General features: G+C 59.4%; 52 protein-coding genes and 3 pseudogenes (1 of these 55 running past the window's edge). 17 read left to right on the plus strand and 38 right to left on the minus strand.

What is annotated here, in order from left to right; all coding sequences use genetic code 11:
• Nucleotides 1-560 precede the first annotated feature (560 nt).
• Nucleotides 561-1373 carry a DUF1206 domain-containing protein gene (locus ACCD02_RS22845; RefSeq protein WP_413306902.1) on the plus strand — a complete coding sequence of 271 codons (813 nt, stop codon included), beginning with the start codon at nt 561-563 and terminating at the stop codon, nt 1371-1373.
• Between the two features lie 402 nt (nt 1374-1775).
• Here the strand turns inward: ACCD02_RS22845 and ACCD02_RS22850 are convergent, their stop codons facing one another.
• The 5 genes from ACCD02_RS22850 to ACCD02_RS22870 form a co-directional block, all read right to left on the minus strand.
• Nucleotides 1776-2258 carry a GNAT family N-acetyltransferase gene (locus ACCD02_RS22850; RefSeq protein WP_413306905.1) on the minus strand — a complete coding sequence of 161 codons (483 nt, stop codon included), beginning with the start codon at nt 2256-2258 and terminating at the stop codon, nt 1776-1778.
• 141 nt (nt 2259-2399) lie between these two features.
• Nucleotides 2400-4772 carry a hypothetical protein gene (locus ACCD02_RS22855; protein WP_413306908.1) on the minus strand — a complete coding sequence of 791 codons (2373 nt, stop codon included), beginning with the start codon at nt 4770-4772 and terminating at the stop codon, nt 2400-2402.
• 61 nt (nt 4773-4833) lie between these two features.
• On the minus strand, nt 4834-5583 hold the full coding sequence (locus ACCD02_RS22860; RefSeq protein WP_413306911.1) for an ABC transporter permease: 750 nt from the start codon (nt 5581-5583) through the stop codon (nt 4834-4836).
• A gap of 13 nt (nt 5584-5596) precedes the next feature.
• Nucleotides 5597-6598 carry an ABC transporter substrate-binding protein gene (locus ACCD02_RS22865; protein WP_413306914.1) on the minus strand — a complete coding sequence of 334 codons (1002 nt, stop codon included), beginning with the start codon at nt 6596-6598 and terminating at the stop codon, nt 5597-5599.
• Entirely contained in the window at nt 6595-7434 is an 840-nt protein-coding gene (locus tag ACCD02_RS22870; protein WP_413306917.1) for an ABC transporter ATP-binding protein, read from the minus strand. The genes ACCD02_RS22865 and ACCD02_RS22870 overlap by 4 nt, the downstream gene beginning before the upstream one ends.
• A gap of 136 nt (nt 7435-7570) precedes the next feature.
• Here ACCD02_RS22870 and ACCD02_RS22875 point away from each other — a divergent pair, with 136 nt between their 5' ends.
• Complete coding sequence (locus ACCD02_RS22875; RefSeq protein ID WP_413306920.1) at nt 7571-8314, plus strand: GntR family transcriptional regulator; 744 nt, start codon at nt 7571-7573, stop codon at nt 8312-8314.
• Between the two features lie 93 nt (nt 8315-8407).
• Here the strand turns inward: ACCD02_RS22875 and ACCD02_RS22880 are convergent, their stop codons facing one another.
• The 6 genes from ACCD02_RS22880 to ACCD02_RS22905 form a co-directional block, all read right to left on the minus strand.
• Nucleotides 8408-9709 (minus strand): diguanylate cyclase domain-containing protein, encoded by a 1302-nt coding sequence (locus ACCD02_RS22880; RefSeq protein WP_413307158.1) that lies wholly within the window; start codon nt 9707-9709, stop codon nt 8408-8410.
• A gap of 223 nt (nt 9710-9932) precedes the next feature.
• Nucleotides 9933-10409 (minus strand): hypothetical protein, encoded by a 477-nt coding sequence (locus ACCD02_RS22885; protein WP_413306922.1) that lies wholly within the window; start codon nt 10407-10409, stop codon nt 9933-9935.
• A 141-nt stretch (nt 10410-10550) separates the two neighbouring features.
• A complete protein-coding gene (locus ACCD02_RS22890; RefSeq protein ID WP_413307161.1) occupies nt 10551-12188 on the minus strand; it encodes a methyl-accepting chemotaxis protein in 1638 nt (545 codons plus the stop codon).
• A gap of 150 nt (nt 12189-12338) precedes the next feature.
• Nucleotides 12339-12830 carry a DUF1543 domain-containing protein gene (locus ACCD02_RS22895; RefSeq protein ID WP_413306925.1) on the minus strand — a complete coding sequence of 164 codons (492 nt, stop codon included), beginning with the start codon at nt 12828-12830 and terminating at the stop codon, nt 12339-12341.
• A 40-nt stretch (nt 12831-12870) separates the two neighbouring features.
• Nucleotides 12871-13173: a DUF1883 domain-containing protein gene (locus tag ACCD02_RS22900; protein ID WP_413306928.1), complete on the minus strand. Its 303-nt coding sequence runs from the start codon at nt 13171-13173 to the stop codon at nt 12871-12873.
• Nucleotides 13174-13257: 84 nt separating this feature from the next.
• Nucleotides 13258-15606 (minus strand): membrane-bound PQQ-dependent dehydrogenase, glucose/quinate/shikimate family, encoded by a 2349-nt coding sequence (locus tag ACCD02_RS22905; protein WP_413306931.1) that lies wholly within the window; start codon nt 15604-15606, stop codon nt 13258-13260.
• Between the two features lie 139 nt (nt 15607-15745).
• Between ACCD02_RS22905 and ACCD02_RS22910 the strand changes: the two genes are divergently transcribed.
• Entirely contained in the window at nt 15746-15964 is a 219-nt protein-coding gene (locus tag ACCD02_RS22910) for an AbrB/MazE/SpoVT family DNA-binding domain-containing protein (RefSeq protein ID WP_413306934.1), read from the plus strand.
• Here ACCD02_RS22910 and ACCD02_RS22915 read toward each other — a convergent pair.
• Nucleotides 15955-16254, minus strand: a complete 300-nt coding sequence (locus tag ACCD02_RS22915; RefSeq protein ID WP_413306937.1) for an ArsR/SmtB family transcription factor — start codon at nt 16252-16254, stop codon at nt 15955-15957. The two genes, ACCD02_RS22910 and ACCD02_RS22915, sit on opposite strands and share 10 nt — an antisense overlap.
• 89 nt (nt 16255-16343) lie before the next feature.
• On the opposite strand from ACCD02_RS22915, the gene ACCD02_RS22920 reads away from it, so the two are divergent.
• Both ACCD02_RS22920 and ACCD02_RS22925 read left to right on the plus strand, forming a co-directional pair.
• Nucleotides 16344-17435, plus strand: coding sequence for an NADH:flavin oxidoreductase/NADH oxidase (locus ACCD02_RS22920; RefSeq protein WP_413306940.1), 1092 nt, complete (start codon nt 16344-16346; stop codon nt 17433-17435).
• 163 nt (nt 17436-17598) lie between these two features.
• Complete coding sequence (locus ACCD02_RS22925) at nt 17599-18786, plus strand: MFS transporter (RefSeq protein WP_413306943.1); 1188 nt, start codon at nt 17599-17601, stop codon at nt 18784-18786.
• Nucleotides 18787-18890: 104 nt separating this feature from the next.
• Here ACCD02_RS22925 and ACCD02_RS22930 read toward each other — a convergent pair.
• The 5 genes and pseudogenes from ACCD02_RS22930 to ACCD02_RS22950 form a co-directional block, all read right to left on the minus strand.
• A pseudogene (locus ACCD02_RS22930) lies at nt 18891-19379 on the minus strand (sigma-70 family RNA polymerase sigma factor); the annotation flags it as partial.
• A 120-nt stretch (nt 19380-19499) separates the two neighbouring features.
• Nucleotides 19500-21107, minus strand: coding sequence for a gamma-glutamyltransferase family protein (locus tag ACCD02_RS22935; protein WP_413306946.1), 1608 nt, complete (start codon nt 21105-21107; stop codon nt 19500-19502).
• Entirely contained in the window at nt 21107-22330 is a 1224-nt protein-coding gene (locus tag ACCD02_RS22940) for an amidase (protein ID WP_413306949.1), read from the minus strand. Before ACCD02_RS22940 ends, ACCD02_RS22935 begins: the two co-directional genes overlap by 1 nt.
• Nucleotides 22327-23904 carry an oxalurate catabolism protein HpxZ gene (gene hpxZ / locus ACCD02_RS22945; RefSeq protein ID WP_413306952.1) on the minus strand — a complete coding sequence of 526 codons (1578 nt, stop codon included), beginning with the start codon at nt 23902-23904 and terminating at the stop codon, nt 22327-22329. The genes ACCD02_RS22940 and hpxZ overlap by 4 nt, the downstream gene beginning before the upstream one ends.
• 13 nt (nt 23905-23917) lie before the next feature.
• Nucleotides 23918-25183, minus strand: coding sequence for an amidohydrolase/deacetylase family metallohydrolase (locus ACCD02_RS22950; protein WP_413306955.1), 1266 nt, complete (start codon nt 25181-25183; stop codon nt 23918-23920).
• A gap of 374 nt (nt 25184-25557) precedes the next feature.
• Between ACCD02_RS22950 and ACCD02_RS22955 the strand changes: the two genes are divergently transcribed.
• A complete protein-coding gene (locus tag ACCD02_RS22955; RefSeq protein ID WP_413306958.1) occupies nt 25558-26070 on the plus strand; it encodes a MarR family winged helix-turn-helix transcriptional regulator in 513 nt (170 codons plus the stop codon).
• An 18-nt stretch (nt 26071-26088) separates the two neighbouring features.
• Here the strand turns inward: ACCD02_RS22955 and ACCD02_RS22960 are convergent, their stop codons facing one another.
• From ACCD02_RS22960 to ACCD02_RS22995, 8 genes are read right to left on the minus strand one after another with little or no spacing between them, the layout of a single operon-like run.
• Nucleotides 26089-26766, minus strand: coding sequence for an SRPBCC domain-containing protein (locus ACCD02_RS22960; RefSeq protein WP_413306961.1), 678 nt, complete (start codon nt 26764-26766; stop codon nt 26089-26091).
• A gap of 22 nt (nt 26767-26788) precedes the next feature.
• Entirely contained in the window at nt 26789-27268 is a 480-nt protein-coding gene (locus ACCD02_RS22965; protein WP_413306964.1) for a (2Fe-2S)-binding protein, read from the minus strand.
• On the minus strand, nt 27265-28095 hold the full coding sequence (locus tag ACCD02_RS22970) for an FAD binding domain-containing protein (RefSeq protein ID WP_413306967.1): 831 nt from the start codon (nt 28093-28095) through the stop codon (nt 27265-27267). The genes ACCD02_RS22965 and ACCD02_RS22970 overlap by 4 nt, the downstream gene beginning before the upstream one ends.
• Nucleotides 28092-30476, minus strand: a complete 2385-nt coding sequence (locus ACCD02_RS22975; protein WP_413306970.1) for a xanthine dehydrogenase family protein molybdopterin-binding subunit — start codon at nt 30474-30476, stop codon at nt 28092-28094. Before ACCD02_RS22975 ends, ACCD02_RS22970 begins: the two co-directional genes overlap by 4 nt.
• A 29-nt stretch (nt 30477-30505) precedes the next feature.
• Entirely contained in the window at nt 30506-31288 is a 783-nt protein-coding gene (locus ACCD02_RS22980) for an amino acid ABC transporter ATP-binding protein (RefSeq protein ID WP_413307164.1), read from the minus strand.
• Nucleotides 31289-31320: 32 nt separating this feature from the next.
• The gene (locus ACCD02_RS22985) at nt 31321-31980 is read right to left on the minus strand and encodes an amino acid ABC transporter permease (RefSeq protein ID WP_413306973.1); all 660 of its coding nucleotides are present in this window, start codon (nt 31978-31980) and stop codon (nt 31321-31323) included.
• Complete coding sequence (locus tag ACCD02_RS22990; RefSeq protein WP_413306976.1) at nt 31977-32624, minus strand: amino acid ABC transporter permease; 648 nt, start codon at nt 32622-32624, stop codon at nt 31977-31979. The genes ACCD02_RS22985 and ACCD02_RS22990 overlap by 4 nt, the downstream gene beginning before the upstream one ends.
• 9 nt (nt 32625-32633) lie before the next feature.
• The gene (locus ACCD02_RS22995) at nt 32634-33485 is read right to left on the minus strand and encodes a transporter substrate-binding domain-containing protein (protein ID WP_413306979.1); all 852 of its coding nucleotides are present in this window, start codon (nt 33483-33485) and stop codon (nt 32634-32636) included.
• Between the two features lie 546 nt (nt 33486-34031).
• Between ACCD02_RS22995 and ACCD02_RS23000 the strand changes: the two genes are divergently transcribed.
• Nucleotides 34032-34841 carry a phytanoyl-CoA dioxygenase family protein gene (locus tag ACCD02_RS23000; RefSeq protein WP_413306982.1) on the plus strand — a complete coding sequence of 270 codons (810 nt, stop codon included), beginning with the start codon at nt 34032-34034 and terminating at the stop codon, nt 34839-34841.
• On the opposite strand, the gene ACCD02_RS23005 is transcribed toward ACCD02_RS23000, so the two are convergent.
• Entirely contained in the window at nt 34808-35737 is a 930-nt protein-coding gene (locus tag ACCD02_RS23005; RefSeq protein WP_413306985.1) for a LysR family transcriptional regulator, read from the minus strand. The genes ACCD02_RS23000 and ACCD02_RS23005 overlap by 34 nt on opposite strands.
• Nucleotides 35738-35860: 123 nt before the next feature.
• Here ACCD02_RS23005 and ACCD02_RS23010 point away from each other — a divergent pair, with 123 nt between their 5' ends.
• Together ACCD02_RS23010 and ACCD02_RS23015 are read left to right on the plus strand one after the other, a co-directional pair.
• Complete coding sequence (locus ACCD02_RS23010; protein WP_413306988.1) at nt 35861-36601, plus strand: SDR family NAD(P)-dependent oxidoreductase; 741 nt, start codon at nt 35861-35863, stop codon at nt 36599-36601.
• A gap of 24 nt (nt 36602-36625) precedes the next feature.
• A complete protein-coding gene (locus ACCD02_RS23015; protein ID WP_413306991.1) occupies nt 36626-36853 on the plus strand; it encodes a tautomerase family protein in 228 nt (75 codons plus the stop codon).
• A 78-nt stretch (nt 36854-36931) separates the two neighbouring features.
• Here the strand turns inward: ACCD02_RS23015 and ACCD02_RS23020 are convergent, their stop codons facing one another.
• Entirely contained in the window at nt 36932-37897 is a 966-nt protein-coding gene (locus ACCD02_RS23020) for a LysR family transcriptional regulator (protein WP_413306993.1), read from the minus strand.
• A 145-nt stretch (nt 37898-38042) separates the two neighbouring features.
• On the opposite strand from ACCD02_RS23020, the gene ACCD02_RS23025 reads away from it, so the two are divergent.
• From ACCD02_RS23025 to aldA, 4 genes are read left to right on the plus strand one after another with little or no spacing between them, the layout of a single operon-like run.
• Nucleotides 38043-39341, plus strand: a complete 1299-nt coding sequence (locus tag ACCD02_RS23025; RefSeq protein ID WP_413306995.1) for an MFS transporter — start codon at nt 38043-38045, stop codon at nt 39339-39341.
• Nucleotides 39342-39354: 13 nt separating this feature from the next.
• Nucleotides 39355-40539: an L-rhamnonate dehydratase gene (rhmD, locus tag ACCD02_RS23030; protein ID WP_413306998.1), complete on the plus strand. Its 1185-nt coding sequence runs from the start codon at nt 39355-39357 to the stop codon at nt 40537-40539.
• Nucleotides 40540-40569: 30 nt separating this feature from the next.
• Nucleotides 40570-41370: an aldolase/citrate lyase family protein gene (locus ACCD02_RS23035; RefSeq protein ID WP_413307001.1), complete on the plus strand. Its 801-nt coding sequence runs from the start codon at nt 40570-40572 to the stop codon at nt 41368-41370.
• 18 nt (nt 41371-41388) lie between these two features.
• Nucleotides 41389-42822: an aldehyde dehydrogenase gene (aldA, locus tag ACCD02_RS23040; protein WP_413307004.1), complete on the plus strand. Its 1434-nt coding sequence runs from the start codon at nt 41389-41391 to the stop codon at nt 42820-42822.
• Between the two features lie 251 nt (nt 42823-43073).
• Here the strand turns inward: aldA and ACCD02_RS23045 are convergent, their stop codons facing one another.
• The 3 genes from ACCD02_RS23045 to ACCD02_RS23055 form a co-directional block, all read right to left on the minus strand.
• Nucleotides 43074-44384: an MFS transporter gene (locus ACCD02_RS23045; RefSeq protein WP_413307006.1), complete on the minus strand. Its 1311-nt coding sequence runs from the start codon at nt 44382-44384 to the stop codon at nt 43074-43076.
• Between the two features lie 154 nt (nt 44385-44538).
• On the minus strand, nt 44539-45792 hold the full coding sequence (locus ACCD02_RS23050; RefSeq protein ID WP_413307009.1) for an MFS transporter: 1254 nt from the start codon (nt 45790-45792) through the stop codon (nt 44539-44541).
• Nucleotides 45793-45812: 20 nt separating this feature from the next.
• Entirely contained in the window at nt 45813-47240 is a 1428-nt protein-coding gene (locus tag ACCD02_RS23055) for an MmgE/PrpD family protein (RefSeq protein WP_413307012.1), read from the minus strand.
• Nucleotides 47241-47409: 169 nt separating this feature from the next.
• On the opposite strand from ACCD02_RS23055, the gene ACCD02_RS23060 reads away from it, so the two are divergent.
• The gene (locus tag ACCD02_RS23060) at nt 47410-48816 is read left to right on the plus strand and encodes a PLP-dependent aminotransferase family protein (protein ID WP_413307014.1); all 1407 of its coding nucleotides are present in this window, start codon (nt 47410-47412) and stop codon (nt 48814-48816) included.
• Between the two features lie 141 nt (nt 48817-48957).
• Here the strand turns inward: ACCD02_RS23060 and ACCD02_RS23065 are convergent.
• The 5 genes and pseudogenes from ACCD02_RS23065 to ACCD02_RS23085 all read right to left on the minus strand — a co-directional run.
• A pseudogene (locus ACCD02_RS23065) lies at nt 48958-49536 on the minus strand (DUF1349 domain-containing protein); the annotation flags it as partial.
• 22 nt (nt 49537-49558) lie between these two features.
• Entirely contained in the window at nt 49559-51625 is a 2067-nt protein-coding gene (treS, locus tag ACCD02_RS23070; RefSeq protein WP_413307016.1) for a maltose alpha-D-glucosyltransferase, read from the minus strand.
• A gap of 78 nt (nt 51626-51703) precedes the next feature.
• Nucleotides 51704-52633 carry a methyl-accepting chemotaxis protein gene (locus tag ACCD02_RS23075; RefSeq protein ID WP_413307167.1) on the minus strand — a complete coding sequence of 310 codons (930 nt, stop codon included), beginning with the start codon at nt 52631-52633 and terminating at the stop codon, nt 51704-51706.
• A pseudogene (locus ACCD02_RS23080) lies at nt 52634-53761 on the minus strand (methyl-accepting chemotaxis protein); the annotation flags it as partial.
• Nucleotides 53762-54039: 278 nt separating this feature from the next.
• Nucleotides 54040-54273, minus strand: a complete 234-nt coding sequence (locus tag ACCD02_RS23085) for a hypothetical protein (RefSeq protein WP_413307018.1) — start codon at nt 54271-54273, stop codon at nt 54040-54042.
• A gap of 266 nt (nt 54274-54539) precedes the next feature.
• Here ACCD02_RS23085 and ACCD02_RS23090 point away from each other — a divergent pair, with 266 nt between their 5' ends.
• Entirely contained in the window at nt 54540-54719 is a 180-nt protein-coding gene (locus ACCD02_RS23090; protein WP_413307021.1) for a general stress protein, read from the plus strand.
• Nucleotides 54720-54786: 67 nt separating this feature from the next.
• Complete coding sequence (locus tag ACCD02_RS23095; protein WP_413307024.1) at nt 54787-55338, plus strand: ATP-dependent Clp protease proteolytic subunit; 552 nt, start codon at nt 54787-54789, stop codon at nt 55336-55338.
• Here the strand turns inward: ACCD02_RS23095 and ACCD02_RS23100 are convergent.
• The 3 genes from ACCD02_RS23100 to ACCD02_RS23110 form a co-directional block, all read right to left on the minus strand.
• A complete protein-coding gene (locus ACCD02_RS23100; protein ID WP_413307026.1) occupies nt 55333-55854 on the minus strand; it encodes a cupin in 522 nt (173 codons plus the stop codon). The two genes, ACCD02_RS23095 and ACCD02_RS23100, sit on opposite strands and share 6 nt — an antisense overlap.
• Before the next feature lie 14 nt (nt 55855-55868).
• Nucleotides 55869-56051, minus strand: a complete 183-nt coding sequence (locus ACCD02_RS23105) for a hypothetical protein (RefSeq protein ID WP_413307028.1) — start codon at nt 56049-56051, stop codon at nt 55869-55871.
• A gap of 105 nt (nt 56052-56156) precedes the next feature.
• Nucleotides 56157-56693, minus strand: coding sequence for a hypothetical protein (locus ACCD02_RS23110; protein ID WP_413307031.1), 537 nt, complete (start codon nt 56691-56693; stop codon nt 56157-56159).
• A 313-nt stretch (nt 56694-57006) separates the two neighbouring features.
• On the opposite strand from ACCD02_RS23110, the gene ACCD02_RS23115 reads away from it, so the two are divergent.
• A protein-coding gene (locus ACCD02_RS23115; protein ID WP_413307034.1) for a manganese catalase family protein crosses the window boundary here: on the plus strand, nt 57007-57671 show its 5' portion. The gene runs 217 nt beyond the window's last position; 665 of the gene's 882 nt are visible here — the first part of the coding sequence; the start codon lies at nt 57007-57009; the stop codon falls past the right edge of the window.

Genomic DNA, 57671 nt, shown 5'->3' on the forward strand with positions numbered 1-57671 from the left:
ACGTATGGCTGGGAGGCAGTGTTTGCGGGGTCATGGGGATGGAGGGGTTTCAAAGGCTGGTGACAGATTCTCTACAAAACTCCGTTTCCCCAAAATCCAGACCCTTGCCGTGCCACCCTCAGCCCCTCCGTCAGGTTGCCCTGTCATTAATCTCCGTTTCCATTGGCGTCCCAAAAGCTCGACTCGTTTCTATCGAGCCTCTACCTGAGCGCGCAAGACGTTCAATTGATCTCGATGTACCTAATGATCGCGCAGCATTCTGTGCGCCTCATAAGGAGCTTCATGCGCAAGCCCTTGTACCTTCAGAGCCTTCCGCTTCCACGTTGGGTTATCGTCCGCCCCCAACCGCATCTAGGTTATGAGTCCCGGATGTCTTCCCCGATTTGTGAGCCATTGGTGAACTCAGCGGGCACATTGAGGCGTGTTTGTAGGCGAGGCCTTCTTATGCGGCTGGAACTCAGGCTCTGCGCAATCTGAAGGCCAATGCAGCCTGCAATTTAATGACAGAACCCCTTCCAGTCTGAAAGGTCTGCTCCTGTACTACTTTCGGAATGCATCCAATGTCGACTCAACAAAGCCTTGTAATACTTGCACGGGGAGGATACGCCGCCCGAGGCGTGCTTTACCTGATCATCGGTATCTTCGCATTGCTGGCTGCACTGGATTCGACGACACCAAAGGACAGTCACAAGAGCCTGGAGGCCCTGTTAGCTCAGCCATTCGGCTACTTTTTAATTGGACTTGTGGTCGCGGGTTTACTCGCATTTGCAGCTTGGCGCGTCCTGCAGGCTACGCGTGATGTCGACCATCACGGCAAAACTCTCAAAGGTCTGATCATTCGCGCTGGACTGTTTGCGGGAGGGTTAGTCAACGGTGCTCTGGCATTTTTTGCGTTAGGCCTACTCATGAGCGGAATCAGAAGCTCGGGCGATTCTGGAGGGCAAACCAAAGATTGGCTGGCGCATCTTTTGTCTTGGCAACACTCCAACTTACTGGTGTACCTGATCGCCCTCATCCCGCTTGGTGTCGGAATTGCTCACATCATCAAAGGATGGAAGGCTTCGTTTGAGAAATATTTTGAGGCCGACGAAGACGTCATGCAGTACGTACGCCCGGTGTCCCGGTTTGGCCTGATTGCCCGTGGAGTCGTTTTTATAGAGATCGCATTGCTGCTGGGAATCAGTGGATCTGCTTATCAAGCCGTTAATCCGCCCGGCATGAAGAAAGCCCTCGACGCACTCCAGAATCTCCCGGCTGGATGGCTGGCTTTGATGGTGATGGCTTTGGGTCTAATTGCCTTCTCGATTTACAGCTTCTCTGAAGCCTTCTGGCGGAAGATAAATATGGCAATACCAGGAGTGTCGAGAGCTTAGGGTCAACCAGTAATGACATGTCACTTGCGCCCTATCCAGGATGAATACGGCGCTTCCCGCAATTGTTATTTCAACAGTGTATGCATGCCTGAGACGGGCACGGATCCGAGCACATTCACGAGCGCCGGCGTGTTCGAGTTGTCACGTTGAATACCGAAGGCCATTACCCCCAAGATCAGTGTCCGAGGGCGCAGGATAAGGCCCCCACGCCCCCTGCCCGCCTTCTTTTCCTCCGTCCGGATCAGGTTACGTAGGTAGATGCATAGGCTTTCTTACCTGGTGGCTAATTCCGGCAACACTAAATGACGATGCCTGTTTACCAATTGCTCGGTTTGTAATGCACAGGTCGCCTGCTCCCAGCATCTCTAGCCAGCATAGACGGGGCACCGTATCAAGATCTGCCTAGTCGTCCAAATTAACGGCATTACCGTTAATCCGGACATAATAATTATCGAACTCACCGCTTTCGACGAACACGAAACCATGGCGAGTGTAAAAACGATTTGAAGCGCTTTCCTTGAGAGCACCAACCCTGATGGGACGTCCGATCTCATCAGCCTCTCTGAAAATCCGGGTAAGAACTTCAGAGCCGATTCCTGCTCCTTGAGCACTTGGTATCACATACAAGTGGTCAAGTAGAAGCTCGCTCTGATGGTCTTTGATAACGACAAAACCGACCAGATCACCTGCTACTTCGATGCGGCGTGTGTTGTTAGCGTCGAACCCACCAAGGAAACGTTCGCGCGCACGATCCGGGTTAAATCGTCCAAGCCGCTCAAGGCTTTCGCGCATGGCCTCAATCCGGATGGCTACCAGATCTTCCAGGTCGTTATTGGAAGCTGCGCATAAAACGACAGCGGAGTTTTGATCAGCGGAGGCTGGCATACCAAGCACCCTAAACATGGTCGGTCAGTCATTATAGCGATCAGAAAACACGTATAAATAATTGCCTGACCCACCGCATCGCCAACAAGCCGACTCCTGCAATGGGTCAGTATTCAGCCACAACGCTTCTCGCTTGCGGTCCTAGGCAAGGGTCAGAAACAGCGCCGAAGTCCAGACTCTGGACTGATCACGCTGACGCGCGCAGATGAACAAGGGATGCTCGCGGTCCGCTCGCAGCTTGAGTTGCGCTAACTCGATCTTGCCTTGCAACTCGCGAGGTAGTGGCGCAGCGGTGGTTCGTTCCAGAGAAACCTTCAACTCGGCACCTGGCAGTTCTTCGACCACTTGCGATTGCACGAGCAGTTCTTCGCCGGACAGTTCCATCAAGACTGTCGGCGCGTGTACGTAGGGTTGCGGCTCTGAAGGATCACCGACCTTGATGTAGTTGTCGATGCGGCTGCGGATCTGCAACGTCGCGCCGGCCAGTTGCGACAGGTCGATTTCGATGCTGTCGGTGTCGCCGTTGGTGTCGGTGCGAAAGGCCAGGGTCGTGGCGTCCTTGCGCCATACGGTTTGCTCCGGATGATCGAGCCCCAAGGCGCGAAAGCCGTTGATGACCGCTCCCGTCACCCGAATTTCGCCGGTCCAGTAGGCGCCGCGATAGCGGTCCTTGATGCGTGCGCCCCCCAGGCGCAGCCGGATGCGTTGGGCGGAAAAACCCAGCTCCTGATGCAGATTGCGCGACCAGATCAGTTGATCGCCATCGAACAGATCCACCTGCTCCCAGCCCGCCTCGCCCAGCAATCGATAGTCCAGCGTGGCATTCGAATCGGCCGTAAAGACCTCACCCATGAAATGCTGGCCTTGGCGCAGGCTGGCAAATGCGCGCTCGCCCGTGGTAGCAAAGGTGCGACGTGCGCGAAGGGCCTTGCCGACACTCGATCGGTCGAAAGAATCGGCAATCACACCGGTCAGCCCGCCACGGGAGCCAAATACTGCCGTGGCCGGAACACCGCCGCCGCAACGACCCTGATGCTCATCGCTGTTCGCCGCGGCGCCGACCCGGTAGCCACGCTGAAGGGCTTCGGCGTAGACCCAATGGAACTGGCCCCAGGCCGAGCCGACTTCGATCAAGCGTTCCAGCTCCGGATGGTGCCAGTCGAGGTTGCAGCGACGCCCGCCGACATGGGGCATCATCAGGTGACCTTCCGGGTCTTTCGCATAGGCCGCGTACAACTCGTCCACCGGCCAGGCACCCGGTTTGATAGTGCCCGCAGTGAACTCGTTCCACTCAAAAGAGCGCACCAGCCGCCCTTGATTGTCGAACGGAAACTCGGGCTTGCGATCATGCAGGAATACGACATTGCGGTCGCCGCCCGCGCAGGAGTTGCCGCACCACTCGGTGCCGGGGTAGCAGACGAAGCGGCCGGGCTCGTTGAGTTCGTGAATCAGCTTCACCGCCTGATCCCAGCGTTGCTCGGTGATATTGAAGTCGTTGGCGGTGTAGCCGAGCACATCGAGGCCGGCGACATCGCGGCCGTAGCTGAGGTTGTAGAGCGTGTCGTTGGTACCCACGGTGTCATCGGAGTGCACATGCAGGTCGGCGTACAGCGGACGCAATGCGCTGCCGGCCGGATCAACCGTGACGAAAGCCTGGGCGCCACGCACGCCTGGCGCCTGCACCTCGGCGGACAAACGCCACTCGCCCACCGCCCCGAGATCAATACCCTGGAGCCGCACCGTCGCCCACCCTTCATTCGCCAGGGTAAATGCTTGTTGGCGCTCGCCGCCTTCTGGATCAACCAGGGCCAGCACACCCTTGAGCGGCAGGTTGCGGCACGTATTGCCCCAGGCATCGTCTACCCGCAGCAGCACGTCGAACGTCTCACCGGCGCTGACCAGGCGCGGCACAATCAACTGCACACTCTGCGCCGGTCCGGGCACGATGTTGAGCAGCGGATCGCCTGGCACCTCGGCAAATTTCGAACTGCCCAGGGGGTCGATAAACAGGCGGAAACGGAAGTCTTTCTCGACGAAACTCTGCACCCGCGTGCCCGCGCCGCCCTGGCGACGGTCGCCCAGGCGAATGGTGATTTTGTCACCGGGATTCAGGTAGCCGTCGATGATGTCGATGATGATCGCTTTCTGGAACGGCCGTTCGTGGCCCTTCTGGTCGAAGCGTACTTTCAGATGCTGCACGGTGGCCTGGCTCTGGCCGGGGACCAATTCGCCCGCCTGATACTCGGCACTGACGTAGTTGGGACCGGCCGGATTCGACGTCTGGAACAGGGCCCAATCGGAGTAGAACTTGAACGCCAGTTTCAACCAGGCGCCATCTGCCAACCCGCTGCCGCCGACCTCGTAGACCAGGGTGATTTCATCCCATTGCCCGGCAATCAGCGTGTCCCGGTCACAGTCGATGCTACCGAGAAACGGGCGTTTCTTGTTGCGTTCGTAAAGGCCTTGGGGGGCGATGTAATGCCCGGCTTCGCGGGGATCGAATACGTTACTCACATGACACCTCGTGCAGTGGTCCACTGAAGGTTTGAAAGGGTTCGAAGGCGAAGGACGATGCTTACTGCACGCGCCATTTCTGGTAGTGACGCTCGATGCGCCGAAACACAAAACTCTCCATCAACCAGGCAATCAGGCCGATCAGCACGATGCCCAGCAGCACCTGGCTGCTGTTGCCGATCTGCCCGCCGGTGGAGACCATCCAGCCGATGCCTTGGGAGGCGCCGATCATTTCTGCGGCGACCAGTGCCCGCCAGCCCTGGCTGAAACCGATGCGCAAGGCCGCCGTCACGAAGGGCAATGAGGCCGGCAGGTAAACATGAGCCAGCAATTGCCAGGGGTTGGCGCCCAATGTGCGCGCCGCGCGGACTTCGCCACCGCGAATGCTCTGCACGCCCTCCTGGATGGTCACCGCCATGGGGAACATCGCGGCAATGAAAATCACCAGCACGATGGAGACATAGCCCAGGCCGAAAATGATCATGATCAGCGGCGCCCAGGCAATCGGGGGGATCGCCATGAACAGGCTGTTGAGCGGCGAGATGAAATCGCGAAAGCGTGAAGACAAGCCACCGGCCGTGCCCAGCACAATCGCAGTAACCACCGCCGTGCAGAAGCCGCCGAGTTCTTCCAGGACGCTCGCCCTGAGGTGCTGCCACAGCGAACTGTCGCTGAGCCAGCGCACGGCCTCACGCGCGACATCCCAGGGCTGCGGCAGGATGTAGGTGGGAAAGCGGCTGGCCAGGGCCACCCAGATCAACAGCAGGAATGGCAGCGAAGCCCATCCCCAATTCGGTTTTGGCAAGGACATGACAGGCTCAGACTCAGCGCGAGGCTTTTTCCAGGTAGGAGGTATCCACGATCTGCTCGGTCTTGAGCGTGGTGTCGATAAAGCCCAGGTCGTGGGAATAATTCATCAGGCGCTGGATGAATTGGATATCCGCAGCCTGCAAGTCCGCCGACCAGCCCAATCGCGTCCGCGCCTGCGCGACGATGGTCTCCGGGCCAATGGTCGTGCCGTCAGGACCTTGTACCGCTTCAAGCTTGAACGCCTCGGCGATGATGCGATTAGACTCGTCGGGATGCTCGTTGAGGAACGCGATGGCCTTGCGGTGCGCACGCAGCAGCTTGACCACGTCGTCCGGTCGTTCCTGCAAGGTTTTGGGCAGCGCGATCACCACGTACCACGGGTAATTCGGCAGCGCCTGGTTGACGTCGAGCAGAATCCGGCTCGACCCGCGCAGCAACGATTGGCTGACAAAGGGTTCCCAGGAAAACGCCGCGTCGACGATGCCGCGCTCCAGTGCCGCGTTCATGTTGCCGGGTGGCATGTCGATGATGTCCAGGTCCCTGTCCGGGTTGAGCCCGGCTTTTTCTTTCAGCACATAACCGCGCAACAGCACGTCCATGCCACTGCCCTTCTTGACCCCGGCGAGTTTTTTGCCCTTGAGCTGGTCCAGGCTGTTGATCGGACTCTTTGCATCGACAATCACCGCCGCCTGACCGTAATTGACCTTGGCCAGAATCCGGCTTTGCAAGCCTCGGGAGAACCATTGGTACACCGGCGGCGTGCCGACATAGGCCACGTCCAGCTCATTGGCGGCCAGCGCCTGCTGGATCACCGGGCCATCGCCCAAGGCCTTGAGGTCGACATTCAAGCCTTCCTCGCGGTAGTAACCCTGCTTGTCGGCGATCAGCGCCGGGGCGTTGGCCATGGCGAGCACATATCCCACACGCAGGGGTTTCTCTTCTGTGGCCACGACACCTGTGTTGCTTGCCAGGGCGGCAACAGACAATGAAAGAGCAAGCAGCGAACGTTTGATCATGCGGTTAACTCGGGTTGACGGGTGGGGTTCGCGATGGCTTCGGCCGCTCCCATGACATGGGATATGCGTTCCATCAGCTCGTTGCGATAATCAAGAAAGGCTGGCAGGCGTCGGGTTTTCAGGTTGGAACGCGGGCGTGGCAAATGAATATCCAGTTCGCTATGGATACCACCCGGGGCGATGTTGAGCACAATGACCCGGTCGGCCAGGAACACCGCTTCGTCGATGTCGTGAGTGATGAACAGCACCGTCTGACCCAGCTCGGCCCAGATCCGCAGCGTCTCTTCGTTCATGCTGTTGCGGCTGATGGCATCCAGTGCGGCAAAGGGTTCGTCCATCAGCAGTACGCTGGGCTCCAATGCCAACGTTCTGGCCAGGGAGACGCGCTGCTGCATACCGCCCGACAACTGATGGGGCAAGCGCTGCGCCGCGCTCTCCAGGCCGACCAGGCGCAAATACTGCAAAGCTTGGGAACGCTGTTGCGCCTCGCTGAGTTGCGCCGTCATCCGCAGGCCAAAACGCACGTTTTCCAACGCGCTCAGCCAGGGAAACAACTGCGGCGCCTGAAACACATACCCCAACTCCGGGCGCTCCGGCCGCACGGCAGTCTGGTTGATGCTGATCTGGCCGCTCTGGGGTTGCTGAAAACCCGACAACAGATTCAGCAACGTGGTTTTTCCGCAACCGGACGGCCCGAGGATCGCGACGAATTCACCCGGCTTTGCATGCAGGCTGAAAGCGTTGAACACCCGATGCCCGTTGGGGTAGCTGAAACTGATGTCATCGACCGTCAGGGCGTTGGCTTGCGGCGGTGCGTAAGGCAAGGAGTCGGGCATGGCAAGTATCGTCAGGTCGTTTACAATGAGAATACCTGACATAATACGTATTAATACAAGTTGTCCCAATAACCTATTTTTATAACCTTAGAAGTGAAGGCGCACCGCCCCACTCCAAGGACCATGGAAGCCGATAGTGTCCACGTCCATTCTTCGCGACAGCACCACCTCGCTCTACGAACAGATCGCCCATCGTTTGCTGGAAGAGATTCAGCGCGGCGATTTTGAACCCACCGGTAAACTGCCGTCAGAAGCCGAACTGTGCGAACGCTTTGGAGTGAGTCGCGTCACGGTGCGTCTGGCGGTGGGCATGCTCAGCGACGACGGCGTGGTGGAGCGCAAGCAAGGCAAGGGCACGTTCGTCGCCGCGAAACAGGTTCGGCATGGCCTGGATGCGTTGCGCAGTTTTCATGAAGCCTTGTTATTGCAAGGGCTCAAACCGAGCATGCAGGTGATCAGCCATAAGCTGCAGCCCGTTCCTGAAGCCTTGAGGGAATTGTTTGAAGCCGCGCACGATTGCCTGCTGCTGGAGCGCCTGCATTTCGTTGATGACGAACCCATCGCCCTGGGCCGCAGCCATCTACCGGCCGAGTTGGCCAACGTGGTCTGGACGGACGTTGAGCAGCAACCGATCTACTCGATCCTGGAGTCGATCACCGGCATGGCCGTCATCCGTGCCGACCTGGCAATACGAGCACAAGCAGCCGATGCAAGCCTGGCCAGAACCCTGTGCGTCAAACGCGGCGCCGCGTTGCTGGTGATGGAGCGCAGCTCTTATTTTGCCGATGGGCGCTGCTGCGACCGCACCACGTTCTTTATCCGCCCGGAACGCTATGCATTTGTCCTCAGCGGCGTATTCAAATCGACAAACAACCGGTAGCAGACTTTTTCTTGCAGGTCATTTCCAGATATTAGTTTCGAGCGCTTAGGCTGAACGAGTCGAACCCCTAAAGCCCGCTCCCCCTCAAGGGATTCAACCCGACTGAATGCCTGGCTTATGAAAACGATACTGTCCTTTTCCACGATGCTTGGCTTCGTACATTGCTGAGTCGGCAGCACGTATTATCTCTGCGACGCTGCTGCCGCTTTCAGGCAGACAGGCAATGCCTATGCTTGCCCCCAAAAGGAAACTGTCTTGATCGGCCGCCACTTGCTTGACCAGTTTTTCGGCCACCGCAGCAACGTCATCCCGGCTTTCAACGCCTTCAATGATGACCGTGAATTCGTCGCCGCCAATCCTCGCCAGCCGATCGTACGGCCTCAAGCATGCCTGCAATTGACCGCTGACCCACCGCAACGCCTCATCACCACGGTCATGACCGAACTTGTCGTTGATGGTTTTGAAACCATCCAGATCAAGGAACAGCAGCGCACCCAGACGTCCCGTGCGCTGATTACGTGAAATGGCTGCCTCCAGTGCCTGCATGAACCCGCGGCGGTTGAGCAGTCCGGTAAGCGGATCAGTGATGGTCATGACTTCGAGCTTGCGGTGCAGTTCTCGCACGGCTGACATATCCAGTGCCAGCACCGTCATGGCCTGTTGTCCATTTGGCAACGGCGAACAGGACAAGGCAACCGGGATGATCTGGCCATCGCGGCTGCGCAGATTAGCGTCGTGCAAGCGAAGGTTTTCACCACGCTGCAAGTGATCCAGCCATAGCGAGGTCTGCCAGTTATCTTCGTGTGGGGTCTCGATCCATGCATTCAATTCAGTGCCACGCAGCTCATCACCGGCGCAACCGAGCATGCGTGTGATAGCCGGATTGGCGAAGCGGATCAGACCATCGCTGTCGACTACGAGAATGCCTTCGGCGGTGTTGTCGAGTATCGAAGCATTGAAAGCGCGTTCCCGTTCAAGTTGCTCACTGATGCGCAGCAGACCACGCCGGTAATGATCATGCTCCAACAGAATTCGCGCCTTATGCAGCAGCATTGTCGGGTGCACAGGCTTGGTCATGAAGTCCACTGCGCCAGCAGAATAGCCTTGATTCAGCACCGCCTCAGTCTGACGCATCCCCGATACAAAGATGATCGGGGTGAAACGGCTATCTGGATCAGCACGCATTCGCCTGGCGACTTCGAAGCCATCCATGCCTGGCATCTGGACATCCAACAGTACCAGGCCGATTTTCCCGGTCGCCATGACTTCAAGTGCTTTAGCACCTGAGTCGACACAGCGAACCGTTCTGCCCAGCTCCTCAAGCAACTCCTGCATTTCCTCCAGGTTTTCCTCCTGGTCGTCCACTACAAGGATTTCCAATACTTCGTCTTGCACGTGCAATACGCACCTCCATGTCCATAAAGCCCGCATCCCATCAGACCGCTCGCTCGGCAGCTACGCGGGCTAACGTCGCAATAGCATAGTCCTGGATATGATGAGCGTCGCCTTTTGGTACATCAATTGCAGGCACCCTCCCCCGACGGTCTACCACTACAACCGCCATGACTCTCCTGCAGGCGGTACTTACCGTTCCCAGGCTGCAATCGACAAAACGCCGTCACTGATCAAAGCGCAAGTCCACATAATCGACCGAGGGTGGATCACAGGGATTGTCCATCTCCTGCATGCGCCAGAACTTGCGTGCGCCGGTGATCTTGAAGGTATATTCACCGTCCCGGACACAGGCCTTGCCGCCAGCGAGATAAGAGACCTGGGTGACAATCTTGCCTTTGAAGGTGAAGGTCTTGGCGCTCACCGAGGTGATGACGCCGTCGACCATCAGCTTGTCGCTCGTCTCCCTGGAGGTTTGCTCGCCGCTCAGGTAAAGCGTGCCGTTGCGCTCTTCGACGGTGCCCAGCCCGGCCTTGTCCTTGTCCCAGCTGATCCATTGCAGGGTCAGTTTGTGTGTCCCCAGCAGCTTCTTGTACGCACCAGAGTCGTGAACGGCAGTGGGCGCTGGTGCATCGGCGGCCAGCAGAACGCTTGAAGAAAACAACAGGGCTGCGCCAAGGGCGAGCGCGAATTTACCGGGCATAAGCGGGGATCCTTTTCCTTCGGGACGGTGAGTAGGCATCATGAATGGGAATGCGAAGTTTAATTGCAGCAGTTGGCTTTGATAACGCCATCGTCAGCAGGTTCCCACGGGGTTTGCATCCATGGAATGCCGCAAAAGCCCTCACACCACAAAGCGATTCACCAACTGGTTGAGGTTGACCGCCAGCTTCGACATCTCGCTGCAAGCACTGGCAGTCTGACTGGCCCCTGCAGAACTTTGCGCCGCCAGTTCGCGAATACTGCTGAGGTTGCGATCGACTTCATGGGCCACATGAGCCTGCTCTTCGGACGCTGCCGCGATCAGGATGTTGCGTTCATTGATCTGGCTGATGCCCATGGCAATCTGATCCAGGGAGCTGCTGGCTTCCTGCGCCACGTCAAGGGATTCGGTCGCCAGTTCCTTGCTGGTATTCATGGATTGAACGGCCTGCTCTGATTCACCTTGAATCGCCGTGATCATCTGCTCGATCTCTTGGGTCGACTGTTGGGTTCGGTGCGCCAGGGCCCTCACCTCGTCGGCAACTACCGCAAAACCACGCCCCTGTTCACCCGCTCGTGCAGCTTCAATGGCGGCGTTCAGCGCCAGAAGATTGGTCTGTTCGGCGATGGCACGAATGACCTCGACCACCTTATTGATACTTTGTGCCCGGTTCGACAGGCCTTGAATCTGATCACTGGTGTTTTCAACGTTGCCGCTCAGTTTCTGAATCGATTTCAATGTCTGCTCCACACGCTCCAGGCCAACCTCGGTGAAACCATGGGTGCGCTTTGACTCTTCGGAAGCCGATTCAGCATTGCGGGCAACCTCATCCACCGCAGCGCTCATCTCGGTGATGGCCGTGGCGGCCTGGCTGACTTCATCATTCTGTGCAACAAGACCGCGACTGGACTCTTCCGTGACGGCGGTCATTTCCTCTGCCGCCGAGGCCAACTGGGTGGAGGATTCGGATATCTGCAGGATGGTAGCGCGTAGATTGGTCTGCATCTGTGCAAGGGCCTTGAGCAACCGCCCGGCTTCATCTGTCCCGCTCACCAGCACTTCCCTGGAAAGATCGCTGCTGGCGATACGCTCTGCGACGGATAACGCATCGCCGATCGGCGACGTGATGCTCCTGGTCAGCATGATTGCCAGACCGATCGTTAGCACCACAACACCGGCAATCAGGCCGACAACGAGCCAAAGTCCGGCGGAGTAAAGATTGGTGGCATTTTCGCCAGCCATTGCTGCGCCGGTGTTATTGGCGTCGGTCAGCTCTTTGATCTGCCCTTCCATCTTCGACGTTATGGGCCGGATACCGCTGACATTGAGGCTGCCTATTGCGACCAGATCGCCGCTTTTCATTAACGGCACAAGCAAATCAAGTTGTCTGGAATACGCCTCGGCTGAAGTCTTGACCGCCTGGTAAAGCGCACGTTCCTGATCGCTGGAGATGAAAGGTTCATAGTTGGCTACTGCATCGGAGAACGCCTTGCGAAACCCCGCAAAGGTCTCAATGGTCTTTTGCATGTCCTCGCGCCCGGCAATGGCACGCTGGACTTCAAGCCTTAACCGCATCACCCCGGCGTTCATCAACGCGGTTTGCCGCACGCTGGGCATCCAGTTGGTTTCGACGTCCTTTTCCGCGTCGCGCAGATGGGCCATCTGCACCACAGAGACAGCGCCGAGCACAAAAACCAAGGCGATGATCAACGTGAAAAACAACGCTGCACGTGGGGCTACATTTAGATTTCTAAGGCGCATACGACTCCCGACTTCCATGAATAGGTTGACGTGTAGAAAAGCTACCGACCTGCAATCCAAATCTTTAAGCAGCGTAGGCGTGATTTACCCGGTGTGCCGTGCAGGACCCCAACTTGTTGGCGGAAACAGACGCTGCGGTGTATCAGGTACGACGATTGGCGAACAGAATCAGATAGTAATGTAGTCGTTACGCTGAACCACACCGCTGTGCTCGCCTTCGACCAGATGGATGTAACGCCCATCCACCAGATCGATCGGCAGACAATCGTCTATATCCATCACCGCATCGGTATGGGGCTTGCTCCATTGCGCAAGCAGTTGCTGCTTGCCTTTGAATTTAGCCTGATTCTTGTCGTTGGCCACGACCAGCAGATAATGGTGCGCTTCGCCAAAGGCCTGAGGGTCGTAGCCGCCCAGGTTAATGAAGTACAGGCGCGGCGACCCGTTCCGAGGGGCCAGCGGGCTGATTTCCACCTTGTAGTTCTCGACACCATCGACTGCCATCCAGGCGTCGATATGCAGGCCGGCAGGCTTGCCAAACCAGCTCTGGCGCAGTTGCGGATAGGCCGCTTCCAGACTCTCGGCGACAACAAAAGCGACATCATGAACTTCAATCTTTGCCTTTGGATGTTTGCCGCCCAGCATCACAACAAAAAGCATGAGGTTTCCTTGGTCAGTTTTGCCCTTGAATACTGTTCAATTATCGAAGCCGGCTGTCAGAGCGCCGAACAATCTTGATCGAGTGCTTGAGATTGGGTTTGCGCGTCACACTAATGGCACGCTGCGTGACGGTGTCGATGGTGATATTCCAGAAGCCGGTGCTGGGCACCACGATCTTTGCCGGAAACTTGTCGAACGCTCCGCCGTGATAGCTGTGGCGTCCGCCATTCTTGAAACTGCGAAAGCTGGCGTCGTTCATGAGCCGAATGTTGCAGGTGTTGGAGCATTCGATGACGACAAGATCGCCCTCGTTAAGGTGCTCGCGCTGGTGAATGTACTTCATGGCTTTCTCGTGTTGGCGCTGACGGGCAAGAATATCACGGTGACCGGGGCGTATCTGGCAGACAGCCCGGCAACCCGGTGATATTCACTCCAGACGAAACGCCATGACACTGTCCCCCAGCGTCACCCCCATGGCGCCATGGCCTCCGGCGGCAATTACCACATACTGTCGGCCATCCTGGCCCATATAAGTGGAAGGCGTCGCTTGCCCGCCCGCCGGTAATTCGGTCTGCCAAAGCAGCTCGCCGGTATTGACGTCATAGGCACGCAAGAAGTTATCGGCAGTTGCACCATGGAAGATCAATCCCCCTGCCGTGATCAACGGCCCGCCATGGGCCACCATGCCTACCGGTAAGCCAATGGGGAATCCGCCCGGCAGGAAGCTGGTCTTGAGATTCCTGGTGGTGCCGATGCGACGCAGCCACTCGGTCTTGCCGCTGTTGAGGTCAACGCCGACCATGGTTCCCCAGGGCGGCGCAATGCAGGGGATATCCAGTGCGGAGACGAACTGTTTGATGCGGATCGCGTAGTCGCCCTCGAAGTTTTCGTTCCAGTACGGTTTACCCTCTTCGGTGAACAGGCGCTGCTCGGCATTGGCGGCGGTGCGTTTGAACAAGGTGTATCGGTAAGCCAGGCGTATCGGCGCCGCGATCAGGAGCTGCCGTTCAGGGTCGACTGCCACCGAGCCCCAGTTGAATACGCCGATATTGCCCGGAAACACCAGGGTTCCGGATTCCGTACCGGGTGTCCACGGATTGCCGTCGTAACGCAGTTTGCGAAAGCTGATACGGCAGGACATCTGATCGAAAGGTGTCAGCCCCCACATGGATTTTTCGCTGAGCGGACCGGGAATGAAGTTGAGCCTGGATACCGGTTGGCTTTGGGCAAAGTGCTCACCGGACACACCGCCCCGAGTGGACACCTCGATCTGATCGACGGGAATGATCGGCTCCCCCGTGAGTCGATTGAGCACGAAGATATTGCCGGTTTTGGTGGGCAACACCACCGCCGGTTGCTTGCGGCCCTCCTCGCCCAGATCGATCAGCGAAGGCTGCGCGGGGTTATCACGATCCCACAGGTCGTTGTATGAGGTCTGGAATTTCCACTTGAAAGCACCGGTTTGCAGATCCAGGGCGACCAGCGTGTCGCGGAATTTCTCGGTGTTGCTGCCAGGGTCGCGGTTGCGCCCGAGTTCATCCGGTGAGGCGTTGCCAAAGGGTACGAATACCAGGCCATGACTCATATCTGCGCTGAGCGTGCCCCAGGCCACGGGGGTGTCCTGGGCATAATCCTGATCAGCAGAGATGGGCCCGGGATCTTCGGGCCGGGCCGGATCGAAGTTCCAGACCAGCTTGCCGCTCAACACGTCGTAGGCCCTGATCACTCCTGACGGGTTACCGGCGTTGTAACCGTTATCCATCACCGAGCCGCCGACAATAATCAGATTGCCCGCAACCAAAGGGGCCGCCGTCTGCATCAAGGCATGGGGACGGATCCTGCCCATATTGGCACTCAGATCGACGATGCCATTCTGACCGAAATCGCTGCAGGGCTTGCCGGTGTCGGCGTCCAGTTCGATTAGCCTGGCATCGGCCGTCGCGGTAATAATTCGCTTCGTACATTGATTCGCCGATGCTTTGGTCTCAGGCGTCGAGTAATAACTGACGCCGCGGCAGGTCTGATGTTGCTGAAGGTAGGACCGGACTTTCTCCGGCGCGTATTTCCAGTTCAATTTACCTGTCTGCGGGTCCAAAGCGTGGACTTCGTTGTGGGCTGTACAGAGGTAAAGCTGGTTATTGACCTTCAGCGGCGTCGCTTCAAAGGTGTACTCACCGGCATCCTTGTCAGGGTCGCGCAGATCGCCGGTGTGATATTCCCAGGCGAGTTTCAGGTTTTTCACGTTGCCCGGGGCAATCTGCTCGAGCCTGGAGAACCGCTGGCCGTCGTTGCTGCCACCGTAGGCAGGCCAGTCCTGCCCCGCTCCACCGACGCCCTTGGCGGAGGGCAGATTGCTGATTTTTCCGGGATGTGGGTAAGGATCATAGAACATGAGGCCTGCGACCAGCGCCATCATCACCGCCACCGTACCGCCCAAAAGCGGGTCAAAGGTCCGCCCGTTTCCTGATAATCGACGCACTATCGCCGGTAATGCCAACCACAGCCCCATCAGGGCAAACACGTCCCCGCGAGGAATCCACTGCCACTTGTCGAAGCCGACTTCACTAACGATCCATGCAAGAATCGCCCACATCAGCAAGGCATAAAACGTCAGCGCTGACTTTTTCCTGAACAGCACCAAGAGCGCCGTCATCAGCACGCCTGCGCCGATCAAGGCATAGGCTGGCGTTCCGCCGACGGCCAGTAAGCCATAGCCCATGTACATGACAGCAACAGCCAATATCGCCATGACGATGCTTGTGACGTTCAACAACATGCAGCGCCCACCTTATTTGAAAACTCCTGAGCCGTTGGCTCTGACCACGGTGGACACAGTGCGTTGCAATGGCTTGAGGCGACTAGACTTGCCCTCCTACAGCTTCAAACCGGGAATACCCATGGAAAACAGGACTGCAATGAAGATCACGATTGAAGAGTGGGACGGTGACGGCGCGATCCGCATCCCTGATCAGGCGCTACAGGAGTTGGGGGTCGATGTTGGCGATTCGCTGTACCTCATCGAGGAATATGTCGGCACTCAGCGATGCCTGGTCCTGTCAAAAACGCCCAGAGTGCCTGACCGGATCGATGAACTGGTATCAGCATGGGACGAAAAGGACGGACCTCAAACCTGAGACAGGATGCACGCCAGTAATCCCGGAAACCGCAGGTTGAGTTCTTCGCTACGCAGAGAGTTCATGTGCGTGGTACCGACATTGCGGGTCTGCACCAGCCCCGCTTCGCGCAGTACCCGGAAGTGATGGGACACACTGGACTTGGGGCGCCCTCCATCCAGCTCGCCGCAGGACGCTTCAGCGACGGCTGACAGGCAACGGACGATTTCCATGCGTACAGGATCGCTCAGGGCGTAAAGCACGCGCTCGAGGACAAAATCGGATGGGGGTGGATGTTTGAAGGAACGCATGTACGGATGATAACCGGGGCTTTCAATCTACGCCATAGTTCGAATACTATCGAATAAGCGAATTATCATCTCAATCAGGAAACACTCCCATGTCCGCATTGTTCGAGCCGTTTACCCTCAAGGACGTCACCCTGCGCAATCGCATTGCCATTCCACCGATGTGTCAGTACATGGCCGACAACGGTGTGATCAACGATTGGCATCATGTGCATCTGGCCAGTATGGCCCGGGGTGGCGCCGGTCTGGTGGTGGTCGAGGCGACCGCAGTGGCACCTGAAGGTCGTATCACTCCCGGCTGCGCCGGTATCTGGAGCGACGCCCACGCCCAGGCGTTTATTCCTGCGGTGCAGGCGATCAAGGCAGCCGGTGCCGTACCGGGCATCCAGATTGCCCACGCTGGCCGCAAGGCCAGCGCCAATCGGCCTTGGGAAGGCGACGATCACATCGCCGAGTCCGATGCCAATGGCTGGCAGACCATCGGCGCCTCCCCTATCGCCTTCGGCGCCAACCTGCCGAAAGTCCCGCGGGAAATGACCCTGGATGATATTGCCCGAGTACGCCAGGACTTCGTCGACGCCGCGCGCCGTGCCCGTGAAGCCGGGTTTGAATGGATCGAACTGCACTTCGCCCATGGTTATCTGGCGCAGAGCTTCTTCTCCGAGCATTCCAACCAGCGTACCGACGCCTACGGGGGCAGCTTCGACAACCGCAGCCGCTTCCTTCTGGAAACGCTGGCTGCCGTGCGTGAAGTCTGGCCGGAAAACCTGCCGCTGACTGCGCGTTTCGGCGTTATCGAATACGACGGCCGCGATGAGCAGACCCTGACCGAGTCGATTGAACTGGCACGCCGCTTCAAGGCTGGCGGTCTTGATCTGCTTAGTGTGAGTGTCGGTTTCACCATCCCGGAGACCAACATTCCCTGGGGCCCTGCTTTCATGGGGCCGATTGCCGAGCGCGTGCGTCGTGAAGCCGGTCTGCCGGTGACATCCGCCTGGGGTTTTGGTACGCCGCAACTGGCCCATGAGGCCATTGCCAATGGTCAGCTGGACCTGGTTTCCGTAGGGCGAGCCCACCTGGCCGATCCACACTGGGCGTACTTTGCCGCCAAGGAACTGGGTGTCGACAAGGCTTCCTGGACCCTGCCGGCACCTTACGCGCATTGGCTCGAACGCTACCGCTGAGTCATTCTCCGGATGCCGCCGCCAAGGCGGCACCGGCATTCACCGCTTCGCAGATCCACCCGCCCAGGGAACTCTTCTGCAAAAGGCTGTTCTAGAGGCCTTCACCGCCGGTTGTCAGGATCGGCGGTTTTTTCGTTATCACCTCTTTTGAATGGAGCGACCCTTGTCCATCCAGCAAACACCCGGGCATATCCTGCCCGCGCGTGCCGCCGCCAAAATGGAAGCGGCCATGGCCGTGGGCAGCTTCGCGATCGGTACCGGCGAATTCGCCATCATGGGCCTGATGCCCGACATCGCCAGCAATCTGCACCTGAGCGAGCCCCAGGTCGGTCATGCCATCAGTGCCTATGCCCTTGGCGTGATGGTCGGCGCACCACTGTTGGCCATTCTTGGTGCCAGGCTGCTACGCAAACACATGCTGCTATTGCTGATGCTGTTGTACGCCCTGGGTAATCTGGCCACGGCCTTCACCCCGACATTCGGCAGTCTGATCGCCTTTCGCTTTATCAGTGGTCTGCCCCACGGCGCTTACTTTGGGATCGCCGCAGTTGTGGCCTCCAGCATGGTGCCCACCGATAAGCGTGCCGGTGCCGTGGCGCGAGTCATGATGGGCCTTACTCTGGCGATGTTGCTGGGCAACCCTGTTGCCACCTTCCTTGGCCAGTTCTTCGGCTGGCGTTCGGCGTTTCTGCTGGTGGGGCTGATTGCCGTCTGCACTATCGCCCTGGTCTGGCGTTTTGTGCCTGATCGTCACGATGAACCGCGCAGCGATCCTCGCAAGGAACTGCGTGCCTTCACCAAACCCCAGGTGTGGATGGCCCTGTCCATCGGCGCCATCGGCTTTGCCGGGATGTTCTGTGTGTTCAGCTACCTGGCTCCGACCATGCTGGACGTCACCCGCGTCAGCCCGCAAATGATTCCCTTTGGTCTGGCGGCGTTCGGCATCGGCGGCATCACCGGCAATATCATTGGCGGCAAGCTGTTCGACCGCATGCAGTTCCGCGCGGTGGGCCTGATCCTGGTGTGGTCAATGGCTGTGCTGCTGTTCTTCACCTTCGCCGCAGGCGCGTTGTGGAGTGTGCTGCTCGCCATCGGTCTGGTCGGTACCATGGTCGCCCTGGCCGCACCCTTGCAGATCCGTCTGATGGACATCGCCCATGAAGCGCCAAGCCTGGCGGCGGCGTCCAACCATGCCGCGTTCAATCTCGCCAACGCCCTCGGGCCGTGGTTTGGCGGCATGGCGATTACTGCCGGCCTGGGCTGGACCAGTACCGGTTACATCGGTGCGGCCACGGCGCTTGTCGGGCTGGGGCTGTATCTGCTGGCACGGCGCATGAAGGGTGGGGATTGAGGCGCAAGCCCTGACATGGCCTTGTCCCTAAACATGCGCCTGGCAGGATCCGACACCGGCTGCCTGGCGCTCAATATGCGTTGTAGCAAGCTCGGACCGACGTAGCAACGCTTGATGGCCTGGGCCATGTAGTCGCTGACCGAGCGCTGGGAGATACCCAGCTCTTCGGCAATCTGCGCATAGGTCAGGCCGTTGACCAGAGACAGCAGGAACGCCGCCCTGACCTTGCTCGGCAGGCCATTGAGCAGAAGGTCGATGCCCTCAAGGGCTTCCATCATCTGCGCCAGATCTTCGGGCGATGGCATCTCGGCGTCTTCATCATGCTGCAAGGTATCCAGATGAGCCCTCTCCAGATCCCGACGCCGCCACAGCTGATAGATCAGGCGCTGGGAAATGGTCGTCAGCAAGGCTCGGGGCTGACGGATCGGGAGGATCTCGGGCCGTGACAGCAATTGCAGGAGAGTATCGGCAGCGATGTCTTCGGCGCTGGCGGATTCGTGCACATAGCGGCGCAGGCGGTTGCATAACCAGTCGTAGTGACTGCTGAACAAGCCACCCACATAATCACGGTGAGTCGTGTCGGCGCCGGACATGGTCGCTCCTGAAATAAGGGCTGATGTGTGTCCGGTGACGCGATGCTAGCAAGGAAGTCTTATTCTTAATAAGATTTAAAAAGAATTTTTATATTCCTTAAAAGAATTTACATTTTGCTCTCACCATCCCGCTACAGCACCATCGCTGCGCGGATCGCTGCCGCCTTCCAGTAACCCATTCGGATGACGAATGATGGCGCCGGCATGCCCCATGCTTTCGTCGTAATCCTGGAGGATTTGCACATCATGGCCGCGTAGTTTCAGCTCATCGACACAACTGGTTGAAAAGCGCGCTTCCAGCTTGAGGTTGTCGCTGCTGTTACCCCACGTCCGCCCCAGCAACCAGCGCGGTGCGTCAATAGCGGCCTGGGGGTTCATGTTGAAATTGACGATGCGGCTGAACACTGCACTTTGCGATTGCGGCTGGCCGTCACCGCCCATATTGCCGTAGACCAGGGTGCGACCGTCATCGAGCCGGGCCATCGCCGGGTTGAGGGTGTGGAAGGGTTTACGTCCTGGCGTCAGAGGATTACGCGCGGCGGGGTCCAGGGAGAAGCTGCAACCGCGGTTCTGCCAGTTCAAACCGGTAGTCGGCAGCACGATACCGCTGCCGAACTCATGGTAGAGGCTCTGGATAAAACTGACTGAAACCCCCTCGCCGTCCACTACGCCCATCCATACCGTATCGGCTGGACCTACGCCCTGCCCCCATGGCGCTGCTCGGTCGGCATCGAAGGCGCTGGCCATGGCATCTAGGCGCTCCGCAGTCAGGAAGCTCTGTGCTTCATGCTCCATATAGGCCGGATCGGTGATATGCCGATCACGAATAGCGAAGGCCCGCTTGGTCGCCTCAACGCAGGCATGCACGAAAGGCGCGCCCAGTGCGTCCATGTCCGGCGTAAGCAAACGGTCCAGTTGGCCGAGAATCAGCAACGACACCAGACCCTGTGTTGGCGGCGGAAAGTTGTAGATCTGCCCTCGTGAATGCTTGAGGACCAAGGGTTCGCGCCAGTCGGCATGCTGGCGTTGCAGGTCTGCCAGGCGCAGAGGGCTGCCTGCTGCTTCCAGTTCCCGGGCGAAGCTGCGCGCCAGGTCGCCACGGTAGAAGTCATCCAGGCCGGCACTGGCCAGTCGCTCCAGGGTATCGGCCAGACGCGCATGCTTGAAACGTTGCCCCTCTTGCGGAGCCTGCCCATCGTGCAGGAACGTCGTGGCGAAGCCGCTGATCGGGGTCAGCTCCGCCTGTTTGTCGAGGGTGCAGCGGCTCTGGCTGGCGGTGACCGGGATGCCGTCCCGAGCGTAGCTGATCGCGTCTTCCAACAGGCGGCTCAATGGCAGACGCCCCGCCAGTGAACCACTCTGCCAGTCGAATGCGCCCTGCCAACCGGAGACTGTACCGGCCACCGTATTGGCAGCCAGTCCGCCGCGAAACGGAATACTCTGCAAACCGTGCTCGCGATAACTTTCCAGTGTGGCACCCGCTGCCGCAGCGCCACAGGCATCCAGGGCCAGGGGTTTTTCCCCCGGCTTGGCGATCAGCCAGAAACCGTCGCCGCCCAGGCTGTTCATATGCGGATAGACCACTGCGATCGTTGCAGCCGCCGCGATCATCGCCTCCACGGCGTTGCCGCCTTCGCGCATGATCGCCAGGGCACTTTGCGCTGCCAGGGAGTGCGGCGCGACGGCCATGGCTCGTGTGCCTCGGGCTGGATTGAGAATATGCGGCATCAGCGTTTCCCGGAAGATTGAACGATAGATTGATGATGCAGCAGAGCTGCTGTTTCGAAGACTGCTTCATCGGCAAAACGTGGCCCCATCACCGACAGACCCACCGGCGCACCGTCGATCCGCTGCCAGGGCATGACCACTTGCGGCAGCCCTGCCAGACCGGCCAGGCACAGCAGTTTTTGCGAACGGGCGCGCGTATCATTGACCTCCTGCGCAGACGCATCAAGCCTGGGTGCGACACCCGGAACCGGCGGCAACAGCAGCAGATGATGGTCACTCAAGAGCTGCGCCAGCAGGCTTTGCGCCTGGCTGCGTAGCTGTGTGGCGGCCAGGACTTGCTCAGGGGAAATCAGGGCGGCAGCGGCAAAGCGTTGAGCGACATCGATACCGAACTGCGGCGTCGTGCGCTGTACCCAAGCACCATGTTGCTGCCATATCTCAGCGGCCTGCAAGGTGCGCAACGCCTGGGCCCAACTGTCCAGCGGCAACGTGCCGGCAGGCAAACGTCGATAGACAATCGCCTGCTCCAGCAACCAGTGTTCGAACCCCTGCTGCACCGGCTCATCGAGCAGATTGATCACATCCTCGCTGACCAAAAGTTTTACCGAGCGCGAGCCAGAAACCGCAAGGCGGCTGTGCAGCAGGCACTCCAGAGCTGCGCCCAGGGTGCCTGCATCACGGGCGAACCAGCCGACGGTGTCGAAACTGTGCGCCAGGCTAAAACAGCCATGGCCCGCGACCCGCCCGTGGGTAGGCCGAATCCCCCACAGCCCGCAATAACTGGCAGGCAGGCGAATCGAGCCGCCGCAGTCAGTGCCCAGTGCCAGGTCCGCATGCCCTGCCGCCACGGCCACTGCCGAACCGGACGAAGAGCCACCGGGCAAACGCTCGGCATCGACGGGGTTGACCGGAGTGCCGTAGTGAACATTGATCCCGGCCAGGCTGTATGTCAGCTCGTCGGTCACGGTTTTACCGATCCATTGGCAACCCTCGGCCAACAGCATGCGCACGACCGGCGCTGTTTCTCTGGCAATGGATTGCTGCGCTAGCCACTGCGGATTCCCTGCGCCACAGATCATGCCGTCGATGGCAAAGACATCTTTCACGGCCAGGCGCACATCTTTCAGACGCGGTTCATTAACCACTTCGACGGGTGACGGCAACTCTCCAAAGCCGTCGGCCACGAACGCACCGTGCAGGCCCGGCCACAGGTACGGGTTCACAGGCTAATCCCGCTGACGTGAGCGGCAACGATGCGCCAATGACCGTCCATGCGCACCCAGCTTTGCGTCTGCCGCCCAAGCTGCACCTGCCCTTCGCGGCTGAAAACCATATTGGTCACGGCAAAGTCCTGACCAAAGCTGGTGACAGAACGTTGCAGAATCTTGCGCTCCAGCCCTTTACCGGGACGGGCGCGACGAAACGCCTGGATCGCGTCGTAGCCGTATAAATGCTCCCCGGCACCGTAGCGCAAGGTGTGGGGGCTGTCCCAGAACAGTTCGTCGAGTACGGCGACGTCGTTACTGATGAGGGCCCGCTCATAGCGTTCGAACGCATGGTTGAGGCTCGCCAGTGTTGATGCATCGTTAATGGGCATGCCAGTTCTGACAGCGCCAAACAGCGCCGGATCGGTCAGGCAGATCCCACGCCCGAGCAAACCCTTTTCGCCTTTGGCGTCCAGCATGGCAATCGCCACCCGTGGCGTGAGTTCGCTATCAACGACTCGCGAAGCATCGATGGCACTGCCCAGGCCGAACCTACTGAATTGCGGTGCAGCGCCGACCAGCCAGCCCGCTCGCTTACCTGTCCCGCCCGGCAACCAGCCGTTCATGGGCTCGGCTGTTTCTACTGCATAAAACCAGGCCTGAGCACCAAACCCGGCGGCATCGATCACACCGCTGTCACCGAGCATCGGACAGGCCTCGATGAACTCCGGCCCCAGTCGCGGGCCCTGGGGAACATGGGCCGGGGCGGTAAGCCAGCGATCGGGGGCATCCGCCAGGCGCACACCCGCGTCGCTGCCATTGCCGGCCAGAGCCAGTAGCAGTTTCGTCGATTGGCTCGGGTCGCTGCTGCGCGTCGCGTCAAGCATCAGGTAACAGCTGGCCATCCATAGGGTCAGGAAAAAAAGAGGCGTGTTTTCAAGCATGGCGGTGATATCGGCATCAACTGCCGAGGACAGGCGCTGCAACAGCGCCGTGGTCGCAGAAGTCGTGCGGCTGTGCAGATCATCACCGCCGCGCAGCCCCGCTACCGCCAGGGGTATCAGTTCAATCGGCGCTTCATTCAGGGCATCCTGTAGCGCGGGCGCCAGATGCTGATCACGCCAGGTCATGCGCGCAAGGATCGCCGGATCCCGGGCTCCGAAGCGCAATTGCGCCCCTGCGCCGCTGCCGAGCAGCGACCAGCAGCGCGCGCCATGAGCTTGCCCGTCATCCACCACTTCGACGAGACTGCTGGAAGGGGAAATGACCGCCGCCAGGGGCGTTACGATGCGATAACGTTGAGTTGGCAGCAGCTTCACCCGGCCCTCGGCAATCAGCGCTTCGGCCTCGTCGGGTGTATTCGCCCAGCCCTCATACAGGCAGCACAACACGGCGGATGACAAAACCGGCGCGCTGGGCTGACAAGGATTATCGAACGGCGGCCCCGCATGCAGCAGGGTCATCGGTGCCAGCCCTACTGCCTCGCGGGCAGTGCGCACTGCGGTCCACGTCGGGCGCACTGCATAAAGCCGGTGCAGCGCACTGTGCAGGGCGAGATCATCGGCCGTGGGCGAGAGTGGTTGTGCACTCATGACGACTCCTTACTCAGGCAACGCGAGGAACGGGCAGGATTGCCGCCGTGGCATCGAAACGTTTGCCTGCACGCAGGCAGAACAGCGGTTGCAGCATTCGCCGGGCGATGACCTCGGTGCCTTCGTTGTCGCGCAGCAGCCAGGCGCCGTCCTCGTCGCTGAGCACGCTGACATCGGCCTCGCGGCCCACACCCAGGCTGCCGATTTCGTCACTCATCCCCGCTAGCTCGGCGGCGTTGCTGGTGACCATCGGCACCAGTTGTTCAAGGCTCAAGCCCAGAGCCATCATGCTGACCATGGTCGATACCAGGCTGAATCGCGAAGTGCCGGCGAAAAGGTGTTCTTCGTCCGGATGTTCGTCGGGTGTCCCGGCGGGCGCGGGAACCGTGGTGTTATAACCGTGCATGTCGGAGCCCAGAGTATCGGGCACCACACCGGCCGCGATGACTTTCGCAGCCATTTTGTAGCTGAAGTGCGAACCATGGCCGACGTCGACTTTCAGGCCGCGGGCGATGGCCTCGCTGACCAATGGATGCATCTCACCGTTCTGCTCGACAAAGCCGCCGGGATGACGACTGAAGGGATGGGCCAGCACATCTCCCGGTTTTAGCACATCAAGGACCTGGGGGAAGATGCTGTCCGGGTCGATGTCGTAAGTGGGCTGATCCGGCATCGGCCACAGTTGGCCGAAGTGGATATATACCGGCAGCGACGTCTGTTGGCCGATCTGCGCGGCCTTCTTCATCACATCCAGACCCCAGCGGGCAAAGCCCCCCAGCTCAGCGTGGGCCTTGATGCCCTTGACGATGTCGCGGTTGGCCAAGGCCGATTTGACAGTGGCGGCAACGTCTGCGCATTCGGGGCGGTACAGTTCCGGGTAGAAATGCCCTTCCAGCCCCCCGACCAGGTAAGCCGAAATAAACGACAGCACACGGCTCTCTGACGGCTCGACAATGAATTGGCGAAAGCCCGGCAGGGTCATGCAGCTTGCCCCGCCCTGATCGATCAGCGTGGTGACCCCGGAATGCACGCCGCACATATCGGCATTCAGGCCAAAGCGCCCGGTGACGTATTGATAGACATGGCTATGTGTGTCGATCAGCCCGGGCAGCACCAGCCTGCCGGTGCAATCGATGAGCTCGGCGCCCTCTGCGGCGTCGGTGTCTCGCAGTTGGCCAACCGCCTTGATTCGATCCCCTTCAATCAATAGATCGCATACGGTATCGATGGAGTTTGCAGGATCGATGACACGACCGCTGTGCAGAAGGATGGTTTTCATGAGTATCTCTTGAAATGCCGTGAGTACGACTCACGACGCAATCAATGTGCCAATTCGCAACATCTTCAAACCACCACCTATCCATCCTATTGAATCTATTGACAAATACCTATAAAAAATAAATGTGGCATACCTTCTTTATTGACTGGTTTCAGCCTGTCTACAGATTGCGCCTTGCACCATTTAAAGCCTGCGGCGCACCATGCTTGCGCACTATGGGGCATACCACATGATTTTCTGTTTATCCTTGATCTGGCTCAGTGGGTCATCCAGATAAACTGGTAGCAAAAAGCATTTAAAAACAAGGAGGCATGCCACTTTTATCGCTATAATCGGCGCTTGCGAATAGAAAACTGACAGGGTTTGCGTTGCTTATGAGTACGATGCAAGACGATGACCTGAAAACGGAGCTGGATGCCGCGCTTGCCCGCTCATCCCTGCTTGGACGTCCCGGCTTTTTGATTCGGCGCTTGCACCAGATTCACGTGGGGTTATTCCTTAACGAGACCCGCGAATTCAATATCACGCCGGTGCAGTACAGCCTGATGACGGCACTGAGCACCCACGGCGAAATGGACCAGAACACGCTGTCCCACGAGATAGGTCTGGAACGGACCAGTGTTGCGGAAGTGATCCCGCGCCTCGAGACCCGCGGCCTGTTGCAACGTCGGCAAAGTACCGAGGACCGGCGGGTCAAGCTGGTCAAGCTCAGCCGCAAGGGCCTGTACCTGCTGAAGAAGATGGATGAACACGTACAGCGCGCCCACGACCGCACCATCGAACAGATTCCCGAAGAACAGCGGGCCCTGTTCATGCTCCAGCTGATCCGTCTGGTGGAGGCCAACAATGATGTCGGCAGCGCGCCGTTCAAGCTGGAGCGTGAGTAGGGTTTCAGAGCCTGCCCGTTATTTACCGCAGGTCGGGCAGCGGTGCTTTTCTTTCATGCCGAACAGCCTGCGCAGGCGATTAAGCAACAGGCTCCAGAACATATTGCCCAGGTCCAGGGGCGCTTGTTCCGGGGCGGCGCTGTAGGGTTTTGCCGCAGGTTCGGGTCGAACCTGCTCTGCGGCAGCACTGCTACTGCTCTCGGGCTCAGGGGCTCGCACAGGCATTTCGACCGCCACCAACTCCTCGTTGGCGGCTTCCAGACGCAGCTTGAGGTTGGCGGCAAATGCGTCGGTCATGCGCGTGGCCAGTTCGCGCACGATACCGCCGCGGGAAAACTGCGCCAGGGAACCGGTGATGGAATAGTCGACGACGATATTCACACGGGTCCCGTTGTTTTCCGGGAGCAATACGAATTGCGCCGTGCCTTTGACCCGGGAACCGCTTTTGCGGTCACTGCCCTGGCCGCTGACCACACCGCTGTGGCCGCTCTCATCGAGTTTCATTTCACCCTCGCCTTTGAACGCCGCAACGATCGGGCCAAGCTTGACGGTCATGGCCAGGCTCAATTGATCATCCTCGGGCGGGGCCGTCAGGGAAGCACCGGGCAGGCAGGTGACGATACCCTCTACGTCGAGAAAACTCTTCCAGACCAGGTCCGGGCTGAAAGGCACGCTGAAGCTTTGTTCGATATCCATTGGATTTATTTCCTCGTGACTGTCAGGCCGACAGCCGCTGGCGACGTTGAGCAAGCACCCGGGTAATGGCCTTGACCAGCCCCACGTAACCCGTGCAACGGCAGAGATTGCCGGACAGTTCATGACGGATCCGCGCTTCATCGGCGTCGGGAATGCGCAGCACAATATCCCGGGCCGTGGCGAGCATGCCGGGGGTGCAATAGCCGCATTGCAAAGCGTGTTCGGCGGTAAAGGCTGCCCGCAGCTCGCCCATCACCGGGTCATTGTCGAAATCTTCGATGCTGCGCACCTCGGCGCCATTGCAGGACGCGGCGTAGACGATGCAGGAACGCATGGGCGCACCGTCGATCATCAGAGTGCAGGCGCCACATACGCCCTGCTCGCAGCCGATGTTGGTGCCGGTGAGGCCCCGTGCTTCGCGCAGGAAGTCGGCCAGATGGGTACGCGGTTCAACTTCAGCGCTGACCTGCTTGCCATTGACCGTCAGTATCAATTGACTCATGCCAGGGTTCCTCGTGGGCTGGACAGTTGCCGGGCCGCGCGCTGTAGCGCAACGCGATGGGTCTCATACTCGTAACTGCCGGGCTCAATGCCGGCAGCTAACAGCCAGGGATCGGCCAGTTGATCGTTCCAGGTATCGATCAGCGCCCCGGCCTGTTCGATTACTTGCGGCGCGCCATCCACCGCACCGATGATCGCGCGCCTTACACCGCGCTGCGGGTCGTCGACAAAGGCAGCGATGGCCTCGGCAAACTCGCCGGTCTTGCGATTGAACTTGTAATAGCCCCAGCGCGCGCTGCTGCTCAGGCGCGGGATACGCACGGCCCGAATGATTTCGTCTTCGGCCAGCTCGGTGGTGAATGCCCCCAGCATGAAGCCGTCGGCCTTGATGCTGCGCTCGCCGTTCGGCCCGAGCAGGAGGATCTCGGCGTCCAGCAAGGCCATGACATTGACCCAGTCCGCCGCCGGATCGGCATGGGCAAGGCTGCCACCCAGGGTGCCGCGATTGCGCACGGCACGATAGGCAATGCCTTTGGCCACGAATGGCATCAGCCCTTGGGACGGATCGGCGACCACGCCGTCTTCGATATTGGCGTGGGTGGTGGCCGCGCCGAGCACCACAGCACCCGGCTCTTCCACGCAGGCACGCAATTCGCCCAGTTGGCGTACGTCGATCAACTGTTCAGGCTGGACCAGACGCAGGTTCATCATCGGCCCCAGTGACTGACTGCCGGAGACGATCTTGCCCATGCCTTCGCTGGCCTGAAGCAATTGCACGGCCTCCAGGGCAGTAGCCGGCTGCTGATAATCGAACATCACCGCCTTCATGACAGCACCTCCATAGGCTCAGCGGACACGGCCTGGCGGCGTTTGCCCGCCAGCGCGGCAAACACCACGCGCGGTGATAAAGGCAACTGCGAAACCTCCACACCCAAAGGACGCAAGGCATCATTGATGGCATTGGCAATCGCCGCAGGTGAACCAATTGCACCGCTTTCGCCAATACCCTTCTGTCCGAACGAGGTATAAGGCGCCAGGGTTTCCATATGCTCGATGCGAATCGACGGCACCTCGGTGGCCCCCGGCAGAATATAATCGGCCAGGGTCGAGGCCAGCGGCTGCCCCTCTTTGCTGTAGAGCATTTCTTCGTACAACGCAGTACCAATGCCTTGGGCGGCGCCGCCGTAAACCTGGCCATCGACGACCATCGGGTTGATCAGCTTGCCGCCGTCTTCGACGATGGCGTAATCGAGTATCTCGGTCTTGCCCAGTTGCGGGTCCACCGCGACCACCACGGCGTGGCAGGCGTAGCTGAAGGTTCCGGTATCGCGCTGGGCCTGATAGGTGGTGTGGACTTCCAGGCCGCCTTCGTGGGTGTCGGGCGGCAGGCGCTGGGGTTGCAGGTACCAGATACGGCTCAACTCACCCAGGCTGATCTGCCCTGAAGGGCCGCTGACACCACCATTGGACCAACTAACGCTGTCCTGCGGGTCCTTGAGCAGATAGGCGCCCACGTGCTGCAGGCGCTCGCGCAGCAACTTGCAGCCCTGCCCTACGGCGCCACCGGCCATGACGATGGAGCGCGAGCCCCAGGTCCCGGTGGAATACGGGGTCATACCGGTATCGCCAAAGACAATCCGCACCCGCTGTGGATCAACGCCCAATACTTCGTTGGCGATTTGTGCCAGGGTGGTTTCCATACTCTGGCCGTGAGAGTGCACGCCGACACGAATTTCCAGGATGCCGTCCGGTGTCAGGCGCAGGCTGGCCGGTTCGCGGCCAGGCACCATGGGGATGCCCCAACCGAAATACACCGAGGTGCCATGGGCGCCCTGTTCGCAGAACACCGCCATACCCACGCCAATCAGGCGCCCGTCCGCTTCGCCCAGTTGCTGGCGGGCGCGCACGGCTGGCAGATCGATGGCGCGCATGGCCCGACGCACCGACTCCGGGTAATCGCCGCTGTCGAAGTGTTTACGCGTGATGTTGTCGTAGGGCATTTCTTCGGGCAGGACCAGATTGCGCAAACGTACTTCGCAGGGCTCCAGGCCTGCCTCGACGGCAATGGCGTCCATCACTGTTTCGATGGCGTAGCACACGCCGGTCCGGGCCACGCCGCGATACGGCAGGATCGGCGGCTTGTTGGTCGCTACCGACCAGGTGCGGCAACGATAGCGCTCCATTTTATAAGGACCGGGCAGGATACTGGCGACCTGCGCCGCTTCCAGGCAGGCGGAAAACGGATAGGAGGAATAGGCTCCGGAATCCACATGCGCCAGGCAATCCACCGCCAGCAGGCGACCATCACGGTCAGCGTAGGCATGGATGTCGTAGTGGTGTTCACGACAGTTGGCGTTGGCCACCAATTGCTCCCGGCGATCCTCGATCCAGCGCACTGGATGATTCAGGTGCATGGCCAGCCAGGCCACGCAGACCTCTTCCGGCAACAGTATGCCCTTGTAGCCGAAGCCACCACCGACATCCGGCGAGATCACCCGCACGCTGCCTTCATCCAGACCCAGGCAACCGGCCAGACCGGTGCGATTGATATGGGGCATCTGCGCCGAGGTATAAACCACGAGCTGGCTCAGGCGACGATCCCAATAGGCAACCACACCCCGGCCTTCCATGGGCGCCATGCTTTGCCGGGCCGTGCGCAGCACACGGTGGACATGGATGTCGGCGCGCTGGCGAATCTCATCGAGGTCGGCGTCGACATGGGTTTCCAGAAAGACATTATCACCCCAGTGCTCGTGCACCAGGGCCGAGCCGGGCTCACGGGCGGCGAGCATATCGACCACCGCAGGCAGTTCGTCGAAATCGACGAAAGTCGCGCCGGCAATGTCCTCGGCTTCAGCTCGGCTGTCGGCCACGCACATGGCAATCATCTCGCCGACCTGTCGGACCTTGTCCTTGGCCAGGACCGGTTGCTCGGAGGTCTTGAAACCGGGCAATCCGGAGTTAGCGACAATGGGCTTGACCCCGATCAGGTCGTCGATCGTATAGACCGAGCTTTCCATTCCCTCGGGTTTTTCGATTTGCAGAATGTGACCGTGGGCGATCGGACTGCGCACGAATGCGACGTCACGCATGCCCGGAAAACGGATATTACCGATGTAGTTGCCACGACCGCGCATGAAGCGATCGTCTTCCTTGCGTGACAGTGAAGCACCGATGCCCTGGCTGGAAGGTTGCGACTTGTCAGTCATAGCTGGCCTCTGTGTGGCATTCAAGTGGGTTATCGCGCTGCCGGCGTGGCGCCGTGAAAGCGTGAGAGAAACTGTTGCGCGCGTTGGGTCTGGGGCGCGCCGAAGAATTGCGCAGGGGCACCGCTTTCAACGATGACTCCGGCGTCCATAAACACCACGCGGCTGGCGATCTGACGGGCAAACTCCATCTCATGCGTGACGATAACCATGGTCGCGCCCTCGCCCGCCAGGCCGCGGATGACTTCGAGGACTTCGCCCACGAGCATCGGATCCAGGGCACTGGTGGGTTCGTCGAATAGCAGGATGTCGGGCTTCATCGCCAGCGCCCGGGCAATCCCCACCCGCTGCTTCTGGCCGCCGGACAAGCGCGCCGGGAACATCTCGGCTTTTTCTGCCAGGCCAACTCTGGCCAGCAGCGCCAGGGCTTCCTGGCGCACCTCGTCGGGGTCACGCTTGAGCACATGCAGTGGCGCCTGCATGATGTTTTGCAGCACGGTCAAGTGGGGCCACAGGGCGAAATGCTGGAAGACCATGCCGATCCGCGAACGCATCTGCGCCAGATCAGCATCGTTCATCTTCAGCCCGCCCTTGTGTGCGCCCATGCGCTGACCATTGAGAAATACGCTGCCGGCATTGGGCTGCTCCAGCCAGTTGATGCAGCGCAACAAAGTGGATTTGCCACAGCCGGACGGCCCCAGCAGGCACACGACCTCGCCGTTCATGACGTCCAGGGACACATCCTTGAGCACATGGTTATCACCGAACCACTTGGAGATGCCCTGCAATTGCAGCACCTTGGTCTGCGTCGCCACAGGCGCAGCGTTGGGGGATTGATGCAGTGCGTTCACGTTCGACGCTCCTCGGCGTAGCGGGTCAGAAGGCTGGTCAGGATCTCGATGCACAGGCACAGCAGCCAATACAGCAGCACCGCCGAGAGAAACGCAGCAAACGGAATGAAATAAGTGGACTGGATCGAGTTCATCACGCTGGTCAGTTCGGTCACCGCGATGATCGACAGAAAGGCGCTGTCCTTGACGATCTGGATCAGCTGGTTGCCGAGGCTGGGAATGGCGCGCATCAGCACCTGGGGCATGATGATGCGGCGCATCAGGCCGACGCCGTGAAAACCGAAGGCCCGCGCCGACTCGATAGTGTCTGCGGGCAAGTCCTGCCACGCCGCGCGCAGCAGCACCGCCATATAAGCCGAGTTGTACAACACCAATGCCAGCACACCGCTAGTCCAGTTGGACAGGCGCACGCCCATGGACGGCAAGGCGAAATAGATCAGGTAGACGAACAACAGGAACGGCACGCAACGCATGGCATCGCAGAAGCCGTTGGTGATGCGGGCGATGCCTGGACGCGATGACATCAACATTGGCGTCAGCACAATCCCCAGCAACAACGAAGCCGACGCCGCGATGCACACCAGGATAATCGTATTGAGGAAGCCGCCGCCGATATCCGGCAACTGGCCCCAGATGGTCAGGAAGTCATTGCTCATACAGCCACCTCATGCCCGGCGCTGCGGCGTTCGAGACGACGCTGGAGGCGAATCAGCAGATAGACGATCACGCTGTAGAGCAACAGGGCAAAGATAAAGGGCGGCAGCGGATCGTAAGTGCGTGCGCCGACTCGCTGGGCGGCGCGGGTAATCTCGACCATGCCGATCACCGCCACGGCCGGACTGGATTTGAGCAGCATGGTCATTTCATTGACCAGGCCGGGAAGGCTCGAACGCCATACCTGAGGCAGCACGATCAAGCGCAGGCGCTGGCCCCGGCGCATACCGAAGGCCAGCGCTGCGTCGTATTGCTGCTGCGGGAACGCGATCAACGCACCGCGCCAGACTTCACAGTTGAACGCGGCGGTCGACAGAGTCAACGCGAGAATGCCCGCCGTCGCCGGGTCCAGGGAGATACCGAACTGCGGCAAGGCGAAGAAGATCAGCAGGATCAACGTCACCGCCGGACACGAACGCATGATGCTTACGTAGGTAAACACCAGCTGCCGAGCTACCGGCACCCTGCCCCAGCGTATCAGGGCCAGGCCCAGCCCCAGCGGTACGCCGACGATGATGCTGACCAGCGAAACCCCTATCGTCGATAAGGCGCCGAGCAAGATGCTCCAGTAGTCGTATGCGGTCATGAGCGTCTGTCAGTTAACGTTGGCAGGCATGTTTTCATGGCTTTCACCGAGCCATTTCTTCTGCAGACGATACATCTCGCCGTTCTTGCGCAGCTCAAGCAACGCGGTATCGACCATCTTCAAGACACTGGTGTTGCCCTTGGCCACAGCCCAGGCGAGATAGGTCGGCTCGCCGATCGGCTTGCCCATGACAAACATGTCACTGCGCTCCTTGACCAGGGACATCAGCGACAGATCGGTGTTGGCGACCGCATCCAGGCGACCATTGCCCAGGTCCTGATAGGCTTCGGGATAGCCGTGGTATTCGACAATTTCCTTTAGCCCCTTGCCCTTGGCCTTGAGTTTGGCGTCGAAGTCTTTGAGGTCGGTGAGCATGGCACTCCCGGTCTCTGCGCCCACGGTCTTGCCGATCAGGTCTTCGGGCTTGAGGATCGGACTGCCTTTCTTGGTCGCGAAGTAAGTGGTGGTCTGTGCGGTAGGCGAGGTGAAATCAAATGTGGCCTTGCGCGCGGTGGTGACCAGTACGGCCGACAGCGCCATGTCGTATTTGCCGGTGGTCACCCCTGGCAGGATCCCGGCCCAGGGCAGCACTTGCTGGCGAATCTTCACGCCGGAGGACTTTTCTATCAGGGCCAGCAGTTCATTGTCATAACCGGTAGCCTTGCCCTCTTCCATGAACTCGAAGGGGCGATAGTCATCTTCGGTGGCCACGAGCAGGTATCCGCGGCTCTTGACTTCATCGAGGGTAGCCGCATGACTCATGGCCGTATTGGCCAGTGCAGCGGTCATGGCCATCACCAACGTTGCCACCGACTTGCCGATACGCTTGCGACACTTGAGGTTGTGCAGAAGAGCAGTCATGGAAATTCCTTGCTGGGTCCATTTGGAAACCGGTCCATCGAGAGACGGGCCGGCGTGGCAGCACCGGGAGGCGCTGCATGGAACGAAGCAAGTGGCATGCCACATAATTTTTAGCGTGTCCAAGCCCCTGTTTTAAAGGGTTTGAGCATGACCGTGGATTTCAATGAAGCTGTTCCGTGCACAATCGGGACAGAACCGCACCAAAATAATCCCAATATTATGTGGTATGCCTCTCAAATGGTCAGAATGTCGCACCCGCTACAAATGAGATTGAATCTTGTCTTTGGAATAATACATACCTGAAAGAAGTCGCTCTCGACGACGTATATCCATGTTTATACTGGTTTTTCAGTCTTAAAGGGTACCGTTGAATGCCAGAGGTCTCGCCTTTATCAGCCAATTTAGGTGGTATGGCATACATTTTTTACAACCACCTTATCGCAGGCATTAATACTGTGTTTTCAATGGCTTTCAGGTTGCACAGATGATCCCGGCACGGTTCTGGCTAAGGGGATCATCGACGCCTCATCCTTTGAGAGACCCTCCATGACCAAGCACCTGACCCCGGCACAAGTCGAACATTTCCAGCAGCACGGCTATGTCTATCCGTTACGCGCCATGAACACCGAGGATGCGGCGGCTTACCGCGCAAGGATCGAAGCTTATGAGGCCCATGTGGGCGAAGATGCCAATCGCTCATTGAAGATCAAGGCTCACCTCGCTTCCCCGGCTTTCGTCGAACTGGCACGCAATCCCCGGATCCTTGATGCTGTCGAAGACCTGATCGGGCCAAATATCCTGCTGTTTGGCGCCTCGGTATTCGCCAAGAACGCCAACGACCCGCGCTATGTGTCCTGGCACCAGGATTCCACCTACTTCGGCCTGTCGCCCCATAAGGAAGTCACGGTATGGGTCGGTTTTACCGATGCAACGTCGGAAAACGGTTGTCTGCGTATCCTGCCGGGCTCTCATCACGAACCTGACTATCAGCATGAGGAGACCTATGCTGCGGATAATATGCTCGCCAAGGGCCAGTCCCTGGTGGGCGTGGATGACAGCCTCGGACTGGAAATGCCATTGCTTGCCGGGCAATTCTCGATGCATCACGAGCGTACCGCTCACAGCTCACGCTGCAACACCACTGATGATCGACGCATTGGCTTTGCCTTTTTCTACATCCCGACCGATGTCACCTCGACCATAGGCCGCCGCCGCGCCACCCTGGTCCGCGGCGAAGACCTGTTCGGGCACTGGGACAGCGAAGCCTTGCCCAGCATAGATTACGACCCGGCGTCGATGGCGCAGCTGCATCAGGCCTGGGGTCAGTATCGCGATGGCGAGGTCAAGGGCGGCTGATCGGTCAGAAACTCGATCAACGTCCTGACCCGCAACGGCACGTGCCTGGCGTGGGGATACAGCAACAGGAAAGGTCTGCTGGCACCGCCAAAAGCACTCAGCACCTCAACCAGGCTGCCGCGTTCCAGATCGTCCTGCACGACAAAGCGGTAAACCTGGGCCAGCCCGGCGCCATGTCGGGCCATGGTGATCGTGGCCAGGTAATCCTCCAGGCAGGTGACGCTGCCGGAGGTCTGCAGGCTGACGTTCTTGCCCTCGTCAATGAACAGCCAGGGCACGTTACGCCCGCTGCTGGATAATTCGAACTGAATGCAGTCGTGGCTCTGCAGGTCTTCAAGACTTCTCGGGGTACCGCGCTCGCGCAAGTACACAGGTGATGCGGCAATGATCAGCTCCGCGTCCTCCAGGGGGCGTGCGATCAACGACGTATCGTCCGGGGCCTTGCCGCGGACCACCAGGTCATAGCCCTCCTCGGCAAAATCGATATTGCGGGTGCTGACATGCACCGTCACCTTGACCAGCGGATACAGGCGACGAAATTCGGCAAGTCTGGGCAGCAGACGATAATGAGCATAAGGCGTGGGCGCGCTGATGCGAATCTCGCCGCTGGGGGCTTTCTGCTGGCCCGTTACTTCGCGTTCGGCGTCTATCAGTTGCGCCAGGGCCTGATGACATTGCTCGTAATAGCTGCGCCCGGCGTCGGTCAGGCGGATCTGCCGCGTGGTACGGACGAACAGACGTACCGCCAGACGCTCTTCCAGCCGCGACACCGACCGGCTCACGGCGGCAGGCGTGACCCCTGCCGCATGGGCGGCTGCCGTGAAGCTGGCGAACTCGGCCGCCAGACAGAACAGCTCGATACTGCCCAATTGCACATCATCGAAATGGCGAGACATAAGCTGCTCTATTAATTACATGAGGTATCAATTCAATTGCCTGGCAGGCGATTTATCGCATCCGTTGGCAAAAGTAAAGTGAGCTCACCTACTCGCACCTCAGCCAATTTGGAGCACATCGTCATGAGCAACCAACAAACCGTTATCGTCACCGGCGCGTCCAGCGGCCTGGGCCTGGCCATCGCCGAAGCCTATCTGCAACGCGGCTACAACGTGGTCGGCAATGCCCGTACCCTTGAACGTCTCGAAGCTGCCGCCAGCAAACTCGGTAATCCGGCCAACTTCCTGTTGGTGGCCGGAGATATTGCCCAGGCGCAAACCGCACAGGCGTTGTTCGATGCCGCAATCAGCGCCTTTGGCCAGGTCGATATCCTGATCAATAACGCCGGGATCTTCACCCCCAACGCGATCGGCGACTACACCGAGGCCCAGGTCAATGCCATCGTCGGCACCAACCTGATGGGCTTTTTCTACCCGTCCCAGGCAGCGGCCAGGCACATGTCGGCAAACGGCGGTGGGCATATCGTCACTATCACCGCCAGTATCGCCATGCAGCCCAATAGCAAGGTTCCGGCGCTGCTGCCGGTATTGATCAAGGGCGGCCTGAACAGCGCCACCCGCGGCCTGGCCCTGGAACTGGCCCCGTTCAACGTCAAGGTCAACGCCGTGGCGCCCGGGATCATTAATACGCCCCTGCACAATCAGGATGAAGGCACGCAAAACTTCCTCAAGGGCCTGTCGCCCAGCGGCACCGTCGGCAGCCCGCAAGACGTGGTCGATGCCGTGCTCTATCTGACCGATTCAACCTTCACCAGCGGCAATGTGATGGTTGTCGACGGTGGCGCTGCTGCCGGTACCTGGTAACCCTCTATCAACGGAGAGATGAACATGCCTTACGTCAATATTCGTGTGACCAACGAGGGTGTCAGCGCCGAACAGAAACTGGCCTTGATCGAAGGCACTACGGAGCTGTTGTTCCGGGTACTGGGCAAGCCACCGATCTCGACCTTCGTGGTGATAGACGAAGTGGAGACCGATAACTGGGGGTGGCAGGGCAAGACCACGACGCAGATCAGGCAGGAGCAGAGAATGGGGGACTCGAAATCAATCACATAATGTGAATTGGAATACTGTAGGAGCTGCCGCAGGCTGCGAAAGTGGTGCTGATACCGCTATCGCAGCCTGCGGCAGCTCCTACGAGTATGCATCTCCTCTCATATATGCATCTTGTGCCCGCTCGCGCAGCAATTCGACAAATTGCTGCAACTCCTGACTCACCGGCTCGCCCTTGCGCCGCAGCAGACCAAAAGGCGCCATCTGTGCGTCGAGGGTGACCGGCAGCGCCACCACCAGGCCCATCTTCAGGTAATCGCGCATCGCCGATTCCGACAGCACCATGATCGCATCGGTCAATTGCACCAGTTGCTGCATGGAGTACACCGAGCTGCATTCGATGATATCCGGCGGTATTGGCAGGTCGAGGCGCTGCAGGGCCTGTTCGATGGCGATGCGCGCCGGGCTGGTTTCCGGCTGCAGGATCCAGGGCCAGTCCCTGACCAGTTCAGCCCATTGCAGCTTGCGTCGCCGTGCCAGAGGGTGACCGCTGTGGACCACGGCCAGTAGCCGCTCGTTGCCTAAAGGCTCGAATTCATATTGCTCATGGTCACTGCCGAAGCTGCGTCGGGTAATGGCGATATCCACCCGCCCCTGTTCCAGCAACTGGATCACCTGATCACTGGTGTCGCCCATGATGCGAATGCGTAACTGCGGGTTGAGGCCCTTGATCTGCGCCACGGCGTTCATTACCAGGTCCGGCGCCGCGCCCATGATGGTGCCGATGGACAGATAACCGTAGCCACCCTGCTTGCGCACGGCCAGGTCGGCAGCGCAGCGGTCCAGGCCGCCCAGTGCCGCCTCGGCAAAAAGCAGAAGCTGACGACCCAAGGCTGTCGGGCGCATGCCCCGGGGCAAACGTTCGAACAGCTCGCAGCCGAACATATCCTCGATTTCCTGCAACATTCGCGTTGCCGCAGGCTGGGACATATTCATGCTCAGGGAGGCGCGATGCATGTTCAGGCTGGAACCGAGCACCACCAGCATCTGCAGATGCTTGTAACGCAACCGGCCAAACAACTGCTGGGGGGAACGTTCGATACTCATGCCGCTCTCTGCAATCGATAACTTTAAGGTATCAACTATAAGCTTAATTCGATTAGTCACGCATCGTAATGACGCAGTAAAGTCCTCGGCACAAACACGCTGTACCCGTTACGCAGTCAAATAATTCCAATAAAAGGAAACTGACGTGAACACTCTCCCTGTGTCCTTGCTGCGCAAGGTCTCCTGGCGGCTGCTGCCGTTTCTGCTATTGATGTACATCATGGCGTTCCTCGACCGGGCCAATGTCGGCTTCGCCAAGCAGGCGTTCCAGGCCGATACCGGTATCGGCGATGCGGCATTCGCTTTCGGCGCCGGCGTGTTCTTTGCCGGTTATGCACTGCTGGAAGTACCGAGCAACCTGATCATGCATAAAGTCGGCGCACGCCTGTGGATGTGCCGGATCATGGTGACCTGGGGCCTGATTTCTGCGGCCATGGTCTTCGCCCACACTGAAACCACCTTCTACGTGCTGCGCTTTCTGCTCGGCGTCGCGGAGGCGGGCTTCTTTCCCGGCGTCATTCTGTACCTGACCTACTGGTTCCCTGGCGCCTCCCGGGGTAAAGCCATGGGTTTCTTCTACTTCGGCGCGCCCCTGGCATTTATCTTCGGCAGCCCCTTGTCGGGCCTGCTGCTGGAACTTGACGGCTTTCTGGGCAGCCACGGCTGGCAATGGCTGTTTGCAGTGGAAGGCCTGATGGCCACCGCTGTAGGTATCTGGGCGTACTTTTATCTGGACAATCGCCCGGCAGACGCCAAGTGGCTCAGCCCTGAAGAACGCAACCAGCTGCAAGCGGTACTGGATGCCGAAGACAGCCGCAAGCAAAGCCATGGCAGTCTGCTCAAGGTCCTGTGCCAGCCGGCGGTTCTGTACCTTTGCCTGATCTATCTGCTGATCCAGGCCAGCGTTTATGGCGTGGTGTTCTATCTGCCCACCCAGGTGGCCGGCCTGCTGGGCACCAAAGTCGGTCTGATGGTTGGCGTAGTCAGCGCCGTGCCATGGCTCTGCGCCCTGCTCGCTGCCTGGCAGATCCCCGCCCTGGCTGATCGCACAGGCCAACGCCGCACTGTCGCGGCGTTGACCCTGGTGGTCTCGGGCCTGGGCATTGCCGCCTCGGTGACGTTCACCAGTCCTCTGCTGGGCATTCTGGCGCTGTGCTTCGCCGCTTCGGGCTTCATTGCGGTACAGCCGGTGTTCTGGACCTTTCCCGGCAGCTTCCTGGCCGGGTCGGCCGCAGCAGGCGCCATCGCCCTGATCAACTCCTTTGGCGCACTCGGCGGGTTCATCGCGCCGATTCTGAAGAACTGGGCCGAAGGGGCATTTCACTCGCCGGCAGCAGGCCTTTACCTGCTGGCTACCACCACATTGATTGCTGCCGCGCTGGTCATGGGCATTCGTGCCCCGCGCCCGTCGGCCTCACATAATCAACCCAGCTTTCAGCTGTAAAGAGGGATCAACCATGGCCATTCCAACCATCAAACATGTGCGAGCCTTCGTTCTGCGTGGCGGCGGCGCCGACTATCACGACCAGGGCGACGGTCACTGGATCGACGACCATATCGCCACCCCCATGAGCAAATACCCCGAGTACCGTCAGAGCCGACGCAGTTTCGGCATCAATGTACTCGGCACCCTGGTGGTGGAAATCGAGGATTGCGAAGGCAATATCGGCTTTGCCGTGACCACCGGCGGCGAGCCTGCGGCCTATATCGTCGAGAAGCATTTGGCGCGGTTCGTCGAAGGCGCCAAGGTCACCGATATCGAGCGCATCTGGGACCAGATGTACTTTTCCTCCCAGTACTATGGGCGCAAGGGTCTGGTGATCAACACCATCTCCGGTATCGACCTGGCACTGTGGGACTTGCTCGGCAAGGTGCGCAAGGAGCCCGTGCACCAGTTGCTCGGCGGCGCCGTGAGGGACGAATTGCAGTTCTATGCCACCGGCGCGCGTCCGGACCTGGCGCAGAAAATGGGCTTTATCGGCGGCAAGCTGCCCCTGCACCACGGCCCTGCCGAGGGTGAGGAAGGTCTGCGCAAGAACCTTGAAGAACTGGCGGTGATGCGCGAGCGAGTCGGCAAGGACTTCTGGCTGATGCTCGATTGCTGGATGAGCCTGGACCTGAACTATGCGACCAGGCTGGCCCATGGTGCCCGGGAATTCGGTCTGAAGTGGATCGAGGAAGCGCTGTCGCCGGACGATTACTGGGGCTATGCCGCCCTGAAAAAAGCCGTGCCAAGCGGCATGCTGGTCACCACCGGCGAACACGAAGCCACCCGTTGGGGCTTCCGCATGCTGTTGGAAATGGGCTGCTGCGACATCATCCAGCCGGACGTTGGCTGGTGCGGCGGCATTACCGAGCTGATCAAGATTTCCGCTCTGGCCGATGCCCATAGCGCCATGGTCGTGCCCCACGGTTCATCGGTGTATAGCTACCACTTCGTCGCCACGCGCACCAACAGCCCTTTCGCTGAGTTCCTGATGATGGCTCCCAAGGCTGACCGGGTCGTGCCGATGTTCCATCCGCAACTGCTCGGCGAGCCAGTGCCGGAAAATGGCCGCATGCGCCTGTCTAAACTCGATCAGCCTGGCTTCGGCGTCACTTTGAACCCCGAATGTCAGCTGCATCGCCCTTATCAGCATTGATCGCGCCCATTCGCTCGACAGGAGTCCCTTATGAAAATGCCCCGCAACCCGTTCAAGGCCGCCATGGCCAAGGGTGAATCGCAGTACGGTATCTGGGCCGGATTCGCTACCGGCTACGGCGCGGAAATCACCGCCAGCTTCGGCTACGACTGGATGCTGATCGACGGTGAACACGCACCCAACACCGTGCCGTCGATCCTTGCCCAGCTACAGGCCGTGGCGCCTTACGCGACGGCGCCCATCGTGCGCGCCGTTGGCCATGATCCTGTATTGATCAAGCAACTGCTGGATATCGGCACCCAGACCCTGATGATTCCCATGGTCGAGACTGCAGATCAGGCCAAGGCTCTGGTTCGAGCCATGCGCTACCCGCCTCACGGCATCCGCGGCGTCGGCGGCGGTCTGACCCGTGCCACTCGCTGGGACGGCGTGCCTGACTACATCAATACGGCCCATGAAGAGCTGTGCCTGATTGTTCAGGTCGAGTCCCGCACTGGGGTCGATAACGTCGCCGCCATTGCCGCCGTCGAAGGCGTTGACGCTGTGTTTATTGGCCCTGCGGACCTGTCCACCGGACTTGGCCATATCGGCAACCCGTCCCATCCCGAAGTGCAGGAAAAAATCCGCGACGCCATCGACGCCACTCTGGCAGCGGGCAAACTCAGCGGCATCCTCGCGCCCGCTGAAGACGACGCCCGGCGTTATCAGAGCTGGGGCTGCCAGTTCATTGCCGTGGCCATCGATATCAGCCTGATGCGCCAGGCCGCCCTGAGCAAGCTGGCGCGCTATCGCGAACCCGAGCAGCAGCGCCCTGCCTCGCGAACCTATTGACTGCCAAGGAGCCCGACCATGACCTCAGTACCCGTCTACAAAAACTACATCAACGGTGAGTTCGTCCCCAGTTCCGAGCATTTTGATGTGCTCAACCCGGCCACAGGTGCCGTATTGGCTCAGGTGCCCGCGTCCGACACCGAGCAAGTGGACCGTGCCCTGGCCGCTGCCCGCTCCGCCCAGTCGGCCTGGGCACGTCGCCCGGCCATCGAACGCGCCGGGTACTTGCGCAGGATCGCCAGCAAGCTGCGGGAAAATGTGGCGCATCTGGCCCGCACCATCACCCTGGAACAGGGCAAGATTTATGGTTTGGCCGAAGTGGAGGTGAATTTCACTGCCGACTACCTGGACTACATGGCCGAATGGGCGCGACGCATCGAAGGCGAGATCATCACCAGCGACCGTCCCGGCGAGAATATCTTCATGTTCCGCAAGCCACTGGGCGTGGTGGCCGGGATCCTGCCGTGGAACTTTCCGTTCTTTCTGATTGCCCGCAAGATGGCGCCAGCTTTGATCACCGGCAATACCGTCGTCATCAAGCCCAGCGAGGAAACCCCGAATAACTGCTTCGAATTCGCCCGTCTGGTGGCCGAAACCGATCTGCCCGCTGGCGTATTTAACGTGGTCTGCGGTGATGGCCGGGTTGGTGCGGCGCTGTCAGCCCATGAGCAGGTGAATATGATCAGCTTTACCGGCAGCGTCGAAACCGGTGCGCGGATCATGAGCGCCGCCGCGCCCAATATCACCAAGCTCAATCTGGAATTGGGCGGTAAGGCCCCGGCCATCGTGCTGGCTGATGCCGATCTGGAACTGGCGGTGAAAGCCATTCGTGACTCGCGGATCATCAATACCGGGCAAGTCTGCAACTGCGCAGAGCGGGTCTACGTCGAGCGCAAGGTCGCCGATCAGTTCATCGAGAAAGTCAGCGCCGCCATGGCTGCAACCCGCTACGGTGACCCGCTGGCCGATGCTGCAGTGGAGATGGGCCCGCTGATCAACCGTCAGGGCCTGGACAGCGTAGCGGCCAAGGTCAGGAAAGCCCAGGAACAAGGCGCATCCCTGATTACCGGCGGCCAGATTGCCGATCTCGGCCAGGGTTACCACTATCAACCGACGGTACTGGCGGGATGCAGCGCCGATATGGAAATCATGCGCAAAGAGATCTTCGGCCCGGTGTTGCCGATTCAGATAGTCGACGACCTTGATGAAGCCATCGCCCTGGCCAACGACTGCGAGTACGGGTTGACTTCATCGCTGTACACCCGGGATCTGAGCAAGGCCATGTACGCGATTCGCGAAATCGATTTCGGCGAAACCTACATCAACCGGGAGAACTTCGAGGCCATGCAGGGCTTTCATGCCGGCGTGCGCAAGTCCGGGGTGGGTGGTGCTGACGGCAAGCATGGGCTGTATGAGTACACTCATACCCACGTGGTTTATATACAGGCCTGAATCCATCTCCACGGGAGATCCTGCAAATCTGTGGGAGATTCTATGTTTGCTTTTAAGCCAGAGCAGCCCCTTCGCGGATGAATCCGCTCCCACAGAGCCGACGATATGCACGCGCAACTGTGGGAGCGAATTCATTCGCGAAAGCGGAGTTTCAGCCGACGACGATGTATTGACTTCACCGGCCTCTTCGCGAATGAATTCGCTCCCACAAAGTCGCGGATAATCATAAGTTTTGCGTCGTTCGAACCCGTTTAAACCCGCAACGTGCGCGTCATCCGCAATGCGAGCACGCTCCCGCCGATAATCACCGCCGCCAACAGGTACAGCGCCATGTCCGTGGAGCCGGTGGCATCCTTGACGAAACCCACCAGGTACGGGCTGAGAAAACCGGCCATCTGGCCCATGGAGTTAATCAGAGCCAGGCCCCCGGCGGCCGCACCGGCACTGAGCATGGCGGTCGGTACCGGCCAGAACATCGGCAGGCCGGTCAGTGCGCCCATGGTGGCGATGGTCAGGCCGAGGATGGCAATGGTCGGGGTGGTGGCGAAATTCACTGCGATCAGCAGGCCGACCGCGCCCATCAGCATCGGCACCACCAGATGCCAGCGCCGCTCCTTGCGCAGATCAGCAGAGCGCCCGACCAATAACATGAACACCGCCGCCAGCAGATAAGGGATCGCACTGAGCCAACCGATGACCAGGTTATCGGCAAACCCCATGTTCTTGATGATCGACGGCAGCCAGAAGTTGATGGCATAGACGCCGCTCTGGATGCAGAAGTAGATCAGGCCGAACGCCCAGATCGCCGGGTTACGGAACACTGCGGCCAAGGAATCACTGGTGGTTTTCGGTTTGTTGGCCAGATCGGTGGCCTGGTCGGCCTCCAGCACTTCGCGCTCATGGGCGCTTAGCCATTTGGCACTGGCAAAGTTGTCGCTAAGCAGGAAGAACGCCAGGGCACCGAGAATCACCGTGGGAATGCCTTGCAGCAGGAACATCCACTGCCAGCCGGCCAGCCCACCCTGCCCCGAGGCAAAGTGATTAAGAATCCAGCCGGAGAACGGGCTGCCCAGCAGGCCGGATACTGGAATCGCTGACATGAACAGCGCCATGATCCGGCCGCGACGGAACGTCGGAAACCATTGCGAGAGATACAGCACCACACCGGGGAAGAATCCGGCTTCGGCAGCACCGGTAAACAGGCGCAAGGTATAGAAATGCGCGGGAGTCGTGACAAACAACAGACAGGTCGAGAGCACACCCCAGGTGATCATCATCAAAGCAATCCAGCGTCGCGGGCCGAACTTGCTCAGGGCCAGGTTGCTGGGCACGCCGCACAGCACGTAGCCAATGAAGAAGATCCCGGCGCCCAGGCCGTAGACCGTTTCGCTGAACTTCAAGGCGTCGAGCATTTGCAGCTTGGCGAAGCCGACGTTGACCCGGTCCAGATAGTTGAACAGGTAACAGATGAAAATAAACGGGATGAGACGCAAGGTGATGCGTTTGTAGACGGCATTTTTGTCGTCATCGGTTGCCTGAACGGCAGCGGCGCTGTGTGACATGGCGTTCTCTCTATTTATTATGGTTTTGATGGCCCGAGGATAACGTCGATCCACCCTGAAGTTTCGGTCAGGCCAGCGCCGCTGTCTTTGTACGGGGGCACAGCGATTGCGCCTTTGCGCTGTGCCGTTGAACAACACTCATGATCGCCAGGGCTCAGGCAACCTGCGCCACTGCTGTGACTGGCGTCGGCCGCCAACTAAGCGCCATCAGCAAGGCCCCCACTCCGGCCGCCAGTAGGAAACCAAACGCTAGACCGTAGGAGCCCTGCCCGATACTGACCAGCCAACCGATCACCATGGGCCCAATACCGGCGGCGACCTGACCACCAAAGTTGATGATGCCCGAAGCCGTGCCCACCGAACTGTCGGCCAAGTGCTTGAGCGGGATGGCGAACACTGTGCCATAGATCGCCGTGTAACCCACCAGGCTCAGGGTCCAGAAGGTTAGCAGCCAGGGCAGTGAGTCGACGAACATCATAAGGCCGAGGAACACCACCACCATGGCCGCGCCGACGCTCATGAAAATCCGCTCACGACCGTCGCCGACCTTGTCCAGCAGCCAGCCGACACAATTGAGCGCAGCAAAGGCCACCAGGTACGGGACCGACGAAGCGAACCCCACATGCAGGATGTCGATATCCCGGGTCTTGACCAGAAAGCTCGGCATCCACGAAACCAGGCCGATATACACAATATTGCTGAAAAAGAAGATCAGCATGGCCTTGCGTAGCAAGGGTTGACGCAGCAATTCAGCGAACAGCCCTTTGGTTCTGGAACCGGCTACGCGTTTGGGTGAGGGTTTCACGGCAAACCAGAGCATCACCGCCACCCCTACGCCGATGGCGCCGAACACGTGATAGGCGAAGCGCCAGCCATGGGCATGCATCAACGCGGCGATGGCGCCGGTGCCGACGGCGCTGCCTATAAACGAGGCGCCGATGATCAAGGACTTGGCCCTGGCCCGCTGAGGCCGCGGGAAAGCTTCAGCAATAGTGACGGTACTGGCCGGAGCAAAACCGCCCTCGCCGAGGCCGAACAGTACCCGAATTACCACCAGGGCAAAGAACGATCCAGCCATGCCGGTAAGGCTGGTAAATACCGACCAACAGGCGACGCAGAACACCAGCACCGCACGGGAGCCAAAGCGGTCTGCCAGCCAACCGGCAACCAGTTGCATCAACGCGTAACTGATATAGAACGAGCCCAGCAACAGGCCAGCGTCCTTGGCATCGAGGGCAAACTCTTGGGTGATGGGAATAATGGCGATGCTCATGGCCATGCGGTCGGCGTTGGCGAGGATCCACGACAGCAACAAGGTGATGAGCACGAAGCTTTTGTGCCGACTGCTATAGGCCGAGGTCATGGCGCGGGTGGGTGACGGTGTGTTGTTTTCGCTCGTATTCGTCATGGCGGTTTCCACAGATTGGATCAAGAGTGCCAGCGCAGGCTGGTCGTAAGCACTTCCAGGCCGGGCAGCCGGGAAAAACCGCAAAGCGCGTCGAACAGCGGCCGCAGGGCCTGATCACCCACATTGCCTGCGGCGCAGTCACTGAACTTTTGCCATTGCTCCTCGGCACTCAAGGGGTTTTGCGGGCAACCTTTCGGGTAGCTCCAGTACTGTTCGAGGGTGCGGCCGTCCTTCAGCGCAATTCGTGCCAGACAATCACCGCCCCAGGGCAACTGCGCCGCTTGCGGGGAAACCTGCTGCTCATGGCGATGCACCTTCGGCATCAACTGCTGTATTTCAGGGCGCAGCAGTGCTGCGTCGCTGAAATGACCCAGGCGTGGGGCACCATCGAGCAGCGCCACCGCCGCGCAGAAGTTCATGCTGAAGCGCGCTTCGGTCGGCGTGCTCGGCTGCTCATAACGCAGGTTCGCCACCATGAAGCCCGGCAGATACAGATCGACCCTGGCGATCTGCGCGACGCTGAATTCGTGACTTGCGCGCAAGGCCAACAGCGCATCGATGCCCAGGTGACTGGACATGCACGATGGGTAGAGCTTGGCGACCAGACCGAATTTTTCGATGGCCAGTGGCGTAACGGGAAACAGGCGCGCAGGCGCTTCGGCCGTGTGGATATCACCCCCATATAACTGCGCAAATGACCATTGCCCCTGCAACGTATCCTCGCCCCCCGTGATCCCCGACGCGGCGAGCCTTGCCGCCATCACCCCGTGCAGCGCCGCGAAGCCTGCATGCAGGGGCTTGACCATCGAGCCGAACTGGCGCTTGCTGCCCCCGGCAAGGCTGCTGGCGATACTCAATGCATGCACAATGCCGTCTTCATCGAGTTGCAGCAGCACCGCACAGGCCACGGCCACGCCGAGGGTGCCAATGGTCGACGTGGCGTGCCAGCCGGCGGCGTAATGCGCCGGGTTGATCCGCTCGCCGATCTGGGCCTGGATTTCCAGGCCGATGATATAGGCGCGCACGATCGCGGCAGGGGTGGCGCAGATTTCCTCCCCCAGGGCCAGCAGTGCCGGGACCAGCGCGGCGCTGGCATGGGTTATCGGAGGAAAGAAGTTATCGTCGAAATCCAACACATGGGCCGCGCAGCCATTGATCAGGGCCGCCCAGGTCGCAGCCACGGGCCACGGGCTGGTCACGGCGCTGGCACCGCCTCCTTCGCCCGGAAAAGCCCGTCCGGCATTCAGCACCGCCGGCTCCGTACGGCCGCCCAGTAGACAGCCGATTACGTCAGTGATGGCGATCTCGGCTCGTTGCACCGCCAGTTCGGAAAAAACCAGGTTGGCATCGGCGCTCCAGGCAGCCAGTTGCCGGCTCAGGGACAGATTTTCCTCTCCTGTCGGCCGCTGCCCCTCAAGGTCAGAAATGTACGGTTGGATTGATTGCATGGGACGGTTCCGCTGAGTGGGTAAAGGGGCAACTGCCGGAACAACTGTCATGGCAATTGCGTTACACCGAGCCATGCTAAGCTCGCCGCTACAGCGGTCGCGAGGTACAGAAAGCCAATCAAAGGGCGAGGCTGTACTGGTCGTTTACCAGTACAGATAAGGAGAGGTAATGACGCTGATTCGCTTGTCGAGCAATCTGAAAATGTCGTTGGTGGAACAGATCGTCGAGCAACTCAGAGGACTGATCGATCAGGGCACGCTTCGACCGGGCACGAAAATGACGTCGATCCGCCTGTTCGCCCGCCAGCATCAGGTCAGTGCCCATACGGTTACCGAAGCCTATGAGCGCCTGGTCGCTCTGGGGCAGATCGAATCACGGCCGCGAAGCGGTTTTTTCGTCCGACGCGCGCGCCGCACGACGGCCAGGGAGCTCACCCAGAGCCCCATCGCCAAGGCGTTCGATCATCTCTGGCAACTGCGCGCGCATCTGAGCAACGATGATGGTCTGCTCAATGTCAGTTCCGGCCGCCTGCCGCCGCAGTGGCTCGACAGCGACATGCTGCGGGTCAGCCTAAAGTCCGCTGCGACCCGCCTCGATTCAGACCTGATGCAATACGGCGACCCTTACGGCTATCTGCCCCTGCGCAATCTGTTGCAGACACGCCTGAGCGATCTCGGCATTCATACCCCTTCGAGCCAGTTGCTATTGACCGATGGCGCCACCCAGGCCGTGGACTTGATCATGCGTTACCTGCTGCGCCCCGGCGACTCGGTACTGGTCGATGACCCCGGCTATTTCAACCTGTTCAGCAATCTGCAACTGCAAGGAATCGATGCGCTGGCGGTGCCGCGCACCGCCGAGGGCCCGGATATCCAGATACTCGAAGAGCTGGCGCGCAAGCACCGGCCAAAGGTCATGTTCACCCAATCAGTGCTGCATACACCCACCGGTTCCACCACTTCGCCAGGCCACGCCTACCGGATGCTCAGACTGGCGGAGGAATGCGATTTTTATATCGTGGAAAATGACACCTACGCCGACTTCCTCGACGCTCCCGCCACGCGCATCGCGGCATTGGATCAGTTGCATCGGGTGTTTTACGTCGGCAGTTTTTCCAAGACGCTCTCGGCCGCAGCACGGGTCGGCTTTATTGCCGCACCGCAAGGCGCGGTGCGCGACTTGTGCAGCCTGAAAATGATCACCAGTATTGCCAGTAGCCAGATCAACGAAAGACTGGTGTTCCACGCCTTGACTGAAGGCCATTACCGCCGCTCACTGGAACGCCTTCGCACACGCCTCGCCGAGCGTTTGGCCAATACGGAAACGCTGCTGGAAGGGCTGGGTTTCGAACTCTTCTGTCGCCCCCTGGGCGGCAAGTTCGTCTGGGTCCGACATCCCGCCTACGAAAGTTCGGACGAACTCTGGCGTCTTGCCGCCGCCGCGGGGATCGTGCTTGCACCGGGCAAGGTGTTTCGCAGCGGCATGCCGGAAACACCCTGGTTTCGTTTGAATGTGTGCTGCACCGATGAGCCTGCGTTATTAGCCTTTCTGCGGTCGATAGGCGCTGGTACCTGAATCGGGAGGCACCCGGCTGGCAGGTTGAACGCCTTAATTCACCTACTCTATTGAGTCACGCCTGCTGCCGCGGATCGACAGCCTGGAGGCCGGTATCCGCAGCGGCAGTGAGTCGTTGTACGCGCCGGAGGCCGAAGCGTTTTAAGTCAGATCGTGCAATGACTTGCCATTAGGCGGGGTCACGCTGACCTCGCTGAATGTCACCTGCAAGCCACCACGCTCAGGCGTGCAGGCCATGGGCCCGACCCAGTACTGCTCGGCGTGGGGGAATGGTGCAAGGCGAATCAACGGCCAATGCTCGCCATCGGTCGACGCCTGGACCTTGAGTACACCGTTTTGCAGAGTCACCCGCAGCCAGAACCCCGCCGTATTGCCATTGAACAGGCCGGTAGACCAATCGGACACGCCATCAGTGACCACCGTACTGAGGTAAGGCACTCCGTCATTGACCTCGATCGTGATCTTCGCCCAGTGCCCGGCATCGATGCGTACCATCAGCCCGGCCTGATCATAGAGCGCCTTGAAATCGGCAGAAATCCGGGCCTGGGCGGTGAATTCAGGCCCGGTCCTGACCCCGAAGAAATGCCCGGAATCCCGGACAAAACCATAGTGGGTCTCGCGCCAGAAGTCGGTCGCGGCGTCACTGATCAATGTGAGCTGGTCGCCCTGGATCGACCAGCGTTTCGGTTCGTTCAGCCATTCGTACTCGTCGTACATAAAATCTCCCTGAAATAAAAGCTGCTCAACTCATGGGCGAGGTACTCACTATCCTTAATGCCAAACCCTCATAAGGCGCAAGGTCAATGGTGAATTCACCCTCGGCCGTCAAATCGCCCTCGACCCGTTCATTGATGATGTCTACCACCAGGCCGTGGCCGATATCCGGCAAATGCAGGGTTTCAGTGATGGGTTCGGCGCTGAAGTTCAGCGCGGTGATCTGCATGCCTTTCCCGGCTGGCAGCTCGTGAACCATGATCAACAGGCCCGGATGCTGGACATCCGGGATTAGCACCTGGCGACTTGCGGCAATGTCGTAGGCCCGGCGCACGGCGAGGATTTTCTTCAGTTGCGAGGCGAATGATTCAGGGTCCTTCAACTGTTCAGGCAGGCTGCCGTACAGGTTCTGCGCCTTGGGCATCTGGCCGGCAGAAATAATTGCATCCGGGTCGAGATCGACCAGATCGTAGGCGCCGCGGTGAATCCAGCGGGTGTCGCCATCGAGCATCAGGTCCGCCACTTGCTCGGCCGGGAGCGGCAGAGCACCGACCAGATCCCAGCCAGACAAGGCAAATACGCCCGGCTGCATGGCGTTGAACATCACCAACAACAGATGCAACTGACGAATCTGCGGGATATCCGCCGGTGTGATCGCTTGCAAATCCCTGATTCCCAAGGCCGCCGTGATGATGCTGACGGTGGTGCAGGACACGCCATTGGTGACGAATTTCAGGTTATAGGGCGCGTGTTCACCGGCCAGGCGTTCGTACATCTGCTCGCGGATATGCTCGCGCAGGATATTGCCGGGGAAGGTCTGGCCCTGATACAGGAACGTGTCGTGGGCATGCAGGGTCCAGAAATGCACCAGCTCCAGGGTGAGTTCATCGTGGTTCTGCAAGGCATGAATCAACGAAGCGGGATCGATGCCATAGGCATGGACCTGACGCAACATCAGGCGCAGGAACTCGGCGTCCCCCATCAACAGCGCATGTTGATAGGCCGGCCGCGTAATGAAGTCATAGGACAGATCCGCGCCGCCATGGGACATGGAGGCAATATCGTCGATGGTCAGGTTCAGTTCCTGGAAGCTGAAGCCACCGGCCTTGCGGATCGCCCCGCCGAGCAACTGATTGCCGGTAATGGACAGTGGATGGCTTTCCGACCAGACCGTGCCATCCAGCTTGCGCTCGACGCCGAGGAAGCCGTTGGCGTCCAGACGCAGGATCTTCGCGCCCATTACATCGACCGCATGCAGCGCGTCACCAATGATCATCTGCTGCGCGGCGAAACTGGGGTCAAGCCAGTTCAGTGAGGGCTGGCCTTCCTTGAAATAGTGCAGATAAACCCAGCGCCGTGGCTTGCCGTCGACGCCGACTACTACGGGCGTGGTGCTCCAATCGGTCTCCTTGACGCCGGGCTCGAAGAAGATCACCCGCTGCAACTGGCCGACGATGTAATGCTTGTCGCGCAGGGCATCTACCTGCAAGGGGGTAAGGTTTTGCGCATCGCGCCCCGGTTCGACATCAGGCAGCAGCGGCCAGTCTTCTTCGCGGATCTCCACCATATGGTAGAGCCCTGGATAATCTTCATAGGCCATCTCGGCCAGGCGAAAGTCCGCGCCCTTGCCTGTGTGCGACGGAATCACATCGTCGATGATCACGGCGTTGTGCGCAGCGGCGATCCGGGTCAGGTTTTGCAACTGCTCCTCGGTGCCCAGCTCCGGGTCGATGCCGAAGCTGATGCGGTCGAAATTGCCGTCGATGGTCGGGGTGTGTTCCCGCCCCTTGAGGCCGCCGGAGGTTTTCAGCGGGCCGTTGTGAATGCCCTGGATGCCGATTTCCGACAGGGCATGCCAGAGGGCCTCATCGCCCAGCGCTTGCAGCACGGTGCCGCCTTCGCCGGTGATGATCGAGGCGGGATAAGCAGTGAACCATACCGACGCCAGTGCCGACGCGTCTCGTGGTCGGGTTTGCGCGAACGGCCGTTGCCATAATCTTCCTTGCCCGGAATACAAGCGGGTCCGCTGCCGGGCGGCATTGAGCATGGATTGTTCAACCAGCCATGCCACGTAATCCTTGTCCGTCGTCGTCATAAGCACATTCACTCGCAGTCCAGTACATCAGGCCGTCGTACAGAGCAATCATCGCGGCACGAACGGCGCAGGTCGTGCTCATATGAGCCCGCGAGCGCGTAATCGTTGCATCGGATTGGCGTCGGAGTGCGGCTCAGAATCTGCGTCGACCTTGAAATGGGCGATCAGACGATGTACTTCCCGGGTCATTGCAGCCACCTCGTCACTGACCTGCACGGTATGCCGCGCCTCATTGGCATTGCCTTCGCTAAGGCTGCGCAGCTGCAGCGTATTGCGCTCCACGCCCTCCACCACTTGCGCTTGCTGCTCCGTTGCCGAAGCGATTTGCAGGTTATGGTCGATGATCTCGTCCATGTCCCGGGTAATGCCCTGGAAAATATCGGCGGTGCGGGTGACCTCGCCGACCCGGGTCGAGGCGCTGGCGTGACTGCTCTGAATGGTCCTTACCGCGTTGCCGACCTGTTGCTGCAGCTGCTCGATGGTGTACTGGATCTCCCCGGTCAGGGCTTGGGAGCGGATTGCCAGGCTGCGCACCTCGTCAGCCACCACGGCAAAACCCCGGCCTTGCTCGCCGGCCCTGGCCGCCTCGATGGCGGCGTTAAGTGCCAACAGATTGGTCTGTTCGGAAACACTGCGGATCTGCCCCACGGCTTGCGCTATCGCCCTGCTCTGCTCGTCCACCGCCTGGATAGCGAGGATCGACTGGTCCATTTCCTTGAACAGCTGGTTAATCCCATCGGCCGCCGAACTGGCCTGGCGGCTGCCTTCGCGACAGGTATCACCTACCCGCCCGGCCCGCTCTGCCGTGGTCTGGGAGGAACGGCTGACTTCCTGCACGCTGCTGACCAGCTCGCTCATCGAGGTGCCGATCAGCTCCAGCTCGACACCCTGGCGATCGGCACTCTGCTGGCTGGCAGAAGCACTCTGGCTGAGGTCGCCAGCCTTGGTCCGGGTGTCGGACGAGAAGTGGCTGACCTGCACGATCAGCTCGGCGATACCACTGCGCATCCGGTTGAAATCGTCAGCAACATCACCCAGTTCATCCCTGGCACGAACATGCAGGACATTGCCAAGCTCGCCAGCGGCGAAACGGCGCATACCGTCGCGGATGCCGTGAATCGCCTCGCGCACCGAGAGAAAGAAGCCGCCGAACAGATAAAGGATCACCAGCACGATCGCCGCCAGCAGCCCGGCATACCCCAGCAGACGCTCCTGACTGCCCGCGACTCGCTCGCTCAACAGCATCGTACTGTCGTCAATCACCGCACGAAATGCGCCGTCGAGCTTGTCGACACTGGGCTGATAACTGTCGAAACGCGCTTGCCAGAGCGCGATGGAGTTTTCATCATAGCTGCCATTGCGGGAGTAGGGATCGACGATGGTCATCGCGTATTGCGCGCTGGCGGCAAGTGCGGCATCGGCCAACAGGCTGCGCGCCTGAGCGTTGGCAGCACCGCTACGCGCCTCAATATAGGGCTCCAGCAACGCTGGCTGGTTGATCACCGTCGCCCGGGAGGTGGACTCAAGAAAACCATAGGCGCTGACATAGGCGGCATAGCCTCGCGTCTGGGCCAGGGTCGCGTACAGCGGCAGGATCTCGCTGATCAAAAGGTCAGTGGCACGATACAGACGCGGATCACCGTCCATGGTCAGGCGCGAATCCGCGCCGATTTCCTTGAGGGTTGCCAGTTGCGCCTGGGCGGCGCGGGTCTCCTCCACATACAGCGCGCTGAGAACCTGGTTGGCCTGGGGTGCACCCAGGCTGGCCGACGGGTCACCGGTCATGAAACTGCGGGCAGCAAAAGGCGTAGTGGCCAGCCAGTCAGTCACGCGTTGCCCGGCCTGTTCTAGCTGCCTGCGCCCGATCCCGATGGCTGCAACCACATCCGGCTGGTTGCGGGCATGGCTAAGCACATGCAGTGCCGCCAGATCCAGCGCCGCCTTATACACCGGTAGCGCTGCATCGAATGCCTGTAAACCCTGTAACTCCATACGGGCATTCTGCAGTTCCGCCCCCAGGTCAAGCAGCTTGCCCACCGCCAGCCAACCGAACGGCACCATGAACACCAGGAAGATAAGGGAAAACTTGTGCAGATAGCGGGTGCGACTCATCAGTGCCAGGACGGGTGTGAACATGAGCGCTTCCTCGTTAGGACAGGTACGGGCTCATCCTAGCGGTCACCTGCCCCGAGCCTGTTGGAGGCATTGCACAAATGATTGAAGATTTGCGACATGGAGCTCACAAGCTGCTCTCATCTACCAACGCATAATCTTCTGAATCTGCCGACTCTGGGGGGAGCGAATTCATTCGCGAAGAGGCCGGCATATCCAACGTATTTTTAACGCCTGCAATGGCGCCTTCGCGAATGAATTCGCTGCCACAGCATTTGCTCACGTCTCCCGCCGCAGGCCGGTCAGGAATGCAGCAACCCCTCTACCGACTCGATACCCGGCACCGCACAATGAATCCTGCTCATCGTCAGCCATTCCCGGGCCTTGGCAATATCGAATATCTGGCCCTGCTCCATGAGCGTGAGGACCAGTGAATCGGATATTCGATAATGGCCGCACTCCGGGCATTTACGCTCTTCCCAGCTGCCCGCGCAAAAAATTCGCTCTGCCGGCCCCGCACAAATCAGGCAACTCATGAAACCCCTCACTTTTTATTATTAGCTATCTCGGTAATCAACATTATTGATCGGCATCGGTTCACGCCACTATAAACATAACGTTCAAGATTCAAAAGCAATCAACCTCCCCCGCTAAATAGCCATTTTCTATAGTTCTCACGCGCGTGACCATTTGTCGGCTTTGAAAAATTCTCTGAGAACATTTTCAGCCAGCTCCTTATCGGATTAATTGTCCGTTAGCGATAACGGCGAAATAAAAACTCAGTTGATATTGGAGAGCTATCATGGCTACTGATAACAAGAACCCAGGCAATTTTTCCAACGATCGCGAGAAAGCTTCCGAAGCGGGTAAAAAAGGCGGCCAGTCCTCGTCGGGCAGCGGTTTCGCCAATGACCGGCAAAAGGCCTCTGAAGCCGGCAAAAAAGGCGGACAAACCAGTCACAGTGGCGGCCGCCAGTCGTAAGGGCTTTTGACCGGGGCGGCCTGGCCGCCCCTCCTCTGAAGCCCGATGCAGTGAACAGGTGCTGATCATGACTACTCACATCATCAACTTTACCGCCCCCATCAACTCCACAACCTGCGGCCAACTGATCGAAAAAGCCTCAGCAGCCGTGCGTCAGGAAGCAACCCGGTTGATCGTCAATATTGCCACCATGGGAGGTGAATGCAGTTACGGTTTTACGCTCTACAACTTCCTGTTATCCCTGCCGATACCGGTACATACCCATAATCTGGGCACCGTCGAGTCCATGGGCAATATCATCTTTCTCGCCGGACAACATAGAACCGCCTGCCCCCACAGCAAGTTTCTCTTTCACCCTTTCCATTGGCATTTGAACGGCTCGGTCGACCATGCGCGCATGTCTGAATATGCCATGAGCCTGGACTACGACCTGCAGCTGTATGCCCGTATTGTTGCGCAGCGGACCGGCGACGCCAAACAGCCGCTGGAAATCGAGACATACCTGACCGCCGCGCCGCGTATTCTCGATCCCCAACAAGCTCTGGATTGCGCAATGATCCACGCCATCGAACTGCCCGTCTTGACGGGTGACTGCGTCAGCAGCGTAATTCATTCATAGCGACACAGCGCCCCAGACGGACATCAAGGCACCCTCAGGCCCCTGGACAGGATCCGCCGCAGGAAACCCCACTTCGCCGATGCGCCGCAGTGACGGCTGATGATTGGCGGGCTCAGCTCGTTGAATATCATAATTGTCCTGGCCTCGAGGATAGGCCCCCACCACCAGGAAGTCGTCACTCTGCTCAAGACTGCAATGTCCGGTGCCTGCGGGCAGCACCAGTACATCCCCCGCAACCACCTCGATTTCCTGACCCGATGGACCGCCCAACAACAGCCTGGCCTTCCCGCAGGCGACACCAACCACCTCATGGGCCGTGGAATGGTAATGATGAAAATCGAACACCTGTGCGCGCCATTGCGCAGGCCAGTCATGCTCGTTGAACAGCTGCTCCAGGCCTGCTGCCTTGTCGGTAGATGCCAACGGCACGTCCCGGTACAGCAGCACGGGGAAATGACTGTTGGGTATTAAACCGTCATCACTGAACCAGAGTTTCTGCGGTTGCGCGCCGTTCATGATCATTTACCTCTTTATTGCTCTTCAGCTTTCTTCTTTTGCTGGCGCTGAATCTCTTCCTTGCCCACTGACTGCGCGGTGGAGTCGCGCGGCCCTTTGCCCGGCTCATTAGGGCGCAGGGCATCATTATCCCGTTCAACTTCGCCGGGCATATTGGACGGGTCCGGATTTTCCTGCGGTGTCTTTGTGTTGGTCATCATGGAATTCCTTTTATTTAAGGGACTGTCCCCAAGCTGCAACGATCGGTAGACCCTGGGCTTTTTCGTCCGGTTCCATCTGTATGAGTGCCAATGAACCGCCATTCAGCCCCCGGGATTGCCGTACTGGATATACAGCGACCAGGCGCCGAGCAACGACCAGAACACCGCAAAAATCCACGGTGTTCGCAAGGAAAACAGCAGGGATTTGCGGTACCCCGTATGGGTCGACTCACGCTCGCAGAAGAGCGGTGACTCGTCATAGGCAAGCCCCATCAGGGGTTCGCTTTGCAGCAGGTTGGCCTGCTTGTAATGCCAGTGATCGATGATTTCGTAGGCCGCGCGAATACCGGGCCAGGCGTTCAGCGAACTGAGGATGCCCAGCAATGCCAGGAATGGCGGCACTACCAGCGTAAACAGCTTGCCCCACTCGGGATTGAGATTGCCCATGGACGAAGTAAACGCAATGACCAGGAATGACTGGGCGGCCAGATAGGCGTCGGTGCGATTGGCCAGGATGCTGGTTTCGTACTGGATTTCCCGGCGGTAGAAATCCAGGCGCTCCTTGGGCGAACCAAACATCTTGGCGTTATGTTCGGTGAGTTCGTTTTCATCAGCGGCGTGAGTGAGAATTCTGGACACGGACGGCGATTACCTCATTGATCTGCGTTGGGCTTTATTGAATGAGAGCCGACCGGTCGCACTGCTGTTAGTTCGCCGGCAGCCGATCTGCGGCATGTCTTGGCGACGGCGCTTATAAAAATTCTGTTTCGAGTCAGGCCTGAATGACCGTTTAGTTGATGAACTGATAATTTTCTTGAACTTCCTGCGAGAACCATTCGTCGCGCGCCGAAAAACTAAAAGAATCGATTTCCAAATAAGCGCCTCACACTTTATGCAAGCACTACTGCACTCGTATAAAACCGAACATTCAGCCTGAACCGAGGAAGCCACCATGTTTCTACATAACAAGCGTCTGCAATATACCGTTCGTGTCGCCCAGCCCAATCCTGGATTGGCCAACTTGCTGCTGGAACAATTCGGTGGTGCACAAGGCGAACTCGCCGCTGCGGGGCGTTACTTCACCCAGGCACTGGCAGAGGAAGATCCAGGTCGCAAGGATCTGCTGATGGACATTGCAACCGAAGAGCTGAGCCATCTGGAGATCGTCGGCTCCATCATCGTCATGCTTAACAAAGGCGCCAAAGGCCGGTTGGCCGAAGGTGTCGAAGAGGAAGGCGAGTTGTATCGGGCAATCAATGGCGCCGGTAATGATTCCCACATCACCAGCCTGCTGTACGGCGCAGGTGCTCCACTGACCAATTCCGCCGGGGTGCCCTGGTCCGCTGCCTACGTCGACACCATTGGCGAACCTACAGCTGATATGCGCTCCAATATCGCGGCCGAATCCCGGGCCAAGATCGTTTACGAGCGCCTGATGAATGTGACCGACGATCCGGGCGTCAAAGAAGCGCTGGGGTTCCTGATGACTCGGGAAATCGCCCACCAGCTCTCCTTCGAAAAGGCACTGCACGCCATCCAGCCAAACTTTCCACAGGGCAAGCTCCCCGGCATGCCCGAGTTTACCAACACTTATTTCAGTATGTCGGGCGAGCCGAA

The organism is Pseudomonas sp. Pseusp88 (genome assembly GCF_047303955.1).
Classification (GTDB): Bacteria; Pseudomonadota; Gammaproteobacteria; order Pseudomonadales; family Pseudomonadaceae; genus Aquipseudomonas.

Coding starts and splice junctions, on each gene's coding strand:
- ACCD02_RS22845 (WP_413306902.1), top strand. CDS start 561: ATGTCGACTCAACAAAGCCTTGTAATACTTGCACGGGGAGGATACGCC.
- ACCD02_RS22850 (WP_413306905.1), bottom strand. CDS start 2,258: ATGCCAGCCTCCGCTGATCAAAACTCCGCTGTCGTTTTATGCGCAGCT.
- ACCD02_RS22860 (WP_413306911.1), bottom strand. CDS start 5,583: ATGTCCTTGCCAAAACCGAATTGGGGATGGGCTTCGCTGCCATTCCTG.
- ACCD02_RS22865 (WP_413306914.1), bottom strand. CDS start 6,598: ATGATCAAACGTTCGCTGCTTGCTCTTTCATTGTCTGTTGCCGCCCTG.
- ACCD02_RS22870 (WP_413306917.1), bottom strand. CDS start 7,434: ATGCCCGACTCCTTGCCTTACGCACCGCCGCAAGCCAACGCCCTGACG.
- ACCD02_RS22885 (WP_413306922.1), bottom strand. CDS start 10,409: ATGCCCGGTAAATTCGCGCTCGCCCTTGGCGCAGCCCTGTTGTTTTCT.
- ACCD02_RS22890 (WP_413307161.1), bottom strand. CDS start 12,188: ATGGAAGTCGGGAGTCGTATGCGCCTTAGAAATCTAAATGTAGCCCCA.
- ACCD02_RS22895 (WP_413306925.1), bottom strand. CDS start 12,830: ATGCTTTTTGTTGTGATGCTGGGCGGCAAACATCCAAAGGCAAAGATT.
- ACCD02_RS22900 (WP_413306928.1), bottom strand. CDS start 13,173: ATGAAGTACATTCACCAGCGCGAGCACCTTAACGAGGGCGATCTTGTC.
- ACCD02_RS22905 (WP_413306931.1), bottom strand. CDS start 15,606: ATGTTGTTGAACGTCACAAGCATCGTCATGGCGATATTGGCTGTTGCT.
- ACCD02_RS22910 (WP_413306934.1), top strand. CDS start 15,746: ATGAAGATCACGATTGAAGAGTGGGACGGTGACGGCGCGATCCGCATC.
- ACCD02_RS22915 (WP_413306937.1), bottom strand. CDS start 16,254: ATGCGTTCCTTCAAACATCCACCCCCATCCGATTTTGTCCTCGAGCGC.
- ACCD02_RS22920 (WP_413306940.1), top strand. CDS start 16,344: ATGTCCGCATTGTTCGAGCCGTTTACCCTCAAGGACGTCACCCTGCGC.
- ACCD02_RS22935 (WP_413306946.1), bottom strand. CDS start 21,107: ATGCCGCATATTCTCAATCCAGCCCGAGGCACACGAGCCATGGCCGTC.
- hpxZ (WP_413306952.1), bottom strand. CDS start 23,904: ATGAGTGCACAACCACTCTCGCCCACGGCCGATGATCTCGCCCTGCAC.
- ACCD02_RS22950 (WP_413306955.1), bottom strand. CDS start 25,183: ATGAAAACCATCCTTCTGCACAGCGGTCGTGTCATCGATCCTGCAAAC.
- ACCD02_RS22955 (WP_413306958.1), top strand. CDS start 25,558: ATGAGTACGATGCAAGACGATGACCTGAAAACGGAGCTGGATGCCGCG.
- ACCD02_RS22960 (WP_413306961.1), bottom strand. CDS start 26,766: ATGGATATCGAACAAAGCTTCAGCGTGCCTTTCAGCCCGGACCTGGTC.
- ACCD02_RS22965 (WP_413306964.1), bottom strand. CDS start 27,268: ATGAGTCAATTGATACTGACGGTCAATGGCAAGCAGGTCAGCGCTGAA.
- ACCD02_RS22970 (WP_413306967.1), bottom strand. CDS start 28,095: ATGAAGGCGGTGATGTTCGATTATCAGCAGCCGGCTACTGCCCTGGAG.
- ACCD02_RS22975 (WP_413306970.1), bottom strand. CDS start 30,476: ATGACTGACAAGTCGCAACCTTCCAGCCAGGGCATCGGTGCTTCACTG.
- ACCD02_RS22985 (WP_413306973.1), bottom strand. CDS start 31,980: ATGAGCAATGACTTCCTGACCATCTGGGGCCAGTTGCCGGATATCGGC.
- ACCD02_RS22990 (WP_413306976.1), bottom strand. CDS start 32,624: ATGACCGCATACGACTACTGGAGCATCTTGCTCGGCGCCTTATCGACG.
- ACCD02_RS22995 (WP_413306979.1), bottom strand. CDS start 33,485: ATGACTGCTCTTCTGCACAACCTCAAGTGTCGCAAGCGTATCGGCAAG.
- ACCD02_RS23000 (WP_413306982.1), top strand. CDS start 34,032: ATGACCAAGCACCTGACCCCGGCACAAGTCGAACATTTCCAGCAGCAC.
- ACCD02_RS23005 (WP_413306985.1), bottom strand. CDS start 35,737: ATGTCTCGCCATTTCGATGATGTGCAATTGGGCAGTATCGAGCTGTTC.
- ACCD02_RS23010 (WP_413306988.1), top strand. CDS start 35,861: ATGAGCAACCAACAAACCGTTATCGTCACCGGCGCGTCCAGCGGCCTG.
- ACCD02_RS23015 (WP_413306991.1), top strand. CDS start 36,626: ATGCCTTACGTCAATATTCGTGTGACCAACGAGGGTGTCAGCGCCGAA.
- ACCD02_RS23020 (WP_413306993.1), bottom strand. CDS start 37,897: ATGAGTATCGAACGTTCCCCCCAGCAGTTGTTTGGCCGGTTGCGTTAC.
- rhmD (WP_413306998.1), top strand. CDS start 39,355: ATGGCCATTCCAACCATCAAACATGTGCGAGCCTTCGTTCTGCGTGGC.
- ACCD02_RS23035 (WP_413307001.1), top strand. CDS start 40,570: ATGAAAATGCCCCGCAACCCGTTCAAGGCCGCCATGGCCAAGGGTGAA.
- aldA (WP_413307004.1), top strand. CDS start 41,389: ATGACCTCAGTACCCGTCTACAAAAACTACATCAACGGTGAGTTCGTC.
- ACCD02_RS23045 (WP_413307006.1), bottom strand. CDS start 44,384: ATGTCACACAGCGCCGCTGCCGTTCAGGCAACCGATGACGACAAAAAT.
- ACCD02_RS23050 (WP_413307009.1), bottom strand. CDS start 45,792: ATGACGAATACGAGCGAAAACAACACACCGTCACCCACCCGCGCCATG.
- ACCD02_RS23055 (WP_413307012.1), bottom strand. CDS start 47,240: ATGCAATCAATCCAACCGTACATTTCTGACCTTGAGGGGCAGCGGCCG.
- ACCD02_RS23060 (WP_413307014.1), top strand. CDS start 47,410: ATGACGCTGATTCGCTTGTCGAGCAATCTGAAAATGTCGTTGGTGGAA.
- treS (WP_413307016.1), bottom strand. CDS start 51,625: ATGACGACGACGGACAAGGATTACGTGGCATGGCTGGTTGAACAATCC.
- ACCD02_RS23075 (WP_413307167.1), bottom strand. CDS start 52,633: ATGCGCAGTGGTATCGCCGAGCTGATCGTGCAGGTCAGCCACTTCTCG.
- ACCD02_RS23085 (WP_413307018.1), bottom strand. CDS start 54,273: ATGAGTTGCCTGATTTGTGCGGGGCCGGCAGAGCGAATTTTTTGCGCG.
- ACCD02_RS23090 (WP_413307021.1), top strand. CDS start 54,540: ATGGCTACTGATAACAAGAACCCAGGCAATTTTTCCAACGATCGCGAG.
- ACCD02_RS23095 (WP_413307024.1), top strand. CDS start 54,787: ATGACTACTCACATCATCAACTTTACCGCCCCCATCAACTCCACAACC.
- ACCD02_RS23100 (WP_413307026.1), bottom strand. CDS start 55,854: ATGAACGGCGCGCAACCGCAGAAACTCTGGTTCAGTGATGACGGTTTA.
- ACCD02_RS23105 (WP_413307028.1), bottom strand. CDS start 56,051: ATGACCAACACAAAGACACCGCAGGAAAATCCGGACCCGTCCAATATG.